Below are 54,685 nucleotides of genomic sequence, written 5' to 3'. Positions count from 1 at the left end.
CTTTGCCCGTTTACTCCAGCCATGGATCGCCCGGGCCAGCTCGCCTTTACCGGTACCGGACTCGCCGAGGATCAGGATGTTCGCATCGGTGCTGGCCACTTGGCGGGCGGTTTCCAGAACGACCTTCATCGCCGGGCTGTGGGAGTCGAGGCCGTCCTTGGGTTTGCGGATTTCCCCTTCCAGCGCTTCGAGCCTGGCGGACAATTGCCGCACTTCCAGCTGCTTGGCGGTGGCCAGGCGCAGCTGATCCGGGCTGCACGGCTTGACCAGATAATCGGCGGCCCCGGCTTGGATCGCATCGACGGCCGTGTCGACTGCCGAATGAGCGGTGACGATCACCACGCGCATCCACGGTGCCTGGATACGCATCTGGGCCAGGACATCCAGGCCGTTGTCCTCCCCCAGGCGCAGGTCGAGGAAGCACAGGTCGAAGACCTGGCGTTGCAGCAGTGCGTCGGCCTGGGCAGCGCTGTTGGCAGTAGCGACTGTATAGCCTTCATCTTCCAGACAGTAACGGAACGTACGCAGGATGGCGGACTCATCGTCTACCAGCAGAATGCGGCCTTGGTGCTCGGTGGCGGATTCCATCTTTCCTACGCTCCTTTCATGAATGTCTTGGTTAGTGTCAGAAAAATCGGGCAAGTTGCATGGTTAATTCTGATGGAATATTACCCATTGAAATCGACCCTGTGGGCCTCAGACTCCTAAAAGGTTGATTTGGGTCCGTTTTTTTCCCCAGCCGCAGCGATTGGCCGATTCGCTTCGCTCCATCCGACAGCTGTTTCTGACGGAACATTCGAAAAGAATCTAACGTCTCCTCCTCTCAGTCGTGCATTACGCACGACGTCCCACGGGCTCATCGTGCAGGATGCGCCCCCAGTGTTTTGACAACATATTGTAATTGCTTGATTTATAAGAATTTTTCTGTCGGAAAATTCTGGCACGCCGACTGCAATAACCTCTTCAAACGTGGCGTCAGCGCGCCTTAACCAGATCACTGCACCCCGGGTGGGGAGGAATTCCAGGATGAATCGTCAACGTGCCGCCCAGTTTCGGATCTCTTCCTTGCATATCCAGCAGGGCCTGTGGGCAGTGCTGGCGTTATTGGTGACGCTGATTGCCGGGCAGCAATGGCTGCTCTGGCAGGAGAGCCAGAAACCCGAAGCGCCGCAGGTTTCGGTTTATCGCGCCCCGCAGAGTCATTTCAGCGCTGTCAGCAGCGTCGCAGAAGCTTCCACCTCGATGCGCATGATGGACGTCGACCAGGCTCAGCCTGTAACCGACCTGCCTCGCCAGGAGCGTTGGGTGTTTTAACTCGATGGACCGGTCGTCCGTCGCACCGGAACCATCACCCGTCAGACCCTAACTAAGTAGAAAAGCGTAAGGAGAATCACCATGTTGAGTTGGGCAATTACCTTCCTGATCATTGCCATCATCGCTGCCGTACTGGGCTTCGGTGGTATCGCCGGCACCGCCACGGGCATCGCCAAGATTCTCTTTGTCGTGTTCCTGGTGATGTTCATCGCTTCCTTCTTCTTTGGCCGTCGCGGTCGAGGCTGACCATGAGCGTGTTCCTTAAAGGACTGGCCGCCGCCCTGTTACTGGGCGGCAGTGCCACGGCAATGGCTGCCAACGACGGGCAAATGCGAGTCAACCAGCTACTTGAGGCGGACCCGCAATACCGTGAAACCTGGCAGCAGGTCGTCAAGAAGGAAGAGCGTCTGCCGGAATGGGTGATGAATCTGTCAGGCGATTCCGAGCAGATGAATGCTGTCGAGGAAGATGGCGACAAATACCTGGTCGGTCCGTTGTGCGAAACCCAGGCAACCTGCCGCAGCAATCGCCTGATCGTTGCCTTCAGTTTCGACAAGGACGAGGCTTATGCGATGTGGGTGCAAGTCCCCGCCGGGTTGCCGGCCGACAAGTCACCGACCCGTCACGCCGACTACCGTTTCCTTGGCAAACCGGATGAAGGTATGCAGGAACTGTTAATGGAGCAGCTCAAGAAAGATCCGAACTGGTACTGAATTTGAAAACGGGAAAAGCGCCGTGCTTTTCTCTGCTGCACAGCCCGAGGAGGGCCGGTGCATGACCAGGGGGCTGGGACGTTCTGACCGATTCGGGTCGGAGTGACCTACGGGCACAAGGGGTGCCTGCGAAAGGGCCGGGTCAGGAAAAAAGCTGCGACGCAGGTTCGCAAAGTCCCTGTGACTTGGCGAACTTGCGAAGAGCTTGAGCCGAAAAGGCTTGAGCCAGAGCGGTCAGGCAATGGACGCCATCCACCACACTTCGCTGCGGCATATTGTCTCCTCTCATAGATTTCTTCCCTCGTGCCTTACCGTATATCGGAGAATGCACGCACGGATTTCGTCGCCGACGGCTTCGTAATGGGTCAATTTTACATCGGCCCGCAATTCAGGCAGGAAAAAGCCGCAGACGCCGAAACGGCCGCCTCAAGGCACTTATGCCTGCTGAAATGACGCATTCGAACCGGCCTTGACGCCGGTCTCGTTTGGAAATCTTCATGCCGATTCGGCATGGGGTAGGCGGTTACGGCATTAGACGGACCATCCCCGCATCGCAATAGTTGCGCCTTTTTTCGCCTGCCAGTAAGCCGATCGAGCGCTCGGGGTGACCTTATACGGGGGCAGCGGCACCCTCCTTTATCGTCTTGGCGATAACGGAGGGTGCCGCTGTCCGAGTCCAACTGAAGCAAGGGTAAAGATATGAAGAAGGCAAAGCTGAGCCTCGCCTGGCAGATCCTCATCGGTCTGGTTCTGGGGATTGCACTGGGCGCATTGCTCAATCATTTCAGCGCCGAGAAGGCCTGGTGGATCAGCAACGTGCTGCAACCGGCGGGCGATATCTTTATCCGTCTGATCAAGATGATCGTTATCCCGATCGTGATTTCTTCGCTGATCGTCGGGATTGCCGGGGTCGGTGATGCCAAGAAGCTCGGGCGCATCGGTATCAAGACCATCTTGTACTTCGAAATCGTCACCACCATCGCCATTGTCGTCGGCCTGCTGCTGGCCAACTTCTTCCAGCCTGGTGCGGGCATCGATATGAGCACGCTGGGTACCGTGGATATTTCCAAGTACCAGGCCACCGCCGCTGAAGTCCAGCATGAGCATGCGTTCGTCCAGACTATTCTCAACCTGATCCCTTCCAACATTTTCGCCGCACTGACCCGTGGCGAGATGCTGCCGATCATTTTCTTCTCCGTGTTGTTCGGCCTGGGCCTATCCAGCTTGCAAGCGGACCTGCGCGAGCCGTTGGTGAAAATGTTCCAGGGCGTGTCGGAAAGCATGTTCAAGGTCACGCACATGATCATGCAGTACGCGCCGATCGGTGTGTTTGCGCTGATCGCGGTGACGGTCGCCAACTTCGGCTTCGCCTCCCTGCTGCCCCTGGCGAAACTGGTGATCCTGGTTTACGTCGCCATCGCGTTCTTCGCCTTTGTGGTGCTGGGTCTGATTGCGCGGCTGTTCGGCTTCTCGGTGCTCAAGCTGATGCGCATCTTCAAGGATGAGCTGGTCCTGGCCTACTCCACCGCCAGCTCCGAAACCGTGCTGCCGCGGGTGATCGAGAAGATGGAAGCCTACGGCGCGCCGAAGGCCATCTGCAGCTTCGTGGTGCCGACCGGTTATTCGTTCAACCTCGACGGTTCGACCCTGTACCAGAGCATCGCGGCGATTTTCATCGCCCAGCTGTACGGCATCGACCTGTCCATCAGTCAGCAATTGCTGCTGGTCCTGACCCTGATGGTCACCTCCAAAGGCATCGCCGGCGTGCCGGGCGTGTCGTTCGTGGTGTTGCTGGCGACCTTGGGCAGCGTGGGCATTCCGCTGGAAGGCCTGGCGTTCATCGCTGGCGTCGACCGCGTCATGGACATGGCCCGTACCGCCCTGAACGTCATCGGCAACGCCCTGGCCGTTTTGGTCATCGCCCGTTGGGAAGGCATGTACGACGACGCCAAGGGCCAGCGCTACTGGAATTCCCTGCCCCACTGGCGCAGCAAAGAGCCGCTGCCGACGGGGGAAACTTCCAGCCGGTGAGGCAGGCTTGAAGCTGCTCCCCAGGTTTATTCGTAAAACGCAAAACCTGTGGCGAGGGAGCTTGCTCCCGCTTGACCGGGCTGGCGCTCCAGTGCGAAGCACTCATAAAAAAGGACTGCTGCGCAGCCCAGCGGGAGCAAGCTCCCTCGCACAATGATCCAGCAACCTCAAGTGAGCAGGGATCTTTCGATCCCATTGCGACCAAGACAAACCCCGGAGAAATCCGGGGTTTGTCGTTTCTGCCAGCCCCGCTATCATTCGCGGCATCTTCCGGGGGATTAGACCGATGCTCAATGGCCTGTGGCTTGGCTTCTTTATCGTGGCAGCCGTGTCGGCGCTGGTGCAGTGGCTGGTCGGCGGCAACGCCGGGATTTTCGCGGCCATGGTCGAGAGCATTTTCGCCATGGCCGAGCTGTCGGTGGAGGTCATGGTCCTGCTGTTCGGCACCTTGACCTTGTGGCTGGGCTTCCTGCGGATCGCCGAAAAAGCCGGCATCGTCGACTGGCTGGCGAAGGTCCTCGGGCCGTTGTTCCTGCGCTTGATGCCGGAAGTGCCCGCCGGTCACCCGGCCATCGGCCTGATTACCCTGAACTTTGCCGCCAACGGCCTGGGTCTGGACAACGCCGCCACCCCCATTGGCCTGAAGGCGATGCGCGCCCTGCAGGACCTCAACCCCAGCGCTACCATCGCCAGCAATGCGCAGATCCTATTCCTGGTGCTCAACGCCTCTTCGCTGACGCTGCTGCCGGTGACGATCTTCATGTATCGCGCCCAACAAGGCGCGCCGGATCCGACCCTGGTGTTCCTGCCGATTCTGATCGCCACCAGCGGCTCGACGCTGGTGGGGCTGCTGTCGGTGGCGTTCATGCAGCGTCTGCGCCTGTGGGACCCGGTGGTGCTGGCTTACCTGATTCCCGGTGCCCTGACGCTGGGCGGTTTCATGGCGCTGTTGGCGACGCTCTCGGCCACCGCGCTGGCGAGCTTGTCCTCGATCCTCGGCAACCTGACGCTGTTTGGCTTGATCATCGTCTTCCTGGTGATCGGCGCGCTGCGCAAGGTCAAGGTCTATGAAACGTTCATCGAAGGGGCCAAGGAAGGGTTCGACGTCGCCAAGAACCTGTTGCCCTACCTGGTGGCGATGCTGTGCGCGGTCGGTGTGCTGCGCGCTTCGGGGGCGCTGGATTTCGGCCTGGATGGCATACGACATCTGGTCCAGTGGGCCGGTTGGGACACGCGCTTCGTCGATGCTTTGCCCACGGCCATGGTCAAGCCGTTCTCCGGCAGCGCCGCCCGGGCGATGCTGATCGAAACCATGAAGACCTCCGGCGTGGACAGCTTTCCCGCGCTGATAGCCGCGACAATCCAGGGCAGTACCGAGACCACGTTCTATGTGCTGGCGGTGTATTTCGGCGCCGTGGGCATCCAGCGGGCACGGCATGCCGTGGGGTGTGCATTGCTGGCTGAGTTGGCCGGGGTCTTGTCGGCGATCGGGGTTTGCTACTGGTTCTTTGGCTGAGGCCAGCGACTCAGCCTGGCGACATTCATTGTGGCGAGGGAGCTTGCTCCCGCTGGGCTGCGCAGCGGCCCCTTTCCGGTGGGTGCTTCGCACCCCAGCGGGAGCAAGCTCCCTCGCCACAATGTTCAGCCACCTGCCGATCCAGTCACATTGAACCGCAACACCCCGATCATCTGCCCATTCTCCGTCAGCACCCGCACTTGCCATTTGCCGGTCGGGTCGTCCGGGAAGTTCTGCTTGTGGGTCCAGGCGCGATAGCCTTCCTTGCGCCCGCCATGGATGTCCAGGGCGATGCGGTCCACTTCTTTGCCATTGAACTGCCAGACGTGATAGATCCGCTCATCCAGGCCACGCGGGGCGTTGATGGCCGTATAGGCGTATAGCCCATTGCCGCGGATCTGTGCCGCGCTCACTTCCTTGAGGCTGTCGCCCGGGGTGCGGTCTTCGACCTGGGTGCTGATCGCCACTTCCGTCATCCACAAGGTCGCCGGTGGTACCCAGGAGCGCAGCACCCATCCGGCGGCGCCGATCCCCAGAGTGATGCACAGGATCGCCAGGGCGTTGCGCACCGTGCGGATCGGAAAGATCGACGCCAGGCTTGGAAACGACAGCAGCATGGCGGTCCCCAGGGCCAGCTTGAAGCTCTGGTCGGTGGTCAGGTGCACAATGACCGGCAACGCGGTCAGCAGCGCGGCGAACAGCGTCAGCGTGTGCAACGCCAGGAACGCCCAGCGCCGGGGTGCCAGCCACTTGTAATAAAGCGGGTCGGTAATCGAAATCAGCGCTGCCGCCCCGAGCAGGCCGGTGAAAATCAGCTGGCTGCTGTTCCAGGTGGTGGTAATGAAGAAAAACGGCAATACGAAAAACAGGCTTTCCTGGTGAATCATCTGCGTGGCGTAACGCAGCAGCGGCTGGGGAATTTCCCGTTTGAAGATGCGGGTGAACAGCCGGGTCATGCTGTTCTCTACCATCAGCCACAGCCAGCTCACCAGCATCAACACGGCGATCCAGGTCGCCAGGCCCTGTTGGCGGTCTACCAGCATGAAACTGCCGACCCCGGAGACGAAACCACCGAATGCAATGACGCCTGGGTAGCGCTTCATTAATTCAAGGATGCGCTGGATGAGATGGGTCAGGGTTTGCATTAGGCGGTTTCGCAGTAAGTCGTAGGAAATATCCCTGACAGGGTATCGTCAGCCACTCGATGTGACGAGCGGGTTTATCGCCATTGGCCCTCTGTGTACATATCCATTTCTGCGGTAACGGCCACTTAGGGTTCCGCCCTTACGGCGGGTCACTTTTGGAAGAGCGCCAAAAGTAACCAAAAGCGCCTCGCCCCACCACTAGGCACCTCGCCAAGGCTCGGTGTTCCCTCACTCCGGCATTGCTCCGTGGGCCCGCCGCGAAGGGCCCTCCATGGCCCAACGCGGCTATCCCGGCATCCATGCCGGGATGCCCACTGCGCAATGCCTGCGTTCGGCCCTTGTGGTTAATGGGGCGTTCAAGATCAAAAGCCAAAGCAAAGCAAAAGCGAGGCTGCCTAGCGGCCGGCCTGTTTCTTCCGGTTGTGCCTAAGTTTAAATGTGGGAGCGAGCCTGCTCGCGATAGCGGTCGGTCAGGCTCGGCGCCGAACCCGCCACACCACCAACCCCAACAGTAACAACCCAAGCAACCCACCCACGCCCCACACAATCTCATCGTCACTGAACAGCGGCTTCTCGATGCGCAGGTAGCCGGGGTCTTTGAGCAGTTCGCGCAGGGCCAGGTTGGCTTGTTCGAGGCTTACGGCCTGCAAGCGTACGGCGGGGTTGGCGAAGCGACCGTCTTCGTAGTCGCCCAGAGCGCTCCAGTAGTAGTCGGCCAGGGCGCTGTTGCCTTGGACCGCCCAGGTCTGGTGGGCGATGGCTGCGCGTTTGATGCGCATGAATGTGTCGGGGTCCAGGCCGTCCTTGAGCAGACTACCGCGCAGTGCTTCGAGGGCTTGCTCGGCTTCGGGCAGGTCTTCGCGGGCCAGGTCGGCGTTCAGGCTGAAGAAGCCGACGCCGCCGAACACTTCGCGCTCGGTCCACGGCCCGTACGACAGGCCGTGGGCCAGGCGCAGCTGGCGATAGAGCGCCCAGTCCAGGTAGTCCTTGAGCAGGTCGAAGGTTTCGTCGTGTTGTTCGTCCAGCACCGGTTCGGGAAACAGCCAGTGCAGCTTGGCATTGTTGCCGACCATGCCGCGGATCAGGTTGCGCTTGGTGACAGCGCTGTAGCGGATCTGCGCCAAGGGCTCATGGTTGCTCGGTTCGACCGGCTTGAGGCTGCCGAAGGTGCGTTCCAGGTAGGCGGGGAGCAAGCGGTCGAGGTCGCCGACGACGATCAGCGTCATGTTGTTGGGCGCGTACCAGGCCTTGCGGACCTGCTCGATCCGGGCGAGGGTCAAGGGCCCGACCTCGGCCCGTTCGGCGCAGCGCAGGCCCAGTTCGACCGCCAGTTGATTACTGGCCTTGTGGCTCAGGTCCTGGCGATCGAGCCAGCGCTGCAAATGGGTGTAGTGGCCGCCGTCCTCGCGTTCCACCACCCGTTTGGCGGCGTCCAAGGCTTTTTCGTCGATGCGGGTGCGTGTCAACAGGGCCAGCAGCAGGTCGAGGATTTTCCGTTGATTGCTCGCCGGTGCCTCGATGACGAAGGTGGTGTCGGCGTTGTTGGTGAAGGCGTTCCACTCGCCGCCCAGGGCCTGCATGCGTTCTTCGAGGCCGCCCTCGCCGGTTTCATCGACGCCACTGAACAGCAGATGTTCGAGCAGATGCGGCAGTTCCTTGTCTGCGCAGCTGAAGTCATCCAGGCCTACGCCCACCACCAGGCGGATCGCCACGTGCCCGCGGTCATTGCCGGGCTTGAGTAACAGTTGCATACCGTTGGGCAACGCATAGCCTTCGACCTGGAACCGATCCAGGGCCAGTGCAGGCAGCGAGCCGAGCAATAGAACGGTGAGCAACAGACAACGCATAAGGGCTTCCTGGCGGCTGACGAGTCCAATCTTACTGACTGGACAACGCGCCAGATGTTCAAGGCGAATGGGTGATGTCAGAAATTTCATCCACCGCCAGGGCGCCTGTCTCGGAGGTTTCCAGCACCACGTAGGCGCTACCGCAGAACAGCGAATTGAGGCGCCGCATGTCGGCGATCAGCTCCAGGTGCAGGGCGCTGGTCTCCAGGCTTTGCAGGACCTTGCGTTGCAGGCGGCTGACGTGGGCGTGGGCCATTCGCCGTTCCTGGGCGCGAAAGCGCCGTTTTTCACGCAGCAATTGACGGGCGCTTTCCCGGTCGGCACTGAGGAACACCGACATCCCCAGCCGCAGGTTGGCGATCAGCTGGCTGTGCAGCCCCGTCAACTCTTCCAGGCCGACGTCGGAAAACGAGCGGCGTTGCGCGGTTTTCTGCTGCTGGACCTTGCGCAGCATGCGTTCGATGAGGTCGCTGGACAGCTTCAGGTTGATCGCCAGCTCAATGATTTCCGCCCAACGGCGGCTGTCCTGCTCGCTGAGGTCCTCGCGGGGCATCTGGGCCAGGTACAACTTGATGGCGCTGCACAATGCCTCAACGTCATCGCCCATGCGCCGCACGTCCTGGGTGACTGCCGTCTGCTGGCCGCGCAGCACGTCGAGCATGGCTTGAAGCATGTTTTCGATCAAGTCGCCGATGCGCAGGGTTTCCCGGGCAGCGTTCGCCAACGCCAGGCTCGGGGTGGCGAGGGCCGTGGCGTCCAGGTGGCGGGGCTTGGCGGTGCCGTTGACCTCCGGACGCTCCGGCAGCAGCCAGGCACACAGCCGGGCCATCGGCGCGACACTGGGCAGCAGCACCAGGCAGCGCACGCTGTTGTAGAGCAAGTGGAAACCGATGACCGTTTCCTGGGGGCTGAAATCCAGGCTGTCCAGCCAGTTCACCAGCGGGTCGAGCACCGGGATGATGAGCAGCAGGCCGATCAGTTTGTACAGCAGGCTGCCCAGCGCCACCTGGCGCCCGGCGGCGTTCTGCATGCTGGTGCTGAGGAACGCCAGCACGCCGCTGCCGATGTTGGCGCCGATCACCAAGCCGATTGCCACCGGCAGGCTGATCACCGCCGCGCCGGCCAGGGTCGCGGTCAGCAGCACGGCGGCCAGGCTCGAATAGGAAATCATGGCGAACAGAGCGCCCACCAGGGCATCAAGCAGGATGTCGCCGGTCAGCGAGGCGAAGATCACTTTCACGCCTTGGGCATGGGTGATGGGCGTCGCGGCTTCGACGATCAGTTGCAGCGCCAGGATGATCAGGCCCAGGCCGATGGCGACCCGGCCCATTTGCCCGACCCGGGTCTGTTTGCGCGACAGGAAAAAAATCACCCCGAGGAAAATCAGCAATGGCGACAGCCAGGACAGGTCCAGGGTCAGCACCCGTGCCATCAGTGCCGTACCGACATCGGCCCCGAGCATGGTCGCCAGGGCCGGAGTCAGCGCCATCAGCCCCTGGCCGACGAACGAGGTAACGAGCATGGCTGTGGCGTTGCTGCTCTGGACCATGGCGGTGACCATGATCCCGGCGATAAACGCCAGCCAGCGCCGGGACATGTTCTGGCCGATGACATGGCGCAGGTTCGAGCCGTAGACCCGCAGGATGCCGGTACGCACGATATGCGTGCCCCAGATCAACAGGGCCACGGCGGAGAGCAGATTCAGCAGGGTCAGCATGAGTAGCCCCCTGTTAGCGTCCCAAAGGGACCAATTGACGATGCCACTTCGTTCTACTTGTACTTAAAGATTTAGTTGGCAAAAGGCCTGGCCGCCAGCATCGCACAGCTAAAGAACCGATTGAAACAAAACTGTCATAAAGCCCACCCCCAAATCCACCACAAAACCCTGTGGGAGCGAGCTTGCTCGCGATAGCGGTGCGTCAGTCACCGCTGTGTCAACTGTCAGACCGCTATCGCGAACAGGCTCGCTCCCACACGGGTTCAGCGGGCATGAAAAAAGGGGCTCCAAGAGCCCCTTCGTTCATTGCCCCGTAAGTTACTGACCGGGGACGTCCTTGCGCAGTTTCACTGGATCCTGCTGCTTGCGCTTGCGGGCAATCGTGGTGCGCATCTTGATGTTGATCGCTTCCACGGCCAGGGAGAACGCCATGGCGAAGTAGACATAGCCTTTTGGCACGTGCACATCGAACGATTCGGCGATCAGCACGGTGCCGACTACCAGCAGGAACGACAGCGCGAGCATTTTCAACGACGGGTGCTTGTCGATGAACTCGCTGATGGTGCCCGAGGCAAGCATCATCACCAGCACGGCGACGATGATGGCCGCGACCATGACCGGTACATGGGAAACCATGCCGACGGCGGTGATGACCGAGTCCAGGGAAAACACGATATCGATGATCGCGATCTGGATGATGGTGTAGAGGAAGTTGCCGCCCTTGCCCGAAGGTTCGTCGCTGCTCTCATCTTCGCCTTCCAGCGCGTGGTACATTTCCTGGGAGCTTTTCCACAGCAGGAACAGGCCACCGAAGAACAGGATCAGGTCACGCCCGGAGATGCCCTGGCCGAACACTTCGAACAGATCGGCGGTCAGGCGCATCACCCAGGTGATAGACAGCAGCAGCAGGATCCGGGTGATCATGGCCAGCGCCAGACCGAAGATCCGGGTACGTGCCTGCATGTGCTTGGGCATGCGGCTGACCAGGATCGAGATCATGATGATGTTGTCGATGCCCAGGACAATTTCCAGGGCTGTCAGGGTAAAGAAGGCAACCCAGATTTCCGGGTTGGTCAGCCATTCCATGTGAGTTCCTTTAGCGAGTGTTGGGCCACATCGCGCCTTCGGACAGTCGAGGGCGCGAGGCGACAGGCATTGCTTTTATAGAGTGCTGAACAGCGGAAAGGTCCCCATCAGCAAGGCGGCGACCATTATGCACAGGCAAACCAATACTGCCCACTTCAGGGTAAAGCGCTGGTGATCGCCGAATTCGATCCCGGCCAGGGCCACCAGCAGATAGGTGGACGGAACCAGCGGGCTCAGCAGGTGCACGGGTTGGCCGACAATCGAGGCACGGGCCATTTCGACGGCGGTGATGCCGTAATGGCTGGCCGCTTCGGCGAGAACCGGTAACACCCCGTAATAAAATGCATCGTTAGACATGAAGAAAGTGAACGGCATGCTCACCAGGGCAGTGATGACGGCCAGGTACGGCCCGAGGAAGTCCGGGATCACCGCCAGCAGGCTCTTGGACATGGCATCGACCATGCCGGTGCCGGACAGGATGCCGGTGAAGATACCTGCCGCGAAAATCAGGCTGACCACCGACAATACGCTGCCAGCGTGGGCCGCGACGCGATCCTTCTGCTGTTGCAGGCATGGATAGTTGACGATCATGGCGATGCTGAACGCCACCATGAACAGCACGGGCAGCGGCAGGAGACCGGCGATCAGGGTGCACATCAGCGCGAGGGTCAGCAGGCCGTTGAACCAGATCAGCTTCGGACGACGGGCATCCGGGAATTGCGAGACACTGATTTCGCTGTGATCGATCTCGTCGCCGATCAGGTGCAACTCACCCAGGCGCGCACGTTCACGTTTGCCGTAGAAGTAGGCAATGATCAGGATCGCCACCACACCGAAACCCATCGCCGGAATCATCGGTACGAAAATGTCCGACGGATCGACATGCAGCGCACTGGCCGCACGGGCGGTCGGGCCACCCCAAGGGGTCATGTTCATCACGCCACCGGCGAGGATGATCAGGCCCGCCATAATCCGTGGACTCATGCCGATCCGGCTGTACAGAGGCAGCATCGCGGCCACGCAGATCATGTAAGTGGTCGCGCCGTCACCATCGAGGGAAACGACGAGCGCCAGAACGGCGGTACCGACCGAAACTTTCAAGGGGTCGCCCTTGACCAGCTTGAGGATCTTGCGCACAGCCGGGTCGAACAGGCCGGAGTCGATCATCAAGGCAAAATAGAGAATGGCGAACATCAGCATCACCCCGGTCGGGGCGAGCTTGGTGATGCCTTCGAGCATCATGGGGCCGATCTTCGGCGCGAAGCCACCGAACAGGGCGAACAGGATCGGGATGATGATCAGGGCGATCAGCGCCGACAGGCGCTTGGTCATGATCAGGAACATGAACGTGATGACCATGGCGAAGCCAAGGAAAGTCAGCATAGGAGATACTCCAGGCGTGGCGTGGCGCGGCGGGCGAAGGCGAACCGGGCAGGTCAGCGCAAAACGAAAAACGCGGGGCGGACGAGTGGAGTGGGTGCGACGAGGTAGGTAACAGCGGACATCAGAATCACCATTGTTGTTGTTAAAAGGGCCAAACAGGATGTGGAAATCCGTTTCTGGCCACCGGTCTTGTGCCGGTAGTGAGGCGATCCTAATCGGGCAAGCTTTCAGCCAGCTTTCGCTGTCGCACCAGCGGTCAACCGGCAACGTCATGGTTGGAGGCGTGGTAAACCCGTGGCGAGGGAGCTTGCTCCCGCTGGGGCGCGAAGCGGCCCTTTGCTTTTTGGGGCTACTGCGTAGCGCCTCTTGCTTTTGGGACTACTGCGGGGGCTACTGCGTAGCCCAGCGGGAGCAAGCTCCCTCGCCACAGAAGCTCAGAACGCCGAAAGATCCAACGGTCGCATCGCGCCCATCCAGATCGCATGCTCGGTGTGGTCCAGCAAGTCATCGCCAGTGTTGGGGTGCAGAAAGATCACCAGCCCCTTGCGATTGAGCGCCAGCCACGGCAGGACCACGCCGATGTACTGCGGATCGAATGCCAGTTGGCAGCTCCAGTCCGGATGCGGGCCGACCGGGCGCTGGTGGACGCGGCCCATTTTCAGCGGGAACAGTTGCGCGGCCGCCTCGCATAGCGCCCGCGCCTGGTCGATGGTTTCGGCGTTGAAATACACGTGGGCGTGGTAACCCTTGATCCGCTGCATGTGTCGCTCCCGTAAAACAGGCCGAACCCTATCCGATTTCCGCGGGTCAGAGGGCTTATACGCGGGAAAAAGGAACAGTAGCCATGAAAAATGCCGAAACCCCGGTCATCAAAGTGGTGCTTTATGGTGCCATGAGCAGCCTCGGCAGTGCATTGATGGCGGAGATGCTGCGGCGCCAGCATGAAATCATTGCCATTCTTGACGACCTCACGGCCCTGGCTCCGCGTCCGGGCCTGCGGACCAAGACTGGCGATCTGTTCGATCCCGAGCGGGTCAAGCAAAGCGTGGCCGGTGCCAGCGCCGTGGTGTGCCTGCTGAACGCACCGGGCCTGCCGATGAGCAGCGAACAGGTGGAGCGTACGCTGATTCCCGGGCCCGTGGAGCAGGTATTGGCGGTGGATGCGTTGATCGCCGGGATGCAGGCGGTGAATGTATCGCGGTTATTCCTGATCGGGGATTTTGCCGTGCTCGACGAGGAGCAGGGCGACGATGATTTGCAGCGCCACGCCGCTGAAGAAGTGCTCGACGCGCTGAAGAACAGTTCCCTGCAATGGACCCTGATCAACGCCCCGTATGCCACGCCCGGCCTGGGCATCGAGCATTTCAGCCAGGTCAGCACCAGCCTGGAGTCCGGCATGGCCGAAGCCCTGGAACGGCTCAACCGGGTGGCGGTCGGCATCGCCGATGAGTTGCGCTTGAACCTGCACATAGGCCAGCACGTGAATTTCGTGCCAGCCACCTGACGGCTGCGTAAACCTTGTGGCGAGGGAGCTTGCTCCCGCTCGGTTGCGTAGCGACCGCAGAAAAGCGAGGGCCGCTACGCAGCCCAGCGGGAGCAAGCTCCCTCGCCACAGTCACACAGCAATGGACGGCAGCGGCAGTCCCGTAAGCGAATCGGCACTGTTGGCCTGTTCCTCCATCAACCAATCCACGAACTGCCGGATCAGCGCCCCGCGCCTCTTACGCTGGGGCAGGACCACGTAGTAGCCCAGCCGCGACAGCACGGTTTCGCTGATCGGCCGACACAACAGCCCTTGGGCCAACAAATTATCCACAAGGTGGCGCCAGCCAATGGCGACGCCCTGGCCGCCAATCGCCGCCTGGATCAGCAGCGTGTAATTGTCGAAGCGCAACTGCCCAGGGGCCGGGGGCGAGGTGATGCCCAGCTCGCGAAACACGCCGCTCCAATCGAACCAGCTGCTGCCATTCCCAGCCCGCAAATGCAGCAATGGAAACTCCGCCAGGGCCTGGGCGGGCAGGGGCGGCGGGCGCTCCTTGAGCAGCAGGGGACTACATACCGGAAACACTTCTTCGCTGAACAGCCAGCGACTTTCGCCTTGTTTGAAGCGACCATCGCCGAACAGCACGGCAACGTCGATATCGGTGCGCAGCATGTTGTGGCTGCGTTCACCCGTTACCAGACTAACGTCCACCTGCGGGTTGGCCGCGTGAAACCGGTGCAGTCGAGGCATCAGCCAATAAGCTGCAAAAGCGAAGTCCGTGGCCACTTGCAGCACTTCGTGTTGCTGCTGGGCGGTGATCGCGCTGAGCCCCACGTCGATGCATTGCAAACCGGCCTGCACCTGCTCGAACAGAATCGACCCGGCCTCGGTCAGCTCGATCCCTCGGTAGATACGATCGAACAGGCGGGTGCCCAGTTGTTCTTCCAGGCGCTTGATCTGCTGGCTGACGGCCGGCTGCGTGGTACCTAGCTCAATCGCCGCTGCCGTAAAGCTCTGCTGGCGGGCCGCCGATTCGAAGGCGCGCAGCAATTCGAGGGACAAGTCACCCAAGGCGTCATACATAAGCTGTGCTTATCCTAGTCATTATCCTACGTGGGCTTTACCCCAACACCTGGGGGCTACATGCTCGATCGCAGCAATCTCGCATAACTGCCTACTATGGAATGCCGCGATCACATGAAGCGCAAGAACATTCTTTTCATCATGGCCGATCAAATGGCCGCGCCAATGTTGCCGATCCACGGCCCTTCGCCGATCAAGCTGCCTAACCTGACGCGTCTGGCCGAGCAAGGCGTGGTGTTCGACTCTGCCTATTGCAACAGCCCGCTGTGCGCGCCGTCGCGCTTCACCCTGGTCAGCGGCCAGTTGCCCAGCAAGATCGGCGCCTACGACAACGCGGCGGATTTCCCGGCGGATGTGCCGACCTACGCCCACTACCTGCGCCGTCTCGGCTATCGCACGGCATTGTCCGGCAAGATGCACTTTTGCGGTCCGGACCAGTTGCACGGGTACGAGGAACGTCTCACCAGTGACATCTACCCGGCCGACTACGGCTGGGCGGTGAACTGGGACGAGCCGGATGTGCGGCCGAGTTGGTACCACAACATGTCTTCGGTGTTGCAAGCCGGGCCTTGCGTGCGCACCAACCAGCTGGATTTCGACGAAGAAGTGGTGTTCAAGGCCCAGCAATACCTGTTCGATCACATCCGCGAAGACGGCGACCAGCCGTTCTGCCTGACGGTGTCGATGACCCATCCCCACGATCCCTACACCATCCCCAAGGCCTTCTGGGACCTGTACGACGACAACGACATTCCTCTGCCGCACACCCCGGCGCAATTCGAACTCGATCCGCACTCCCAGCGCCTGTTGAAAGTCTACGATCTGTGGGACAAGCCGTTGCCTGTGGATAAGATCCGTGATGCACGCCGTGCCTATTTCGGCGCTTGCAGCTACATCGATAGCAACATCGGCAAGCTGCTGCAAACCCTGGAGGACACCGGGCTATTGGAAGATACGATCATCGTGTTCTCCGGCGATCATGGGGACATGCTCGGCGAAAAGGGCCTCTGGTACAAAATGCACTGGTTCGAGATGGCGGCACGCGTACCGCTGTTGATCAGCGCGCCGGGGCAGTTCGCCAGCGGCCGCGTGAGCGCCTCCGTATCCACCGCCGACCTGTTGCCAACCCTGGTCGAACTGGCCGGCGGCACACTGGAATCGGGTTTGCCGCTGGATGGTCGGTCCCTGGTGCCGCATCTGCAAGGGCAGGGCGGGCACGACGAAGTGTTTGGCGAATACATGGCCGAAGGCACCATCAGCCCGTTGATGATGATCCGTCGCGGACCTTGGAAATTCATCTACAGCGAGGACGATCCGTGTCTGTTGTTCGACGTACGTAACGATCCCAAGGAGCTGGAAGACCTCAGCCGGTCCGCCGATCATCAGCAACTGTTCAGTGATTTTCTCGCCGAAGCGCGGGCCAAATGGGACATCCCGACCATTCACCAACAGGTACTCGCCAGCCAGCGACGCCGTCGTTTCGTTGCCCAGGCGCTGACCCTGGGCAAACTCAAGAGCTGGGATCACCAGCCGCTGGTGGACGCCAGCCAGCAATACATGCGTAACCACATCGACCTCGACGATCTGGAACGCAAGGCCCGTTATCCACAACCCTGCCAACACCAATAACGTAAGGGGAAGCACATGCAAAAGTTATCCACAGTACTGGCCGCCGGGCTGCTGGCGTTGAGCAGTGCTTCGGCGTGGGCCGAGCAGAGCTGCGAAACGGTGAAGATGGCCGACCCGGGCTGGAGCGACATCGCGGCGACCAACGCCATCACCAGTTTCCTGCTGGAAGGAATGGGCTACAAGCCCAAGGTTGACACCCTGGCGGTGCCGATCACCTTCGGTGGCCTGAAGGACGGGCAGGTGGACGTGTTCCTGGGGAACTGGATGCCGGCGCAGCAGGGCTTCTATGACAAATTCGTCGCCAATGGCGACGTCACCCAACTGGCGAAGAACCTCGATGGCACCGAATTCACCCTGGCGGTTCCGGACTACGTCTGGGATGCGGGTGTGCATAACTTTGCCGACCTGAACAAATTCGCCGACAAGTTCGAGAAAAAGATCTACGGCATCGGCTCCGGTGCTCCGGCCAACCTGTCCTTGAAAGAGATCATCAAGGCCAACGATTTCGGCATGGGCGAGTGGAAACTGGTGGAATCCAGCGAGCAGGCGATGCTGGCAGAAGTCTCTCGGGCGGTGAAAAAGCAGAAATTCGTGACCTTCCTCGGTTGGACGCCGCACCCGATGAACGTGCAACTGAAAATGCATTACCTCAAAGGCGGCGAGAAATACTTTGGCGAAACCGGCAGCGTCTACACCCTGACCCGCAAGGGTTATGCACAGGCCTGCCCGAACGTTGGCAAGCTGCTGACTAACCTGAGCTTCACCCAGGAAATGGAAAACAGCATCATGGCCGAAGTCGTGAACAAGAAAGTCAGCAACGCCGACGCGGCCAAGGCCTGGATCAAGGCCAACCCGGCGGTGCTGGATAAATGGCTGGACGGTGTGAAGACGGTTGATGGCCAGGATGCGTTGGCGGCGGTGAAGGCGAAGCTCTGAAACTTCATATCCTGCCAGCGGCTTTGGTGGCGAGGGAGCTTGCTCCCGCTGGGCTGCGAAGCGGCCCCAAAAACCGGAGGGACCGGTTATGGGAGGGCTTCGCCCTCCAGCGGGAGCAAGCTCCCTAGTCACGGTAAGCCCTTGTCATGAGATCGCCTGTTACTCTTTCACCAAACCCCATCCTTGAGGCTCCATGGCAATCCCTTCGCGCCATTCGCTTTTTCCATTCCTGAGCTGGCTGCCCCGGCAGACCCGGGCCAGTGTCGGGCGAGATCTTATCGTCGGCCTGAGTGGCGCGATCCTGGCCCTGCCACAATCGATCGCCTACGCCCTGATCGCCGGGTTGCCTCCGGAGTACGGCTTGTACGCGGCGATTGTGCCGGTGCTGATCGCATGCCTGTGGGGTTCATCGTGGCACCTGATCTGTGGGCCGACGGCGGCGATCTCCATCGTCTTGTATGCCAGCGTCAGTCCACTGGCCGTACCGGCTACGCAGGATTACGTCACGCTGATCCTGTTGCTGACGGTGCTGGCGGGTATTTTCCAGTGGTTGCTGGGGCTGTTGCGGTTCGGGGCGCTGGTCAATTTCGTCTCGCACTCGGTGGTGCTGGGGTTCACCCTGGGGGCGGCGGTGGTCATTGCCTTGGGGCAACTGCCGAACCTGCTGGGCCTGGACCTGCCGAACGAGGCCACCGCACTGAAAGGCTTGCTGGCGTTGCTCAGTCATATCGGGGCTGTGGATAATCCGTCGCTGTTGCTGGGGGTGGGGACGCTGGTGCTGGGCATCGTGCTCAAGCGCTTGTTGCCGCGCTGGCCGAGTTTGTTGATAACTTTAGTCATCGGCAGTCTGGTGGTCTGGGCGTGGCCGGCCATGTTCGGGCATGTGGCGCTGGTCAGCGCCTTTGCCGGACGTTTGCCACCGTTCACGCCGCTGCCCTTGGATCTTGAGCTGATCCTGCGGCTGCTGCCAGGTGCCGTCGCGGTGGGCATGCTCGGGCTGGTGACCAGTCTGTCCATCGCCCGTTCACTGTCGGTGCGCTCCGGGCAGTTGCTCGATGCGAACCAGGAGGTGAGGGCGCAGGGACTTTCCAATCTTGTCGGCGGATTTTTCGCCGGGTCGTTGTCGGCCGGTTCCTTTACCCGTTCCGGTCTCAGCTATGAAGCGGGGGCGTGCTCGCCGTTGGCCGGGGTGTTCTCGGCGTTGTGGGTGGCGCTGTTTGCCGTGGCGGGGGCGCAACTGATCGCGCACATCCCGATTCCGGCCATGGCCGGCAGCATCCTGCTGATCGCCTGGGGCCTGGTGGATCATCGCGGCATCCGGGCGTTGTACCGGGTGAGCCGTTCAGAGTTCATGGTGATGAGCCTGACCTGTCTGGCGACCTTGCTGCTGGAGCTGCAAACCGCGATCTACGCGGGAGTGCTGGCGTCGTTGTTCTTCTACCTCAAGCGCACCTCGCAACCTCGGGTACAGCATTTGCGCGAAGGCGAGGCAGATATCCTGCGGGTCGGTGGCTCGATCTTCTTCGGCGCCAGCCATTACTTGCAAGTGCGCCTGCAACGGTTGCAGGGGCAACAGGTGGTGATCGATGCCCAGCAGATCAACTTCATCGATTACTCCGGGGTGGAAATGCTCCACCAGGAAGCCCGACGCCTGCGCAGCCAGGGCCGCAGCCTGACCCTGCGTCGGGCCAGGCCGCAGGTGGTGGAGGAGTTGAAGAAGCTGGAGGGCGCGGAGAAATGCCCGATTCTCTTTGAGGAATGAACATTCCCAGCGACTTGAGATATCCCCTGTGGCGAGGGAGCTTGCTCCCGCTGGAGGGCGAAGCCCTCCCCAATAAACGGTGTCCTCAGTTTCTTGGGGCCGCTGCGCAGCCCAGCGGGAGCAAGCTCCCTCGCCACGGTTTATAGCACTAGCTGTCTTCGAAGCTCAGCCAGCACCGGCGCCGTATCCGGACGCACCCCACGCCACAGGTAGAACGCTTCGCCCGCCTGCTCAGCCAGCATCCCCAAGCCATCCATCGCCACCGCGGCGTTTTGTTCGCTGGCCCAACGGCAGAACGACGTAGGCTCCTTGCCATACATCATGTCGTAGCAAAGCGTCTTGCCGGGCTCGATCAAACTTCCGGCAATCGGCGGTACATCCCCCGACAGGCTGGCCGACGTGGCGTTAATGATCAGGTCCACCGGCTCTTGCAGCCAGTCGAAACCACTGGCCGAGACCGGGCCCAGGTCGGCGAACAGTTCGGCCAACAATTCGGCTTTCTCCACCGTACGATTGGCAATGATCACCGAAGCCGGGCCCTCGGCCAGCAGCGGCTCCAGGGCACCACGCACCGCACCACCGGCACCCAGCAACAGAATGCGCTTGCCCTTGAGGCTGAAACCGGCGTTGACGGTCAGGTCGCGGACCAGCCCGGCGCCATCGGTGTTATCACCCAGCAGACGACCGTCAGTCAGTTTGCTCAAGGTGTTGACCGCCCCGGCCCGCTGCGCGCGCTCGGTCAGGCTGTCGGCCAAGCGGTAGGCGTCTTCCTTGAACGGCACGGTGACATTTGCCCCACGACCCTCGCGGAAAAACTCTCGCGCACAACCGGCAAAATCCTCCAGCGGCGCCAGCAGCGTGGTGTAGTCCAACGCTTGCCCAGTCTGTTCGGCAAACAGGCGATGAATCAGTGGCGACTTGCTGTGGCCGATCGGGTTACCCATGACAACGTAGCGATCCATGGACATCCCCTCAGGCCGTCGCCAGCCAATCGCGATCCTGCAGGAAATACTCGGTCAGGCGTGCTTCTTCGCTGCCCGGCTCGGCTTTCCAGTCGTAGCCCCAGCGCACTTGCGGCGGCAGCGACATCAGGATCGATTCGGTACGCCCGCCCGATTGCAGGCCGAACAGGGTGCCGCGGTCGTAGACCAGGTTGAATTCCACGTACCGTCCGCGGCGGTACTCCTGGAATTCCCGTTGTTTGGCGGTGAATGGGTCGTGCTTGCGGCGGCGCATGATCGGCAGGTAGGCATCGATGTAGGCGTCGCCAATGGCGCGCATAAAAGCGAAGCTGGTGTCGAAATCCCACTCGTTCAGATCGTCGAAGAACAGGCCGCCGATGCCCCGGGGCTCATTGCGATGCTTGAGGTGGAAATAGCTGTCGCACCAGGCCTTGTAGCGTGGGTACACCTCGGGGCCGAACGGGGCGCAGGCCTGTTCGGCGACTCGGTGCCAGTGCACGCAATCTTCCGCGACGCCGTAGTAAGGCGTCAGATCGAAGCCGCCGCCGAACCACCAGACCGGCTCCTCGTCTTCTTTTTCGGCGATGAAAAAGCGCACGTTGGCGTGGGACGTCGGCACATGGGGATTGTGCGGGTGGATCACCAGCGACACGCCCAGGGCCTCGAACCCGCGCCCGGCCAGTTCCGGCCGATGGGCACTGGCCGACGGTGGCAGGCCGCTGCCGAAGACGTGGGAAAAGTTCACACCGCCTTTTTCGATGACCGTGCCGTTTTCGATCACTCGCGTACGACCGCCACCGCCGGCAGGCCGTGTCCAGGCATCTTCGACGAAGCGCGTGCCGCCGTCCTCGGTTTCCAGGGCGGCGCAGATACGGTCTTGCAGGTCGAGCAGATAGGCTTTCACCGCCTCGGTGCGAGTGGACATGACATCACCTTGATCAGGGCTACGCTACGCGGCATACAAAGGGCCGGTGGCAAATGGGCGCACAGGATACCACCGCACCTGCCCACGCCACAGTTGACGTCGGTCAAGCTTAGGAGTCCGATAGCAGGCTTGGTAAAAAGTCCCGCGACAAGGAGAAAGTGAAGATGGCCAAACGTATCCAGTTCAGTTCCCACGGCGGCCCCGACGTACTCGAGTACGTGGACTACCAGCCCGCCGAGCCGGGCCCGCAACAAGTGCGCGTGAGCAATCGGGCGATCGGCCTGAATTTCATCGACACCTATTACCGCAGCGGTCTCTATCCGCCACCGGCGATGCCGTCGGGCCTGGGCGCGGAAGGCGCGGGCGTGGTCGAGGCGGTCGGCAGCGAGGTCAAGCGCTTCAAGGTCGGTGACCGGGTGGCGTATGGCAGCGGTCCGCTGGGGGCCTATAGCGATGTGCATGTGCTGCCTGAGGCCAATCTGGTGCACCTGCCGGAATCCATCAACTTCGAGCAAGCCGCCGGGGTGATGCTCAAGGGTTTGACCGTGCAGTACCTGTTGCGTCAGACCTATGAGCTCAAGGGGGGCGAAACCATTCTGTTCCACGCGGCGGCCGGTGGCGTGGGGTCGTTGGCCTGCCAGTGGGCCAAGGCCTTGGGCGTGAAGTTGATCGGCACCGTCAGCTCGCCGGAAAAAGCCGCCATCGCCAAGGCCCATGGCGCTTGGGAAACCATCGACTACAGCAAAGAAAACGTCGTACAGCGTGTGCTGGAATTGACCGACGGCAAGAAAGTCCCGGTGGTGTACGACGGCGTCGGCAAAGACACCTGGCTGACCTCCCTGGACTGCGTGGCCCCTCGTGGATTGCTGGTGAGCTTTGGCAATGCCTCGGGCGCGGTGGAGGGCGTGAACCTGGGCATCCTTTCGGCCAAGGGCTCGCTCTACGTCACCCGCCCGACCCTGGCGACCTACGCCAACAACGCCGAAAACCTGCAACGCATGGCCGATGAACTGTTCGCGATGATCAGCAGCGGCAAGCTCACGGTGGACATCAACCAGCGTTATCCACTGGCGGAAGCGGCCAAGGCCCAGGCTGAGTTGTCGGCACGACGTACGACTGGGTCGACCATCCTCTTGCCTTGAGTCAGGCGTCAAACCCTGTGCAGCTCACAACTATTGCGTGTGACACAAAACCACTGTGGGAGCGAGCTTGCTCGCGATAGCGGTGGATCAGCTTGCATCTGTGCTGAATGTGCCGGCGTCTTCGCGAGCAAGCCCGCTCCCACATAGGGCCCGGCGGGGATGTGTTTGGGCTCAGTCCGGGCGGACGACTTTACCGGTCGCCAGGTCGCGGATGACGCTGGGGTTCTTGCGTCCGCCCAGGTTGCCGCCAAGGACCAGGTCGAGCTGCCCGCGAAAGTATTGCTCGACGCGGATCCGCGTGCGTGCCGCCGGGCGGCCTTGGGGGTTGGCCGACGTGGAGACCAGCGGGCCGACCAGCGAGCACAAGTCGCGCACGGTCGGGTGGTCGCTGACCCGCAATGCGACGGTGTCGTGCACGCCGGTAATCCATTCGGGCAGCAGGTTCTGGTGCGGCACCAGCCAGGTATTGGGGCCCGGCCAGGTGCTGGCCATGCGGTCCATCCAGGTGTCGGGGAAATCTTCGAACAGGAAATCGAACTGATGGATGTTGTCCGCCACCAGGATCAGGCCTTTGTCCGGCCGCCGCGACTTGATCGCCAGCAGCCGGTCCACCGCCTCTTCGTTCCACGGATCGCAACCCAGACCCCAGACCGCTTCGGTTGGATAGGCAATCACCGCCCCGGCACGGACTTCTCGTGCGGCTTGTTGCACACGCCAACTGTTGACCATGAAAGATTCTCCGCAACGCAAATAAGGCTGTGCGCAGTTTACCGATCTTCCTCATAAAACCTAGCGTGCAAACCAGCGGCCGTTATCGCAGATGGCTCGTCCCTCCATCTCCAGTTCCGTCAGCGCCGCCAGCACCTTGGGCAGGCCCCAGCCGCTGGCGTCGGCCAACGCCTCGCTGCTCTGCGGCGCGGCGTGCAGCAGGCGCAACAGCGGATGGGTTGCCGGCTCCGGCGTGGAGGCTGGCGGCAACCGCTGCCAGCCGCGCAAGGCTTCAAGAATATGCTCGACGGTTTCCACCAGCGCCGCACCGTCGCGGATCAACTGATGGCAGCCCCGGGCGCCGGGATGATGAATCGAACCCGGTATGGCATACACCTCGCGGCCCTGTTCGGCGGCCAATCGCGCGGTAATCAGCGAGCCGCTGGCGATACTGGCCTCGATCACCAGCACCCCCAGGGACAAACCGCTGATTATTCGATTGCGCCGCGGAAAGTTGCTGGCATGGGGTGCTGCGTCCAACGCGAACTCCGACAGCACCGCGCTGCCCTGGTCGATCATCGCATCGGCCAGCCGACGATTGCGCTGTGGATAAAAGTTTTCCAGCCCGGTGCCGAGCACCCCGACGGTGCGCCCACCCACATCCAGTGCTGCCTGATGGGCCGCCGCATCAATCCCTAAGGCCAGGCCGCTGGTGATGACAAAACCGGCCCCGGCCAGGCTGCGGGAAAACGCCGCCGCCGTGTCCATGCCTGGACGCGACGCTCGGCGGCTGCCCACCATCGCCAGCTGCGGTTTCTCCAGAATCGTCGGGTCACCGGCGACGAACAACAGCGCTGGCGCGTCGCTGATTTCCCCCAGCAGCGCAGGGTAACCAGGCTGGTCCCACATCAGTAAATGCTGGCCCGGACGCTCTAGCCAGGCCAATGCATGGGCCGCGCCATCGCGTACATCCGGATCACGCCGCGCCTCGGCACAGGCCGCCGGCAACCCCAGCGCTCGCCAGGCACTGGCCGGCGCGCTGATGGCTTTCGAGGCCGAGCCGAAGGCCTCCATCAGGGTCATGAAACGTTTAGGCCCAAGTTGCGGCAACCGATGAAGGCGTAGCCGCGCCTCCAGTTCCGCCGGGGAAACCGGAGCAGATTCAGGTAATGACATGCGATCATCCTTGATCGTTATAGGTCCCGCAGAAACGGGAACAAGCTGTGGATAACTCTGTTGGTAAGTTGTGAGACCCGTTACGGATTACGCACCTTGTCGAGCACCGCCAACGAGCGCGAGGCATAGAGCACCAAGCCATAGCTGAGCTTGTCGTAGGTGCGGAACACCATCAGCAAACCGGCCCTTTCATCTGGGATCTTCACTGATTGGCCATTGATACGGTCGCGCACGGTTTCGCCGGTCTTCATCACCGCCAGCACGTTGCCTTCGACCAGGCCGTCGCGCCGGCCCTTGTTCACCGTCACCACGTCCAGCGCACCGATCTGGGTCACGCCGCGAGGCACGTCGAGAATCAGCCCGTTGACCTCGGTGTTCGGCGCGCTGGGCATGAAGGTCGAATTGATCGAGCGTTCCTCGCCGCTGAACAGCCTGTCGCCGAGGCGCACTTCCTGGGTGGTGCGTTGCAGCGCCAGTGTGGTGACATCGCCTTCGGTGGCGATCACCTCGCCGCCGCCGATGTCATCGGCGTTGATGCCCAAGAATTCCTTGGTTTCGGGATCGGTGTAGACCTTGCCCTGGCGGAAGATGCCGTAGGCCGACTGATTGTCATCGAATTTGCCGCGGGCGAAGATTCGGTCCCCGGTGCCGCTGAGCACCCGTTCGGCATCGCCGGCGACGATGTACGGCGCCTTGTCGAAGTCTTCGAGTCTGTCGACGATGCGGTTGCTCAGCAGGAAGCTGTTGATCGCTTGCAGCGGAATGCTCGGGATGGCATCGGCCACCGGTGAGCTGCGCACCCGTGGGGACAGTTTGATGGTGCCCCGCGAGGCGCCGCGATTGAGGGTCAGGCGCGGCTGGCCGTTGACGTAGACCAGGGTCAGGGTGTCGCCGGGGTAGATCAGGTTGGGGTTTTCGATTTGCGGGTTGGCCTGCCAGAGTTCCGGCCACTTCCAGGGCTCGCGCAGGTATTTGCCGGAAATGTCCCAAAGCGTGTCGCCCGTCACCACCGTGTATTGCTGGGGAAAACCTTCCCGAAGTTGCACTTGCCCATGTGCGATACCGGCCGAGGCCAGGAGCAGCAGGGCGAGTAGTGATTTCCTCATGCGGTGAATCCCTTTATTATGTGCGTTCGCGTAAAACGCCAGAGCCCCCGTGGCTCGCTCCGATTCGATCGCTGTGCTTCGAAGCTGTGTTTTACAACGGTAGCCTGCATCCCCAGACACGCCAGGCCAGCCACCCGACTTTACCTCACACGTGCATTTATCAAGCTTATGGCCATTTTGAACATTCTCGAATTTCCGGACCCGCGCCTGCGCACTATCGCCAAACCGGTGGCCGTAGTGGACGACGAAGTGCGTCAGCTGGTCGATGACATGTTTGAAACAATGTATGAGGCGCCGGGCATCGGCCTCGCCGCGACCCAGGTCAATGTGCACAAGCGTATTGTCGTCATGGACCTCTCCGAAGACCGCAGCGAGCCCCGGGTGTTCATCAACCCCGAGTTCGAAACCCTGACCGACGAGATGGACCAATACCAGGAAGGCTGCCTCTCGGTGCCGGGCTTCTACGAAAACGTCGACCGCCCGCAGAAGGTCAGGATCAAGGCCCTGGACCGCGACGGCCAGCCCTACGAGCTGATCGCCGAAGGCCTGCTGGCGGTGTGCATCCAGCACGAGTGTGACCACCTCAACGGCAAGTTGTTCGTCGATTACCTGTCGACCCTCAAGCGTGACCGGATCAAGAAAAAACTGGAAAAGATTCATCGCCAGAATGCTTGATGCCCCCCTTCAAAGGCTTGCCGCGGCAAGCCTTTTTCTTTTTGCGACTGCTTTGAACTGAGAGCCTTCCATGACTGAGCCACTGCGCATCGTCTTTGCCGGCACCCCCGAATTTGCCGCCGAACACCTCAAGGCCCTGCTGGCCAGCCCCCATGAGATCGTCGCGGTCTACACCCAGCCGGATCGCCCGGCCGGTCGCGGGCAAAAACTGATGCCCAGCCCGGTCAAACAGCTGGCTGTGGAAAATGGCATTCAGGTGTTGCAGCCGCCGACCCTGCGCGACCCGCAGGCCCAGGCCGAACTGGCCGCGCTGAAGCCGGACTTGATGGTGGTGGTCGCCTACGGCTTGATCCTGCCGCAAGTGGTGCTGGACATCCCGCGCCTGGGTTGCATCAACAGCCACGCCTCGCTGCTGCCGCGCTGGCGCGGTGCGGCGCCGATCCAGCGCGCCGTGGAAGCGGGCGATGCCGAAAGCGGCGTGACCGTGATGCGCATGGAAGCCGGCCTGGACACCGGGCCGATGCTGCTCAAGGTCAGCACGCCTGTCAGCGCCGAAGACACCGGCGGCAGCCTGCATGATCGTCTCGCGCTGATCGGCCCGCCAGCGGTGGTCCAGGCCATCGCCGGACTGGCCGCCGGCACCCTGCCGGGCGAAGTGCAGGATGACAGCCTCGCCACCTACGCTCACAAGTTGAACAAGGACGAGGCGCGCATCGCCTGGAGCCGCCCGGCCATCGAACTGGAACGCCTGGTGCGCGCCTTCAACCCGTGGCCGATCTGCCACAGCACCTTGAACGGCGAAGCCCTGAAAGTCCTGGCGGCCAGTCTGGCCGAAGGGCAGGGCGCACCGGGTGAAATCCTCGGCGCCAGCAAGGACGGCCTCGTCGTCGCTTGTGGCGAACAGGCGCTGTGCCTGACCCGCCTGCAATTGCCCGGCGGCAAGGCGCTGAACTTCAGCGATCTGTTCAACAGCCGCCGTGAGAAATTCGCCCTCGGCACCGTGCTCGGCCAAGCGGCGGACGCCTCATGAATCCACGTCTGGCCGCCGCCAAGGCCCTGGCCGCTGTCCTCAGCGGTAAAGCCTCTCTCAACAGTTCCCTGCCGACCCAATTGGAAAAGGTCGAGGACCGTGATCGCGGTTTCACCCAGGACCTGGCGTTCGGCACCGCCCGCTGGCAGCCGCGCTTGTCGGCGCTGGCGGCCAAGCTGCTGCAAAAGCCTTTCAAGGCTGCGGATGCCGACGTCGAAGCGCTGCTGCTGGTCGGGCTCTATCAATTGCTCTACAGCCGCGTCCCCGCCCACGCCGCCATCGGTGAAACCGTGGGCTGCGCCGACAAACTGAAAAAGCCCTGGGCCAAGGCCCTGCTCAATGCCGTGCTGCGCCGCGCCCAACGCGAAGGCGAAGCTCTGCTGGCCGAGCTGGAACACGACCCGGTGGTGCGCACCGCCCACCCACGCTGGTTGCAGAAATCCCTGAAAGCCTTCTGGCCCGAGCAGTGGGAAGCCATCTGCGCGGCCAACAACGCTCATCCGCCGATGATCCTGCGGATCAACCGTCGCCACCACAGCCGCGATGCCTACCTGGCCTTGCTGGGCGAGGCGGGCGTCCCGGCGATCCCCTGCCAGTACAGCCGCGACGGCATTGTCCTCGAAACTCCCGCTGACGTGCGCAGCCTGCCAGGGTTTGCCGAAGGCTGGATCAGCGTCCAGGACGAAGCCGCGCAGTTGGCCGCCGACCTGCTGGAACTGGCGCCGGGCCAGCGGGTGCTCGACGCTTGCTGCGCGCCGGGCGGTAAGACCTGCCACATCCTTGAAGTCGAGCCGAAGCTGGCCGGCGTGGTGGCCGTGGACCTGGAAGCCAAGCGTCTGGTGCGGGTCAAGGAAAACCTCGAACGCCTGGGCCTCGACGCCGAGCTGATCGCCGCTGACGGCCGCGACACCGGGAGCTGGTGGGACGGCAAGCCATTCCAGCGCATTCTGCTGGACGCGCCATGCTCGGCCACCGGGGTGATCCGCCGTCACCCGGACATCAAGCTCACCCGCCAGCCGGACGACATCGCCGCATTGGCGGTGTTGCAGAGCGAACTGCTCGATGCCCTGTGGCCGACCCTCGACGTGGGCGGCATGTTGCTCTACGCCACTTGCTCGACGCTGCCGACCGAGAACGCCGAAGTGATTCAAGCCTTCCTCGCTCGCACCCCCGGCGCCCGGGAGCTGGACATCGCCAGTCAGGCCGGTCTGAAGCAGCCCCACGGTCGCCAGTTGCTGGCCCAGGAAGGTGGCCACGACGGGTTCTACTACGCCAAGCTGATCAAGATCGCCGCCGCACGCGGTTAAGACCGATTCGAAAGGAGTGAGCGGATGAAAATCATCATCCTCGGCGCAGGGCAGGTCGGCGGATCGCTGGCGGAACACCTGGCCAGCGAGGCCAACGACATTACCGTGGTCGACACCAACGGCGAGCGCTTGCGCGACCTGGGTGATCGCCTCGACATCCGCACCGTGCAAGGGCGCGGTTCGTTGCCGACCGTGCTGCGTCAGGCCGGCGCCGACGATGCCGACATGCTGGTGGCCGTGACCAACAGCGACGAAACCAACATGGTCGCCTGTCAGGTGGCCCACACGCTGTTCCACACCCCGACCAAGATCGCTCGGGTCCGCGAGGCGGCCTACCTGACCCGCAATGACCTGTTCGACAACGAAGCGATCCCGGTGGACGTGCTGATCAGCCCCGAACAGGTGGTGACCAACTACATCAAGCGCCTGATCGAACACCCGGGTGCGTTGCAGGTGATCGACTTCGCCGAAGGCAAGGCGCAACTGGTGGCGGTCAAGGCGTACTACGGTGGGCCGTTGGTCGGCCAGCAACTGCGCCAGTTGCGCGAGCACATGCCGAATGTCGAGACCCGGGTCGCGGCGATCTTCCGCCGGGACCGGCCGATCCTGCCCCAGGGCGATACGCTGATCGAAGCCGACGACGAAGTCTTCTTCATCGCCGCCAAGGCGAATATTCGTGCAGTGATGAGCGAAATGCGCCGCCTCGACGAGAACTACAAACGCATCGTGATCGCCGGCGGCGGGCAGATCGGCGAACGCCTGGCCGAAGCCATCGAAAGCCGCTATCAGGTCAAGATCATCGAGATGAACCCGGCGCGCTGCCGTTACCTCTCCGACACCCTCGACAGCACCGTGGTCCTGCAAGGCAGCGCCTCGGATCGCGACCTGCTGCTGGAAGAAAACATCGCCGACGCCGATATCTTCCTGGCCCTGACCAACGACGACGAAGCCAACATCATGTCTTCGCTGCTGGCCAAGCGCCTCGGGGCGAAGAAGGTCATGACCATCATCAACAACCCGGCCTATGTCGACCTGATCCAGGGCGGCGACATCGACATCGCCATCAGCCCGCAACTGGCAACCATCGGCACCTTGCTCGCCCACGTACGGCGCGGCGACATCGTCAGCGTCCACTCCCTGCGCCGCGGCGCCGCCGAAGCCATCGAGGCGATCGCCCACGGCGACGCCAAATCCAGCAAAGTCATCGGCAAAGCCATCCGCGACCTCGGCCTACCGCCCGGCACCACCATCGGCGCGATCATCCGTGACGAAGAAGTGCTGATCGCCCATGACGACACCAGGATTCAGACGGGCGACCATGTGATCCTGTTTTTGGTGGACAAGAAGCACATTCGCGATGTCGAGAAGCTGTTTCATGTGGGGTTGAGCTTTTTCTGATCCAGAATATGGGGTGCTTGCTCGCGATAGCCATCTAACATTCAACAAATCAGTCACTGGAAACACCAGAAAAAGGACATGCCCCCCATGCTCGAATCCCTGGAAAAAATGCTAGCCAAGGGCATCGACAACCCCCTGCTACGCTTCGGCCTGGGCAAAGGCTACCTCGACCTCGGCGACTTCCCCCGCGCTGCCGAACACCTGCAACGCTGCATCGAACTCGACCCCAAATACTCCGCCGCCTGGAAACTCCTGGGCAAGGCCCACCAAGGCCAAGGCAACCTCCCCGCCGCCCGCCAAGCCTGGGAACAAGGCCTGCAAGCCGCCCAAGCCCATGGCGACAAACAAGCCGAAAAAGAAATGACCGTGTTCCTCAAAAAACTCGACCGCCACCCCTAAGCCCGCAGCGACTCGACCGCCCTGCCCAGTTCATTTCTCATACATCCTCCGGCTGGAAAACATCCCCGATCCCGCCGCTACCGCTGCGATTGCAAAAATCCCGACATCGATGCTGCCAATGAAGGGTGGCAAAACAAACAGCACAACAAAACCCAAGCAAACCAGGGTCAGGCCTAGTCGTAACCTGAGTACATAACGCCTCACACAAAGATGCAGCAGCACAATCCCCAGGCCGGCCAGCAGATATTGGGTTGTTACACTCATGGCCTATAGCTCCTCAGGACTGGATGATCATGGAAGACATCGAACGCTGTGGCCCGATACCGCCGCTGACCTGCGCATCCAGGCTGACAATGACGTCGCCGGCGTGATAGGTCGGCAAGATGCCCTTCGCCCACCTTCTGCCTATGTAGCCCGCCACCGGTGCGATAGCTAGACCCACTACCGGTACTTGACCAGTCACCCCTGTGAAGAATCCGGTGGTGATGTTGATGACGTCTGTGCGCTGATCGTTGAGCGTATCCCCCTGCTTACGTGTCAGCGGACGGGAGATTGCGACGCTCATTACGCAGGGCAGATCCCGGGCGAGCATCTTGTCATAGAGCTCCACCAGCAGCCGAGTGACATCGAAATGCGCCGCTTTGGCTTCCTGAAAATACAGCGTGCCGAGCCTGCCACGGTCACTTGGCATGACGGTGAAACGAGTGATGCAGAAGATAATGCCGTGATGGGCGGTGAGCTGGTGCCTAGTGAACTCCATGTACAGCGTCCTTAACGAATCCGTAAGGCCTGGAGTTTTCAACAGGAATGAAGACCTGCGTAGAAGCTAATTGCGGCTTTTTGTCACCTCAAGTTTCTATATGCGCCTTCGGTTCAAGCTTCCTACAGACGGCTCGCACTACCGTCAAAGAACACCCGTGGCGAGGGAGCTTGCTCCCGCTTGAGTGCGCAGCACTCACAAAAAACGCCCGGACCTTTGTGTGGCGAGGGGATTCATCCCCGCTGGGCTGCGAAGCGGCCCCAGAGCCCCAGCCAAGCGTCGTTCAAATCCGCGTATTGACATATCGAAAAATCTCGATATCCTCGCCACATGGACCTACTCGAAATCTTCAAAGCCCTCTCAAACCCGACACGACTCCAAATTCTGAAAGGTTTGAAGGATCCGGCAAAGAACTTCCCCCCGCAGGATGAGGGTGACGTTCATACGGTCGGCGTCTGCGTCAGCAGTATCCAGGAAGGGATCGGCCTGTCGCAGTCAACGGTGTCCGGTTATCTGGCGACGCTGCAACGGGTGGGCCTGGTGGAAGTCAGGCGTATCGGTCAGTGGACCTACTACAAGCGCAATGAAGCAACCATCAGTGCGCTCGCCGAGATCATCGGGAAAGATCTGTAGCATTTTTTTACCGCGATATATCGAGATATCTCGATATCCCTTTTTCTAGATACGAGGATTTACCATGAAAGCGATGATGCTTGAATCATTCGGCGGTCCTGAATCGTTCGAACTGCGCGAGGTGCCCAAGCCCGTGTCGCAAGCGGGCCAGGTCCTGGTCCGGGTATACGCCACTTCCATCAACCCGTTGGATTACCAGGTTCGACGCGGCGACTATGCTGATCTGGTGCCATTGCCGGCCATCACCGGCCACGATGTATCGGGTGTGGTCGAAGCCGTAGGGCCTGGCGTGACCACCTTCAAGCCAGGGGACGAAGTCTGGTACACGCCGCAAATATTTGACGGGCAAGGCAGTTATGCCGAGTACCACGTCGCGGCCGAAAGCATCGTCGGGAAGAAGCCGCCCGAGCTGAGCCATCTCGAGGCCGCGAGCCTGACCCTGGTGGGCGGGACGGTGTGGGAAGCCCTGGTGGTGCGTGCGGCGCTCAGGGTCGGGGAGAGTATTCTTGTCCACGGCGGCGCCGGAGGCGTCGGTCATGTCGCAATCCAAGTGGCAAAAGCCATGGGCGCCCGCGTGTTCACCACCGTGCGCGAAGCCAACGCGGAGTTCGCCCGCAACCTGGGTGCCGACGTGATCATCGACTACGAGAAGGAAGATTATGTCGACGCCGTGCTTCGGCAAACCGCTGGCCACGGCGTGGATGTCGTGTTCGACACCATCGGCGGCAACACACTCTCACGCAGTCCCGACGTGCTCGCCCAACTGGGCCGCGTCGTCTCGATCGTCGACATCGCCCAGCCACAAAACCTCGTCCAGGCCTGGGGCAAGAACGCGAGCTATCACTTCGTGTTCACCCGACAGAACCGCGGCAAGCTCGACGAATTGAGTGCATTGATAGCCCGCGGTCAGCTGCGCCCCCACGTCGGCGCCGTCTACTCGCTGGCCGACATTCCCCTGGCCCACGCTCGACTGGAAAGCCCCAACAATGGCCTGCAAGGCAAAATCGCGATTGCCGTCGAGCCATCGCTCATTCCGTAAGTGCGCAGTCTCAGACAGTTCAGAGGTACGCCATGATTTATGAAATCGCTGTGCTCCCCGTTCACAAAGAACGCATCGAAACGTTCCGAAGCGCATTTGCCGAAGTCGCCCCATTGCTCACCCGGGCCAAGGGCTACGGCGGCCACATGCTGGCGCAAGGGATCGAAACCCCCGAGCAGTTCAACCTGATCGTGCGATGGCAATCGCTGGAAGACCACACACCCGGCTTCGAAGCGAGCGAAGACCATCGCATGTTCATGCTGGGGTTGGAGGATTATTTTTCGGAGGAACCGAAGGTCTACCATGTTGAAGGGGACAGCTTTTAGGTCGGGCTAAAGTGATGATTCACTTTGAACAAGGGAAAGGGTTCGTTCTATGAAATGAACCCTTTCCCTTTTTCCTGCCCGATACATTCGATGGGACCACCGGTAGTTAGAACTTCAACTTGAAACTCACGGGACAATGATCCGAACCTTTCAGCGGGACGGGAAACTCCAATAACGACCCTGTCACATAGTGCTCTCTCAAATCGCTGCTCATCAGCGCATGGTCGATCAACCACTTCGACCCTCCGCCCCGACATTCAGATAGCGCCTTGAAGCCCTCACTTGGACGAAACAACTGGGCCGCTGACGGTTCGCCATCTGAAAGCTCGGCGAAGAGACTTACTTCAGGATCCGACTTGCGTTCGATGGGAGTATCGAATCGACGGTTGAAATCGCCGATGATCATGGAGGGAAAGCCAGACTTGATTGAACTATCGAGCCACGCTTCAAGCGCAGGCGCTTGCTTCTTAAGCACCTCGCAGGTGATGACGCCGCTGGCTTTGTCGCGCTGGGTCGCATACCCGCTATTCAACGCGTGATCAAAGCAACCGCTTTTGAGGTGCACGGATAGAAGCTTGATGGTTATGCCGTTGATGGTCACGGGTAACTCCGTTCCATGTCGAGCATGGTTTTCAAAGGCGTCGCCCAGCGACTCAATATCGCCCATCGTCCCGACTTCAAACCCGCTGGATCTGCGAACAACGAATCCGGTGCGCTGAATCCAGGGGCTGCGCATGTTCACGTAAAAATCGTATTCATCCTTCGGCCAGATTTGCTGAAGCGCTTGCGGACTCTCGACTTCCTGTACAGCGATCACGTCCGCATTCAGCTTTTTCGCCACTGCCTTCAAGTCCTCTATCTGCGCAGGGGATTTGCACTCCCAGCGGTAGGGGTGTGTTTCTTCAAGTTGCTCGCGCTTGGCCGGCTTGATTTTGATGCATTCATCGAACTGGCTCTGGCTCAGAGGCGCTGATCGCTGCCAAGCCAGGTTCCATGTTGCGAAGGTGAGGGTTTCAGCGAGAGCGGAATAGGGAAAACAGAAAAGCAGTAAGGCTAAATTCAATGTCTTCATGGGCTTTAGCTCTGAGCACCGCGTCAATATCAGTCATAGTGACGGCACTGCTCTAGCCGCTTTTTTTGAGATTAGCAGCGTATTGTGATGCTGCTGACAAAGCCTCAGTGACTCCAACCTGTGGCGAGGGGGCCTGCTCCCGCTTGGGTGCGAAGCTCCCACAAAAAGTCATACGGGCACCGGCTTGGCAAAATGTGGCGACTGCCCGAACGACTCGATCAACAGCTCGGTGAGTGCATGTATCTTGCGAGCCGGATGCAGCCCTGGTGGGCGCACGACATGGGCCCCTGCCGGAGGCGGCGGTCTGCCCACTCATGACCGAACCTCGATCAACAGTTGGGAAGACGTCGAGTTCAATCAGGCGGTCAAGGCCACTGGCCGGCGCAAACTCATCATGACCGCACTCTGGACTGAAGCGTGTCTGACCTTTCCGGTACTCGATGCCATACAGGAAGGTTATGAAGTCTACGTACCGGTCGATGCCGTCGGCGGCACATCCGTTGCCGCACACGAGGCCGCGTTACGCCGAATCGAGCAGGCGGGAGCCAAACTGATCAGCCGCGTGCAGATGTATTGCGAACTCCAGCGTGATTGGGCGCGGGAATCGACTGTTGCGGGATTCATGGGCGTATTTGAAAACGCTGATGGTTTCAATGCGGAAAAGGCTCCGTAAGTATCAATCAAGCGCTCTCTGACCGATGAGCTGAAAAGGGGTGAGACCTATATGCAGGCCTCACCTTTTCTACGCCAGCGAGAATCAGGGCCCGGAAACCGCTTTAAAACCCAGCAAGCAGATCGTTTTCCAGATGCCACTGGTTCCTTCGTTTTTGATCGGTAAGGGCGTTTTCGTGCGCCGCCTTACCTTATTATCATTGCTCAGCAAGACTTTGATCGCGCAATTCCCTGCGCAGTACGCTGATGGTTTGTTCGATGGATGGGCCTTGTACGTCCGGCGGATCAGGACGCTCGCAAAACTCCCGCCATACAAACAGGGTCAGCTCCGCACCGTCCGTTTTAAGCACGGTATCATCGAGCGAGCCAAAAGCCTGGAGCGACCTGTACCTGTCGTCTTGCCAGAACAGAGTCTCGATCCAAGGGTAAATCGGGATGAAGTGGAAATGGATGGAATATCCCGCATCATGACCAAAACGGCTGATGTACAAGCGTTGTGGATGCAGGTGCGTTTCGATGGCCAGCTGGATTCTTGCCTGGAGCGCCCCTAACTCTACCAGCGCTTGCGCCGGAAGCGCGGCCAACGAGTTTGTCATTTCCTTTGCGCTGAGCATCAGATAGCCAGGCAACGCACTGTCCATACGGTGGTTCACAACCCAGTGCGTTGACTCATAAATGATGAAGCGAGGCGGTATGTCCATATGACGGCCTTGAAGAGTTATCAAAGCAGGGTATCACTCGTAGCTGCGCATTCACCAAGCCGCAGGTACGGAGCGATACAATCGCCGCTGTTTTGACAGGGCTCTGGCTTTATATCGAGCTGGCCACATCGATCCACGCAGCCCAGCCAAACGGCAACAGGGCATCGCACATTGCGCAACGGTTGCGCGTATTTCGGAGAGCAGGGCATGGAACATGTCGATCACGTATTGATCGTGGATGATGATCGCGAGATCAGGGAGCTGGTCGGCAACTACCTGAAGAAGAATGGTCTGCGCACCACCGTGGTCGCCGATGGTCGCCAGATGCGGGCCTTTCTCGAAACCAACCAGGTGGATCTGATCGTCCTCGACATCATGCTGCCGGGGGATGATGGGTTGCTGCTGTGCCGCGAACTGCGCGTCGGAAAGCACAAGGCGACTCCGGTGCTGATGCTGACCGCTCGCACCGACGAGACCGATCGCATCATTGGCCTGGAAATGGGCGCTGACGACTACCTGGCCAAACCTTTCGCCGCCCGGGAGCTGCTCGCGCGTATCAACGCCGTGCTGCGGCGTACCCGCATGCTGCCACCCAATTTCGTCGTCAGCGAAAGCGGTCGCCTGCTCAAGTTCGGCCGCTGGCGCCTGGACACCACCGCCCGCCATTTGCTCGATGAGGACGATACGCTCGTCTCACTGAGCGGCGCCGAGTATAGGTTGCTGCGGGTATTTCTCGATCATCCTCAGCGGGTGCTGAGTCGCGACCAGCTGCTCAATCTGACCCAGGGCCGTGACGCGGATATCTTCGACCGTTCCATTGACCTGCTGGTCAGTCGCGTGCGGCAGCGCTTGCTGGATGACGCCCGCGAACCGCTCTACTTGAAGACCGTGCGCAATGAAGGCTACGTCTTTACCTTTGCGGTCGAAATGCTCGAGGAGCAGGCATGAAACTCGCGTTGCAATGGCCCCGCACGCTGGCGTCGCGGCTATGGCTGGTGTTCCTGGTCGGTCTGATACTCGCCCAGTCCCTGACATTTGCCGCCCAGTATTACGAACGCTACCAAAGCACCAAGACGGCGATGTTGGGCAACTTCGAGCATGACACGGCGACCTCCATCGCCATCCTCGATCGTCTGCCTGCCGACGAGCGCCCGGCGTGGACCAAGCGTCTGCAGCGGCGCAACTATGACTACCTGCTGCGCGAACACGACCCCGGCATCGCACTGGCGTCGGACGATCTCGCGGCGACGGCTGCGCAATCGCTTCAAGTCGCGCTGGGTCGCAACTATGCCCTGACCTTCGTCCAGATCCCCGGTCCGCAGCAGCATTTCCAGGCCCAGGTGCGGCTGGCTGACGGCAGTCCGGTCACCATCGACGTGCGCCCCTCGGTCAGGCCCTTGTCGCCCTGGTTGCCCTTTGTCCTGTTGGGTCAACTGGTGTTGCTGATCGGCTGCACCTGGCTGGCCGTGCGGATCGCGATACGCCCACTCAGTCGCCTGGCCGAGGCGGTCGAGAACCTTGACCCGAACGCACACCCCGTACAGCTGGATGAAAGCGGCCCTCGGGAAGTGGCGTACGCCGCCCGGGCCTTCAACAGCATGCAGGCGCGTATCGCCGCATACCTGAAAGAGCGCATGCAACTGCTGGCGGCCATTTCCCACGACTTGCAGACGCCCATCACGCGCATGAAGCTGCGCGCCGAATTCATGGACGACTCGGTAGAGAAAGACAAACTGGGCAACGACCTGAACGAAATCGAGCACCTGGTGCGCGAAGGTGTTGCCTATGCTCGCAGTGTCCATGGGGCGACCGAGGCCAGTTGCCGCATCGGGCTGGATTCCTTTCTCGACAGCCTGGTCTGCGACTATCAAGACACCGGTCGGGAGGTCAGCCTGCGCGGCACGAACGGCGCGGTCATCGAGACACGCCCTCATGCCCTGCGCCGGATCCTGGTGAATCTGGTGGATAACGCGCTGAAGTACGCCGGCACCGCCGAGGTGGAAATCGGTGGCGACGCGAGCACGGGCGTTTCGATCAGTGTGCTCGACCGAGGCCCGGGCATTCCCGAAGAGGTCCTGGCCGAGGTGGTCAAGCCGTTCTATCGGGTGGAAAGCTCACGCAACCGCAGTACCGGCGGCGCCGGCCTGGGGCTGGCCATCGCCCAGCAATTGGCTGTCGCGATTGGTGGGGCGCTGAGCCTGCGCAACCGCGACGGCGGCGGTCTCTGCGTAACCCTCGATTTCGGCCCCAATCGATAGGCATTGCGGGCTGCACGTCAAGTGCAGCCCGTACCGGCCGGCGCCCATAGCGGCGGTTTGTAAGCCATTGTATCCAGCGTATTCACAGACTCAAAAGAACGTATAAGCGCCGGTCGTCGAACATAGCCGGTATACATACCCCTGCAAGAATTCTCCCCATCGACTCGCCATCGGATCCCCGAATAGCGAGACCTGACTACAGGAGTTCTTGCCATGAATACATCAACCTTCCGTCCCCAGGGCTGGCAACTGTTCGGCCTGGTCGCAGCCTTGGTGGTGGCGATGAGTGTCACGGCAGTCGCTGCGCAACCTGACCTGGTCGAGGGATTGCGCAGCGCCATTCGCGCCACCGCCCGTTCCTCCTTCGCACTGTTTCTGATCGCATTCACCGCCTCGGCCTTTGCCGTACCGGTGCCGTCGGCGCTCTCCAAGGCACTGGTTCGTGAAAGGCGCTTCATCGGCCTCGCCTTTGCCTTCTCGCACCTGGTGCATGCCGTGTTGATCTACGCCTACGGGCAGCTCAATACCGAGTTCTGGCCGGCCCGCACCGTGGCGAACAACATCCCTGGCGGAACCGCTTACGCCTTCATCCTGCTGATGGCACTGACCTCATTCAAGGGACCCGCCCGGCTGCTGGGCCCCAAGGCGTGGAAGACGTTGCACGTCACTGGCATGTGGGTCATCTCCGCCGTATTTGCTTTCTCCAACTTCAAACGTATCCCCATGAGCGACTGGTACGTACTGCCTTTCGGCCTCATCTGCGCCGCGGTGGCGATTCGACTGGTCGGCAAGCTGGCCATGGCCAACAAACGCAGCCAAGCCAGGCAGGCGTCGATACGCCGGGCAGCAGTGGCCTCCTGATCCGCAACAAGCGAAGTGGCCTTCTCAGGCACGACATATTTCTCCAATACAGTTCTCAGAAGCAGTCATCCCGACTGCCTAAAACAAGGAAGCAAAAGAATGAGCACCAGCATCCCTACCCAAACCGGCAGCTATATCACCACCCAGGATGGCGTACAGCTCTACTACAAGGATTGGGGCCCGAAGGATGGACAAGTCGTCACCTTCAGCCACGGCTGGCCGCTGAATTCCGATAGCTGGGAGTCGCAGATGCTGTTCCTGGCGGACAAGGGCTATCGCGTCATCGCCCACGACCGCCGCGGCCATGGCCGCTCCAGCCAACCGTGGGAAGGCAACGACATGGATCACTACGCCGATGACCTGGCTGCGGTGATCAACACCCTGGATCTCAAAGACATCACCCTGGTGGGTTTCTCCACCGGTGGTGGCGAAATCACCCGCTACATCGGTCGCCACGGCACCGATCGGGTGAAGAAGGCCGCGCTGATCAGCGCCGTGCCGCCGATGATGCTCAAGACCGAAGACTACCCAGGCGGCCTGCCGATCGAAGTCTTCGATGGCCTGCGTCAGGCCTCGCTGGACAACCGTTCGCAACTGTATCGCGACATCGCCTCTGGCCCGTTCTTCGGCTTCAACCGCGACGGGGCGAAAGTCTCCCAAGGGCTGATCGATTCGTTCTGGGTACAGGGCATGCAAGCCGGCCACAAAAACACCTATGACTGCATCGCGGCGTTCTCGGCGACGGACTTCCGCGCCGACCTGGCCAAGTTCGACGTACCCACTCTGATCGTGCACGGTGACGATGACCAGATCGTCCCGATTGACGCCTCCGCACATGCCGCTGCCGAGCTGGTGCAGAACGCTGAATTGAAGGTTTATCCGGGTGCGCCTCACGGCCTGACCGACACCCATAAGGACCGTCTGAACCAGGATCTGTTGGACTTCCTGGGCCAGTAAGCCCATCGCACCTGCCCGTGTGCCGCCCAGCGCGGCACGATCACGGCTCATACCAATAATGAAAACGGAATCATCATGCTCAATATCAAATCGCTCCTGGCCGCCACCATTACCGCTGCGTTGGCGCTGACCTCTCTCCACAGCACCGCCGCTGCGCAACCCGACGCCGCCAAGCCCACCGTCGTGCTGGTGCATGGCGCCTTCGCCGAATCGTCCAGCTGGAACGGCGTCGCCGCCCGGCTGCTGAACCAGGGCTATCCCGTGGTGGCCGCAGCCAACCCGCTGCGCGGCGTGAAGCAGGATGCCGACTACGTCGCCGACATCGTCGAGCACACCGCCGGCCCGGTGATCCTCGTGGGCCACTCCTACGGCGGCGCCGTGATCACCAACGCCGTGCACGACAACCCTCGGGTCAAGGCACTGGTCTACGTCGCGGCCTTCGCACCGGACAAAGGCGAAACCGCCATCGAACTGTCCGGCCGCTACCCTGGCGGCACCCTCGGACCGACCTTGGCCGCTCCGGTACCGCTGGACGACGGCAATAAAGACCTCTACATCCAGCAGGACAAATTCGGCCAACAGTTCGCCGCCGACGTCCCAGCCGCCGAGTCCGCACTGATGGCTGCCACCCAACGCCCCATCAGCGAGGCGGCCTTGAAGGAAGCGTCTGGCGACCCGGCCTGGAAAAAACTGCCGTCCTGGTTCATCTACGGCTCGGCGGACAAAAACATCCCCGAAGCCGCCCTGAAATTCATGGCCGACCGCGCCGGCTCTAAAAAGACTGTCACCGTCCCAGGCGCCTCCCATGTGGTGATGACGTCCAACCCGGACAAAGTTGCAGAGCTGATCGTTGAAGCGGCGCAGGCCAGTGCCAAGTAATGATCGCGTGCTAACCAAAACCCGGCGCAAGACGCCGGGTTTTTTATGCGAAGCACCCCAAAAAGCGCCGCTCGGTTAATGACCAGACCACAATCCCCCTGTGGGAGCGAGCCTGCTCGCGATAGCGGTCTGTCAGTTATCAGCGACGTTGACTGGCACGGCCTCATCGTCGAGCAAGGCCGTTCAACGGTACGCCGCGCCGACCGCCACGCTCAACGGTGTCGATGAACTGCGGATGATCTCCGCCAATGAACTGGGCAACCGCGCCGCCCAACATCGCGCCGTGATCGATGCCATTAAGGCTGCGGCTGTCACATTCCTGGCCTACACCAGCGTCCTGCACGCAGACACCTCTACCTTGGGCTTGGCCGCTGAACATCGCGATACCGAAGCCGCCTCGAAAGCCTCGGGCGCGCCCCACGTATGGCTGCGCAACGGCTGGTACAGCAAAAACTACCTGGCGAACGTACCGAGCGCCGTGGAACACGGCGTCCTGCTCGGCAGCGCCGGCGAGGGCCGCATCAGCTCCGCGCCCTGTGCCGACTACGCCCAATCCGCCGCGGTGGTGCTGACCACTGCAGGCGGGCAAGGTTATGAACTGGCGGGGGATAGCAGCGACACCTTGACCGAACTGGCCGCGTTGATCAGCAAGAAAACGGGTAAGCCGGTGGTTTATAAGAACCTGCCGCAGGCTGAGTTTGAAGCGGTGTTGATCAGTGTCGGGCTGCCGGCGGGGTTGGCGGCGTTGCTGGCGGATTCTGATGCGGCGGCGGCGAAAGGGGCGTTGTTTGATGAGAGTGGGGTGTTGGGGCGGTTGATTGGGCGGGGGACTGCGTCGGTTGCGGAGTCTTTGAGTTAAGTAGCCGAACTAAGGCCGGGACGATGGACTCGCGTGCCGGTCGAAATAAACCGGCACGCAGCGGGTGATGAGACCCACGGACACAAACGGCCCGAGCCCCCGATAGCAGCTGGAACTCCCGTGGCGAGGGAGCTTGCTCCCGCTTGAGTGCGAAGCACTCATAAAAGGCCCACAGCTCCAAATGCTACGCAGCCAACACACAAAACTCTGTGGCGAGGGGATTTATCCCCGCTGGGGTGCGGAGCAGACCCAAAACAGTCGATCCGTTCGTATCCACAGCGCCTTCTAGGCTATTGCTCCAGAGCTAAAGGTCTCGGTATTCGGCCAATAGCAGACGCCCGTAAAAACTGCATCTACGTTTGCTCCTACCTATTAAATCCTCGCATTGCTGGCTTTCTACTATGATGTCAGGATGCTACCTTGAAAATTGAGAACAGCACTGAGGGAGACGTAATGATCAAGGGACAGTCGATTAGGGGTATCGCGCGCCTAATAGCTGAGGCGAAAGGTGCAAATCATGTGATGTTCGTAGCTCAGTTAACTGCAATACCTGTTGCTCGACAAAAGGAAATTGGTATTAATTTTCTTAAGAATGATGGTGACTCAATTCTCGCTTCAGCTATCGGAAAAGTATCAAGCTTTAATGTCAGCGGGAAAGAAATCAAGAGAAAAGATCTTCCATTAATAAAAAAATTGATACCTCAGTATCGCACATGGAAAGACTGGCATGGGAAAGAACATGATGGAATCCAACATCGTACTATGGATGTCTACCCCATAGAGTTTATTTCTCCACCTTCCGAAAAGCTATCGCTTAAAAATATTGATGGAATGATATATGTCGCATCGCGCCAGATGGATCTATTAAGTAATCCAGAACCAATTGCTCATCTGGCTAATTTGTTCTTGGAGTATTTCGGCGAATTTGAAGTGTTCGACATATCTAAACATAAGATCTCAGGCGTATCAACGCGTCAGCTCCAATGGGAAGTACTACCCAAAGGTAAATACCCCTGGAGTAAGGCCTCTAGCATTGTGACTCCATTCTTAACAAAGCTCAGCCAATCTGAAAAAGGCGTCATTGAGCATAGAATGCGAGAGATATCCAAATATGAGCCAGATTTCCTAGCAACTGGGCGCGGTGGTTACTCCGGTTATTTTGTCTATGGCTTCACTTCCAGAAATCTGTATTTTTTAGAGAGTATACATCTAAATAATGCTACATACGTATTTGGCAGCGACTGGGAGAAGCTTTCATCGCTTTCAAAAGAAGAAATCATAAATGGCGAGTACGAACACTCAAGAGTGATTCATGATAAAAAATGGGTGGCAAAAATTCGTCAGCTATTACGTGCTTAATCGAGATTGAGTCTGGCTGGTTCTTACATTAAGGGATGCTGTATGAAGGCTTTCTGCGTTTTTAATAATAAAGGCGGAGTAGGGAAAACGACTCTTCTTTGTAATCTAGCTGCACATTACGCTTTAAGAGGCGGCAAAAAAGTTCTCGTGGTGGATGCCGACCCGCAATGCAATGCTACCGCTTATATGTTTAAAGAGAAAATACTTGATGATTTATATTCCTCATCTAAGGATGGGGAAACAATAAATCAATTGGTAACTTCTTTGAAAAAATCAAAAGGTTATTCCGAGATACCAATTAAGAGAAGTGAATCATTTGGCGTCGATGTTGTACCCGGCGACCCTAGATTCTCTCTGGCGGAAGATTTTTTGGCGAAAGACTGGGTAGATGCGACTAGTGGGCAGGAGCGCGGCCTAAAGACTACATTTCTTTTTAGGGCGCTTCTCGAGTGGGCTTCAAATAAAAAATATGATTATGTGTTTTTTGATATAGGGCCCTCTCTCGGCGCGATAAATCGTACCGTTCTTTTATCTTGCGACTACTTTATTCTTCCCATGTCATCCGACATCTTCAGTCTGCGCGGCCTACAGAATATCGAAGTTGCGATCACCAGCTGGACCAAAGGCTTAGAGCGTGGTCTTACGAGTTATAAGGAGGATAATAATGAAGATTTTCTCTTTGATGGTCTGCATCGAAGGAATCCTCAAGGAATTAAATTCCTCGGGTATGTCACTCAACAATACACCGCCAAAACTGTCGCGGGAAAAAAACAACCCGTCGATGCCTATGAGAAAATAATTAAACGTATCGGCCCTGCAATTAGGAAAAGTCTAATAGAGAAAATAAATCAAGGCCAAAGCTTAGAGTATAAACTCGGTGAAATCCCATACTTTAGCAGCTTGGTTCCCATGGCTCAAACATCAACCAAGCCAATATTTATGCTAAAGTCCGCGGATGGAGTCGTGGGCGCGCACTTTGACAAGGTCAAGCAATTTGAAAAAGTTATATCCGACATTGCTGCTAGTCTAAGCTTAAATATGGACGAGATTATTTAAAATGTCTATTTGGCCTAAGGAGCTGGTTCATTCTATTGCTTGCAGACGCTGCGTGCTCTTTTTTGGTGCGGGAGTGTCTATGAACTCTTCGGGGAATGATGGTGTCAGGCCTCCCAGTTGGGCAAGTTTTTTAGTTGAAGCTGCGGGGCAAATAGGTGCTCCTAGTAAGAAGATTGTAAAGGAAATAAATGCGCTCATCAAAGCTGGGGACTATTTGACTGCCGCCGAGGTAATACGAAACGAAATCAAACAAGAGAAGTTTACTAACTTAGTAAAGTCTCGATTTCATACTCCGGACTTCAAGGCGGCTCCAATACATAAGACGCTATTCAACTTGGATTTGCGTATTGCGATAACTCCGAATTTTGATAGCATTTACGAAACCGCAGCGGGGGAGCGTGGAGCTGGCGCTTTAACTACAAAAATATATCATGACGATGATATTGCAGATTGTTTGCGTAGGCACGAACGAGTTCTGATAAAAAGTCACGGGACGATTTCCTCACCAAATAAACTGATTTTTACGAGAACCGATTATGCTAAAGCACGCAATTTACACAGTCAGTTCTATGAGCTTCTAGATGCACTTCTTCGAACCCACACGTTCATTTTTGTTGGTTGTGGTGTTAGCGACCCAGATATTAGATCGTTATTAGAAAATTATCGATATAGACATCCTTATGGGCAGAGTCATTATTTTGTTACGGCTTCAAAAAATTTCTGTTCGGAAGTTAAGTCTGTATTGAGTGATTCACTAAAGATAAACTTTATAGAATATGCAGCCACTAAAGATCATGCAAATTTGTCAAAAGAACTGGACTCGTTAAAGGAGTTGGTCGAGCTTGAAAGAATTGAGTTGAGTAAAAATCAAGCATGGTAATACGGCGAAATTTTTTCTACTTATGCAATTGGCCGAAAGCAGGCAATCGTGCAACACAGCTTTCGGCCAGAAGTGATCTATCGAAGATAGTCTACCAAAAAGGGGACTAATTTAGGTTCCTAGTGATAACTTTGGATAAGTATCAATGAGAACAACTAAGCATTTTGATTATATCGTTAATCGGATAGCATCAGCTAAAATAAATGCGGATAGCTTAGCGTCCGGAATAGGACATCATGGTATTGAAGGGGAAATACGCGAGATAGCAGCGAAGGAATGCATCGAACCGTTTCTTACGCAAAGTTACCAGTGTGGAACAGGAAAAGTCATTGACTCATTTCAAGGGCTAAGCGATCAACTTGACTTGATTATTTACCATAGAAAGGTGGCCCCTCCTATTCTAGTAGGCAGGGACCTTGGTTTGTATCCCGTCGAATGTGTCCGTTATGTATTCGAGGTGAAGTCGACTCTTAGCTCTCGCGAAATAAGAGATGCAAATAAGAAATTCAGGTCCGTAAGCAATCTATTGTCATTTCCTAGAAGGGAAATCGATGGGTCTGTGAAAGGTGGTGCCTTGCCTGCTACTGTTCTTCTTGCATTCAATAGCGATATAACTAGTTCTGAAATAGATCGCTATAAAAGACACACTCAAGATGAGTGCCCACCTTGTACGGTCCTATGCGTTTTAGGTAAAGGTTACTGGTATTATGACTTCGCGTCTAGAGACTGGTATGGCCTTGAGGCTAATAGTGATTTTCCTCCTTTTTTTGAGTTCGGTATGTTTATTACTGGTTTAATGAATACACTATCAAGTGAGGAGACTGCAATCAGGCCGTTTAATCCTGGAATATATATTAATGTTGATGATGTCATACGTTCTGCACTGAAAAAGTCTGGTCAGTAATACAGATATGTTGCATGCTCCACTGAAAAATAATAGAGCCAATCGAAAGAGAGTGACGTACCGTAAAGCGGTACATAGTCTGAAGGGAAAACAAACAGGAAAGGATGGGGTATGAAATGACTGCGTTCCCAAGAAACTTCGGTCAGGATTTCGATTCGTTGATGGAATTGATGGTCCTTGTCATAAATTCGCGGCTAAATATGTCGGTCGAACCGGAGATGGTTTTTTTGAACGACATTCAGACACTCTCTATAAAGCTCTTTAGGCAGCTGTGTTCAACCAAGGTCATCTCGACGGGTTGTTTGTTTCAAAGCAATAACGGGTCGGCTTATGAATTTATTTGACCAAGGGTCAGTTTCAATTCTTGCACGAGCATCTATCGAAACATTCCTCACGCTACATTGGTTATTTGGTGGGGATCTGGAACTGTCAAGATTCCGGCATCGCATATGACAATACGCGGGTCTACATGACAGGGTGCAGCACACCGCATCGACTGCCGAGGGTCGTGCGAAGCAGGCTTCTGCACGTGAACAAAAAGCGGAACTGTTACCACTTATACAGTCATCCGAGCATTTCACAAAGTATTCGCTCAAGGAGCAAGCTCAGCTTCTGAAAGGTAAATGGCGCGTAAGCTGGTCTTGGGGTGAAGAGGCTGTGCGAGCAGGCTTTCACCGAAGGTATTTTGATAATGTATATGGATATCTTTGTGGCTATTCGCATAGTAATTACATTAGCGCAATGAAATTGGCCAAGCTCAAGAACTTTCTATACAGGCACAATGAGCGAAGCGGGGCTACAGATCAGCGTTCATATAATGGCGCATTTCATCCATCTATACGCTGCTACCTTTTCCCACGCTGCGAGTATTGTTGATCAATCTGAAGCAAGGTCTATCGTCAATATTTGGCATTTCAAGGCAGATGATATGGATCATATTTTTGGTGAGCAATCATAGGTATATCCAAGCAATAAAGCTAACAGAATTAATAGTTGAAATTGAAGGTGTGACAATTTCACTTGTTGCGTTATTAAGGGGTATTTGTTTCCTGAGTTGACACTCTTTTATTTAATGCGGCTTCCATGATTAGGGCTTTTGTCGAGACGGCCCAAAATGCAAGGCTTGCGATTAAGAAGTCAGTGCGGACTTCGGACCCATATCTGATTTTTATATCTGGATTCACTGAATGAATGGTGATGTATCTTTTTTCCACTGGATGAAACTCAGGTTCGATAGCTGACATGGAATTTACGAGTCTCGATAGCTGCTGAGCGTCACCCTGATCAATTGTGCTCCTCCTCCCATGAGCTAATTTGTTGCGCATGCCGTTAACATGATGAATTACGGCAGCGATCTGTAGCGGTAAACCGAATGCAGCAGCTAATCCTAATTTATGTCCAAAATCTCTTGGCAGTTTTGCGTAGACGGCGATTTCGCCTTTACATTTTTCTTTCAAATAGAACGTGAGCAATCGTTCTAGCATAAGGTGAAAGCGTAGCACGCATCCCATTTCGTCTTCTGTTTCAGCAGCAGCAATCAAAATTTCGGTGTCGGCTAATTCTTCTACATTTAGATCGACTTCAAATGTTGTTTCAAATTTCATATCTTCACCTAATTCTAACTCTGTGGAGTCGCTTCTTTGAGATTGGCAAGCCAAGCGCTCCATGGAGATTATCGTTTGAAAGTAGAGCTGTCGAGCTGCCATTGCTGACGGTTTAGGCCTGTACCTACACAAAGGGGATGGGGAAATTTACCGGTCAAGACGCTTTGAGATATTAAGATGTTATATCCGTTTAAAGATGACAGACTCTGGAACCGCGTTGGTTTCATCGCGAGCAGGCTCGCATTGGCCTCAAGGAGTATGGCTTTATGGAAGTTCGCAGAACGGGTGAGTTCGAAAACAGTATAAAAAACTGACAGTTCTTACAGTGGTCAGATAGGGCCGAGTCCGGCACTTTTTGGATTCATTCACTGCATCGGAGTGCAAAGTCATGAGCTCAAAAGACAAGAAGGTTGATGTGGGTTTTAAAGGCGCGGCGAAGGCTACGCTCAAGCCGGAGGCGGTAACTCCGGATTTCAAGGGCGCAGCGCAGACCACCCTCAAGCCGGAGGCGGTAGCTCCGGATTTCAAAGGTGCGGCGCAGACTACGCTCAAACCCGAGACGACACCCGAAGATCAGACCAAGTCTTAGTCGTTATACCGGGCAAGGCTTAAGAAACTGAGGATATTTAGAGCCTACCCGTCCGCTTCTAGGGATAAAAACAAGAAACCCGACGCAAGACGTCGGGTTTTTTGTGGGGAAATAAATACTATTGTCGCGGATCTACGTTATCCAACACCTGATTCGCCAACAACGAACTCAGCTCAATCAATTGCTGAATCCCCATCGCCAAATGGCGCCGCGAGCCTTTCAGGTCGAACGCCAGATCCGCAACCATGGCATCGGCTGAAGCCAGTGTTTCAGTGAGGTTGGCGAGCAGGCATTCGTTGTCGAGACCCTTCACAACGGTGAAGATCTGCCCCGGTTTCGGTTCGTCTTTGGATTGATCCGGCTTCGGTAGCAGGTAGTGATCGAGCACGCGTTTGGTGGTTTCGTCTTGCTGCTTGGCTTTGGATTTTGCAGATTGTGCGGTGGAGTCTACTTCTGGGGGATTCGGAGTAGCTTTGAACATTGGTGTGATCCTCGTAAGGAGCCGCTCCATCTCGCTACTAAACGGAAGGGTGGCAGCTGTGCGCAAGTTAGTAGACCGGCGAATCACACCAAAACCGGCGCGCCCGAAGGCGCCATGCGCACAGCCACCATCAACAACAGGCAAATGCCTGACTGATGAGACTTGTACAACCGAGGTGTGAACCGGGCTACTAAACCCGACCACTGATGGGCAGTGGCAAGGAAACGATAGAACCCAGGAACAAGGCGCACAAGCGGGCGGATTCTGGCGTAGTTGTAGGCAAAGGCGCAAGGATTTGTGGGGCGTTGGAGGGGTGTAGGTGGGGGCTGTAGGAGAAGGGATTTTTGTTGGTGTGGGTGGGGTGTTTGGCGTTGGAATCGTGTTGTTTTCATCGCGAGCAGGCTCGCTCCCACAGGGGGGCGGGGGTGTTGCGGATAGTGGGTTTTATCGCCAGCCGCTGTGGCTCGGGGGCTCGCTTCTGCTGGTCTGTGTAGCTGGCTTCTGTGTTTCTTCAGGTAAACCGCGTTGTCTGGGTTTGCGGCTGCTGTGCAGCCGAGCGGGAGCAAGCTCCCTCGCCACGGGGGTTGTGTTGATTTCATCGCGAGCAAGCTCGCTCCCACAGGGGATGGTGGTGGGAGTGGGCTTGATGGATGGGGTTATTTGCGTTTGAGCATTTCCGGCAGCTGGGCGACCAGTTTCTGGTTGTTCAGCGGGGCGCGGATGAAGCCGCGTTGGGTGCCGTCGGGGCCGATGACGACGAGGTTGCCGCTGTGGTCGACGGTGTAGTTGGGTTTGCTGGTGTCGGCCGGGATGAAGGGGATGCTGACGGCGTTGGCCAGTTTTTGCAGGTCTTCGATGGAGCTCGGGGTCAGGCCTTTGAATTGAGGGTCGAAGTAGCCTAGGTATTGCTTGAGTTGTTTGGGCGTGTCGCGGTTCGGGTCGACGCTGACCAGGACGATTTGCAGTTTAACCACGGCCTCGGGCGGCAGTTCGCTTTTGATCTGGCGCAGTTGGGCGAGGGTGGTGGGGCAGATGTCCGGGCAGAAGGTGTAGCCGAAGAACAGCAGGCTCCATTTGTCTTTCAGCTCGTTCATGGTCACCGGTTGCCCGTCCTGATCGGTCATTTTCACGTCCGGCAGGTGACGGCTTTGCGGCAGCAGGATGATGCCGGCGTCGATCAGGGCCGTCGGGTCGCCCTGGCCTTTGCCCGACAGCACCTTGTTGATGGTAAGGCCGAGGATCAGCGCGATCACGGCCACGAGGATGAAGACGGTTTTCTGGGTTCGGGTCATAGGCTCAACAGTAGGTAGTGATCGACAAGCAGGGCGATGAACAGCAGGAACAAGTAGTAGATAGAGTACTTGAAGGTGTTGATCGCGGCATGCGGCCGACTGCCACGGTACAACACCACGGCCCATTGCAGGAACCGGGCGCCGAGGACCAGGGCGCAAATCAGGTAGAGCATGCCGCTCATCTGGATCACGAAGGGCATCAGGCTTACCGCCAGCAGCACCAGGGTGTACAACAGGATATGCACCTTGGTGTAGTGCTCGCCGTGGGTCACCGGCAGCATCGGTATGTCGGCCTTCGCATACTCTTCTTTGCGGTGGATCGCCAACGCCCAGAAGTGCGGCGGGGTCCAGGCGAAGATGATCAGCACCAGCAACAATGGTTCGGCGCTGACGTGGCCGGTGGCTGCGACCCAACCCAGCAGCGGCGGGGCGGCGCCGGCGAGGCCGCCGATGACGATGTTCTGCGGCGTGGCCCGTTTGAGGAAACCGGTGTAGACCACCGCGTAACCGAGCAGGGAAGCCAGGGTCAGCCAGGCGGTCAGCGGGTTGGTGAAGGCCAGCAGCAGCGCTTGCCCGGCCACGGCCAACGCCAGGGCGAAGGTCAGGGCGGCGGCGGGGGAGGCGCGGCCTTCGGCCAGCGGGCGTTTGTGGGTGCGGGCCATGACGGCGTCGATGCGCCGGTCCACCACATGGTTGACCGCCGCCGCGCCGCCGGCGCACAGGGCGATGCCCAGGTTGCCGAACACCAGCACCGTCCATGGCACGCCGGCGCGGGTGGCGAGGAACATGCCCACCAGCGAGGTAATGAGCATCAGCACCACGACCTTGGGTTTGGTCAGTTCCAGGTAATCGCGCCAGATCGCCCGGCTGTGGCGTTCACCGGTCAGGGTTGCCATGGCATCTCTCCTTTTATTGTGATGGGGCTGATGCTGTGTTTATGCGGATTGAAGCGCCAGCGCAGCGGGACCTGATGCCTGACCCGGACCAGGCTTGTACGGGCGTGATAATTGACCAACACCAGGGTCAGCAGCAGCGCGGCGCCCCCGGCGTTGTGAGCGACGGCCACCGGCAACGGCAGGTGGAACAGCACGTTGCTGATGCCCAGGGTGATCTGCGCGGCCAGGGCGGCCAGCACCAAGCCGGCGAGCCGGGTCATGCCCACGGTTTTCAATTGCCAGGCCAGGCCGAGCAGTACCAGCGTCACCAATAAAGCGCCGATGCGATGGGTCAGGTGGATGGCCGTGCGGGCATCGCTGTCGAGCTGGCCGCCCAGATAGTTCGGGCCGATGTGTTGGGTCAGGTGGAAGCCGTTGGCGAAATCCGCGGGCGGCAGCCATTGGCCGTGGCAGGTGGGGAAGTCGATGCAGGCCACGGCGGCGTAATTGGAACTGACCCAACCGCCCAGGGCGATCTGGCCGATCACCAACAACAGCCCGGCAGTGGCCCAGTGTTGCAGGCGCTTGGGTACGGTCAGTGCCGGCAGTACGCCGGACAATCTCAGAGTCAGCAGAAACAACAGGCTCAAGGTCGCGAAGCCGCCCAGCAAGTGCCCGGTGACCACCTGCGGCCAGAGCTTGAGCGTCACCGTCCACATGCCGAACGCGGCTTGGGCGAACACCACCGCCAACAGGAACAGCGGCAACTTCAATGGTTGGCCCGGGCGGTGCCGGTTCATCCAGGAGCGTGCTGCCAACGCGACGATCATCAAGGCCAGGGTCCCGGCGAAGTAACGATGGACCATCTCGTTCCAGCCTTTATGAGCTTCCACCGGGGCGTCGGGAAAATGCAGCTCGGCATGGGCCAGTTGGGCTTCGCTCTTGGGCACGCTGATGAAACCGTAGCAGCCGGGCCAGTCCGGGCAACCGAGGCCGGCGTGGGTGAGCCGGGTGTAGGCGCCCAGCAATACGACGATCAGTGCCAGCAGCGTGGCGAACAGCGCGAGGCGAAATCCAGGTTTGGCCATGTCGATGCCCTCATCCGATGTTCGACAGTTTCAGCAAGTGGCGCAGGTCGTTGAGCAGGTCCTTGCCTTTGACGCGGGCGTCGTAGCGCAGCACCAGGTTGCTGTGGGGGTCGATGATCCACAGCTGCGCGCCACCGGAGCCCTGGGCGCCTTTTTCATAGGCGGGCAGGTCCAGCGGGTAGCGTTGCAGTTGCGGGTATTCGCGTTGCAACTGGGCGTCGTACTCGGCATCCAGCGGCTGGGCGATGGCCAGGGCGTGACTGGCGCGGGCGGCGTCGCGGCCTAGGCCGATCTGCACTTGGCGGGCCAGGTAGACCAGTTGCCGGCAGTCCACCGCGCATTCCTTCGGCGCGGTGACGAGGATCTGCCAGCGCTGTTCATCGGCCTGCACGCCGATCTCGGCGCGGGTCTGGCCGGTGCCGATCAGTTCGCCGTGGTAGCTGCGGCTGTCGGGCACCCAGAACTGGAATTTGTACATGCCGGTGGCGAGGATCATCGGGCCGACGACCCCGAACACGATCAGCAGCAATTGCAGGCGTCCCTTGCGGCGGCTGTGGGCCGAGGGTGCCTCAGACGTGTTGGTTGGATTCATGGCGCTTCCCATGGTGTCTCCCTGCGTTATGCCATCCGAGATAAAGAAAAAGGCCGAACAGCGCCGCCGCCATGGCGAACCACTGCACGGCATAACCGAGGTGTTTTTCCGGGCCCATGCTCACCACCGGCCAATCGGTGCGGTAGGCGCCGGGGCCGCTTTGCTGGCGCAGTTCATAGGCGAAACCGCTGCGGCCCAGTTCGGCCCAGAGCTTGTCCGGCTCGATGGCCGTGACCAGGCGCGGCCACGGCGCGTTGGCCGGGTCGGCGTGCAGTTGGAAGGTGGCGCCCGGCGCGATGTAGACCCAGGCCTGCAGGCTCACGGGGCGTTCGGGAGTGTCGAAGACCGGCGCGGTGCGGCGGTCGGGCCACGGCAGCCAGCCGCGATTGACCAGCAGCCACAGGCCACTGGCGTGGTCGAGGAATGGCTGGAGCAATTCGACGCCGACCTTACCGTCGTGCTGGCGGTTGTCCAACAGGATGCTGTGCTCGGCGTCGAACTGACCGTTGAGCTGCACGGGGCGAAACGCCGGATCGGCCGTGTGTTGCAGCTCGGTGCTGTCCAACGCCGGCGCGACGCGGCGCTCGGCGTAGGTCTGCATGAGCACGCGTTTCTGTTCGCCCCGGCCCAGTTGCCAGAACCCCAGGCACACCATCACCGGCACCAGCACGGCCACCACCAGTGACGGCACGAGGCCTGGCCGGAAGCCGTTCATGGCGCCGTCCGAAAACCGTTGAGCGAGCTAGCTATACTCAGGTGCATTGCGTCCCCCCGGAGTGTTCCTGATGCTAAAAGCAGCCATCGTCCTGATGCTGATTGCGACCGTCGTGAGCCTGTTCAGCGGCCTGTTTTTTCTGGTCAAGGACGGTAGCGAGTCCAATCGGCTGGTCATCGCACTGGCGGTGCGCGTCAGTCTGGCCGCTGTCACCGTCGGCTTGATCGCCTGGGGTTTCTTCAGCGGCCAGTTGGTATCGCATGCGCCCTGGTAGCGGTTGCCTCAGAGCACGTAGACGAAGATGAACAAGCCGATCCACACCACATCGACGAAGTGCCAGTACCAGCTCGCGGCCTCGAAGCCGAACTGATGCTCGTTGTCGAAGTGCCCGCGCTGGATGCGCATCAGCATCACGAACAGGATGATCGTGCCGATGGTGACGTGGGCGCCGTGAAAACCGGTGAGCATGAAGAACGTCGCGCCGTAGATCCCCGAACCCAAGGTCAGGCCCAGCTCTTTATAGGCGTGGATGTATTCCTCGGCCTGGAACGCCAGGAACGCGCAACCCAGCAGCACGGTGATCGCCAGCCAGAGTTTCAACGCGCCACGATGGCCCTTTTTCAAGGCGTGGTGGGCGATGGTCACGGTGACGCTGGAGCTCACCAGCAGCACGGTGTTGAGCAACGGCAGGCCCCACGGGCTGATGACGTCCTTGGGCGGCGGGAACAGCTTCGAGTCTGGGTTGTTGAGCAGCGGCCAGGTGAACTGGAAGTTCGGCCAGAGCATGTGGGCCAGGCCCTTGGTGCCTTCACCGCCCAGGGCCGGACCGGAGACGTGGCGCACATAAAACAGCGCGCCGAAGAAGGCAATGAAGAACATCACTTCGGAAAAGATGAACCAGCTCATGCCCCAGCGGAACGAGCGGTCGAGCTGCGGGCTGTAGAGCCCGGCGCGGCTTTCCTTGATTACCGCGCCGAACCAGCCGAACAGCATGTAGGCCAGCAACAGGCCACCGACGAAAAAGACCAGCGGGCCGTGGGATTCCGGGCGGGCGGCTTTCAGGTCGTTGAACCAAGTCGCCAGCCCATACACCGTGACGAACATCCCGACCGTGGCGATGATCGGCCATTTGCTCTGGGCCGGAACGTAATAGTGCTCATGAGTTGCCATTTATTGTTCTCCTTATCGGGCACGCTATCGTTCAGTGTTTAAAGCCACCGGTGGATGACGAGCGGTGATATCGAACAGCGTGTAGGACAGCGTCAGGTGCTTCACTTCCTTGGGCATGTCCCGGTCGACGATGAAGCGCATGGGCATTTCGATGCGTTCGCCGGGTTGCAGCACTTGCTGGGTAAAACAAAAGCATTCGGTCTTGTGGAAATAGGCTGCCGCAGTGCTGGGCGAGATACTCGGAACCGCCTGGGCGCTCATCGGTCGGTCGGTGGGGTTGTGGGCGACGAACACCATTTCATTCACTGCCCCCGGCTGGACCACCAATTGGTCACCCTTGGGGAAAAAGTCCCAGGGCATGTCCACCGCATTGGTCGACAGAAACTGCACGCGCACCTGGCGTGATGCATCGACAGTCTGCTCGCCCTCGTACTGCCCGGCGGTCTTGCCATTGATGCCGAACGCCTTGCACATCACGTCGTAGATCGGCACCAGGGCAAAGCCGAAGACAAACATCGCCACCACCACGATCAGCAGGCGGGTGACGAGTTTCTTCAGCGAAATCGAATCAGCCATGGCATCGGCTCCTT

Annotated in this window: 56 protein-coding genes and 2 pseudogenes (1 of these 58 cut by a window edge); 31 read left to right on the top strand and 27 right to left on the bottom strand. The window is 59.2% G+C overall.

Features of this window, described 5'->3' with window-relative positions; all coding sequences use genetic code 11:
- Positions 1-588, bottom strand: partial view of a sigma-54-dependent response regulator transcription factor AlgB gene (gene algB / locus ACLEJQ_RS10105; RefSeq protein WP_245145367.1) — the 5' portion only. Its footprint begins 759 nt before the window's first position; the window shows 588 of its 1,347 coding nt (coding positions 1-588); it begins with the start codon at positions 586-588; the stop codon falls past the left edge of the window.
- A 438-nt stretch (positions 589-1,026) separates the two neighbouring features.
- On the opposite strand from algB, the gene ACLEJQ_RS10100 reads away from it, so the two are divergent.
- The 5 genes from ACLEJQ_RS10100 (at position 1,027) to ACLEJQ_RS10080 (ending at position 5,574) form a co-directional block, all read left to right on the top strand.
- A complete protein-coding gene (locus ACLEJQ_RS10100) occupies positions 1,027-1,314 on the top strand; it encodes a hypothetical protein (protein ID WP_440794525.1) in 288 nt (95 codons plus the stop codon).
- An 81-nt stretch (positions 1,315-1,395) separates the two neighbouring features.
- Complete coding sequence (locus ACLEJQ_RS10095; protein ID WP_003177151.1) at positions 1,396-1,560, top strand: DUF1328 domain-containing protein; 165 nt, start codon at positions 1,396-1,398, stop codon at positions 1,558-1,560.
- Between the two features lie 2 nt (positions 1,561-1,562).
- Entirely contained in the window at positions 1,563-2,027 is a 465-nt protein-coding gene (locus ACLEJQ_RS10090) for an inhibitor of vertebrate lysozyme family protein (protein WP_440794523.1), read from the top strand.
- A 699-nt stretch (positions 2,028-2,726) separates the two neighbouring features.
- Positions 2,727-4,058: a glutamate/aspartate:proton symporter GltP gene (gene gltP, locus ACLEJQ_RS10085; protein WP_440794521.1), complete on the top strand. Its 1,332-nt coding sequence runs from the start codon at positions 2,727-2,729 to the stop codon at positions 4,056-4,058.
- Between the two features lie 286 nt (positions 4,059-4,344).
- A complete protein-coding gene (locus tag ACLEJQ_RS10080) occupies positions 4,345-5,574 on the top strand; it encodes a nucleoside recognition domain-containing protein (RefSeq protein ID WP_440794519.1) in 1,230 nt (409 codons plus the stop codon).
- 125 nt (positions 5,575-5,699) lie between these two features.
- Here ACLEJQ_RS10080 and ACLEJQ_RS10075 read toward each other — a convergent pair whose 3' ends face one another.
- The 6 genes from ACLEJQ_RS10075 to ACLEJQ_RS10050 form a co-directional block, all read right to left on the bottom strand.
- Positions 5,700-6,719, bottom strand: coding sequence for a DUF5924 family protein (locus ACLEJQ_RS10075; RefSeq protein WP_440794517.1), 1,020 nt, complete (start codon positions 6,717-6,719; stop codon positions 5,700-5,702).
- Between the two features lie 470 nt (positions 6,720-7,189).
- Positions 7,190-8,566 (bottom strand): M16 family metallopeptidase, encoded by a 1,377-nt coding sequence (locus ACLEJQ_RS10070; RefSeq protein ID WP_440794515.1) that lies wholly within the window; start codon positions 8,564-8,566, stop codon positions 7,190-7,192.
- Between the two features lie 58 nt (positions 8,567-8,624).
- Positions 8,625-10,283 carry a Na/Pi cotransporter family protein gene (locus ACLEJQ_RS10065; RefSeq protein ID WP_440794513.1) on the bottom strand — a complete coding sequence of 553 codons (1,659 nt, stop codon included), beginning with the start codon at positions 10,281-10,283 and terminating at the stop codon, positions 8,625-8,627.
- A gap of 318 nt (positions 10,284-10,601) precedes the next feature.
- Positions 10,602-11,369, bottom strand: coding sequence for a TerC family protein (locus tag ACLEJQ_RS10060; RefSeq protein ID WP_440794511.1), 768 nt, complete (start codon positions 11,367-11,369; stop codon positions 10,602-10,604).
- 75 nt (positions 11,370-11,444) lie between these two features.
- Positions 11,445-12,752 (bottom strand): CitMHS family transporter, encoded by a 1,308-nt coding sequence (locus ACLEJQ_RS10055; protein ID WP_440794508.1) that lies wholly within the window; start codon positions 12,750-12,752, stop codon positions 11,445-11,447.
- Between the two features lie 434 nt (positions 12,753-13,186).
- Positions 13,187-13,513 (bottom strand): DOPA 4,5-dioxygenase family protein, encoded by a 327-nt coding sequence (locus ACLEJQ_RS10050; RefSeq protein WP_440794506.1) that lies wholly within the window; start codon positions 13,511-13,513, stop codon positions 13,187-13,189.
- 83 nt (positions 13,514-13,596) lie between these two features.
- Between ACLEJQ_RS10050 and ACLEJQ_RS10045 the strand changes: the two genes are divergently transcribed.
- Positions 13,597-14,256, top strand: coding sequence for an NAD(P)-dependent oxidoreductase (locus ACLEJQ_RS10045; protein ID WP_440794504.1), 660 nt, complete (start codon positions 13,597-13,599; stop codon positions 14,254-14,256).
- Positions 14,257-14,367: 111 nt separating this feature from the next.
- On the opposite strand, the gene ACLEJQ_RS10040 is transcribed toward ACLEJQ_RS10045, so the two are convergent.
- The gene (locus ACLEJQ_RS10040; RefSeq protein WP_440794502.1) at positions 14,368-15,318 is read right to left on the bottom strand and encodes a choline sulfate utilization transcriptional regulator; all 951 of its coding nucleotides are present in this window, start codon (positions 15,316-15,318) and stop codon (positions 14,368-14,370) included.
- A 114-nt stretch (positions 15,319-15,432) separates the two neighbouring features.
- On the opposite strand from ACLEJQ_RS10040, the gene betC reads away from it, so the two are divergent.
- The 3 genes from betC (at position 15,433) to ACLEJQ_RS10025 (ending at position 19,645) form a co-directional block, all read left to right on the top strand.
- Positions 15,433-16,947 (top strand): choline-sulfatase, encoded by a 1,515-nt coding sequence (gene betC, locus ACLEJQ_RS10035; protein WP_440794500.1) that lies wholly within the window; start codon positions 15,433-15,435, stop codon positions 16,945-16,947.
- Positions 16,948-16,962: 15 nt separating this feature from the next.
- Complete coding sequence (choX, locus tag ACLEJQ_RS10030) at positions 16,963-17,883, top strand: choline ABC transporter substrate-binding protein (RefSeq protein WP_440794498.1); 921 nt, start codon at positions 16,963-16,965, stop codon at positions 17,881-17,883.
- A 193-nt stretch (positions 17,884-18,076) separates the two neighbouring features.
- Complete coding sequence (locus tag ACLEJQ_RS10025; RefSeq protein WP_440794496.1) at positions 18,077-19,645, top strand: SulP family inorganic anion transporter; 1,569 nt, start codon at positions 18,077-18,079, stop codon at positions 19,643-19,645.
- A gap of 140 nt (positions 19,646-19,785) precedes the next feature.
- Here the strand turns inward: ACLEJQ_RS10025 and aroE are convergent, their stop codons facing one another.
- Together aroE and hemF are read right to left on the bottom strand one after the other, a co-directional pair.
- The gene (gene aroE / locus ACLEJQ_RS10020) at positions 19,786-20,607 is read right to left on the bottom strand and encodes a shikimate dehydrogenase (protein ID WP_440794494.1); all 822 of its coding nucleotides are present in this window, start codon (positions 20,605-20,607) and stop codon (positions 19,786-19,788) included.
- Between the two features lie 10 nt (positions 20,608-20,617).
- Complete coding sequence (gene hemF / locus ACLEJQ_RS10015) at positions 20,618-21,532, bottom strand: oxygen-dependent coproporphyrinogen oxidase (RefSeq protein ID WP_440794492.1); 915 nt, start codon at positions 21,530-21,532, stop codon at positions 20,618-20,620.
- 164 nt (positions 21,533-21,696) lie between these two features.
- Between hemF and ACLEJQ_RS10010 the strand changes: the two genes are divergently transcribed.
- Positions 21,697-22,674 (top strand): NADPH:quinone reductase, encoded by a 978-nt coding sequence (locus ACLEJQ_RS10010; RefSeq protein ID WP_440794490.1) that lies wholly within the window; start codon positions 21,697-21,699, stop codon positions 22,672-22,674.
- Positions 22,675-22,845: 171 nt separating this feature from the next.
- On the opposite strand, the gene ACLEJQ_RS10005 is transcribed toward ACLEJQ_RS10010, so the two are convergent.
- The 3 genes from ACLEJQ_RS10005 to ACLEJQ_RS09995 all read right to left on the bottom strand — a co-directional run bounded on the left by ACLEJQ_RS10005 (position 22,846) and on the right by ACLEJQ_RS09995 (position 25,664).
- The gene (locus tag ACLEJQ_RS10005; RefSeq protein WP_440794488.1) at positions 22,846-23,403 is read right to left on the bottom strand and encodes an L-threonylcarbamoyladenylate synthase; all 558 of its coding nucleotides are present in this window, start codon (positions 23,401-23,403) and stop codon (positions 22,846-22,848) included.
- Between the two features lie 60 nt (positions 23,404-23,463).
- The gene (dprA, locus tag ACLEJQ_RS10000) at positions 23,464-24,558 is read right to left on the bottom strand and encodes a DNA-processing protein DprA (protein WP_440794486.1); all 1,095 of its coding nucleotides are present in this window, start codon (positions 24,556-24,558) and stop codon (positions 23,464-23,466) included.
- 80 nt (positions 24,559-24,638) lie between these two features.
- A complete protein-coding gene (locus tag ACLEJQ_RS09995; RefSeq protein ID WP_440794484.1) occupies positions 24,639-25,664 on the bottom strand; it encodes a LysM peptidoglycan-binding domain-containing protein in 1,026 nt (341 codons plus the stop codon).
- 168 nt (positions 25,665-25,832) lie between these two features.
- Between ACLEJQ_RS09995 and def the strand changes: the two genes are divergently transcribed.
- From def to ACLEJQ_RS09970, 5 genes are all read left to right on the top strand, one after another.
- Positions 25,833-26,339, top strand: a complete 507-nt coding sequence (def, locus tag ACLEJQ_RS09990; RefSeq protein ID WP_047704002.1) for a peptide deformylase — start codon at positions 25,833-25,835, stop codon at positions 26,337-26,339.
- Positions 26,340-26,409: 70 nt separating this feature from the next.
- Positions 26,410-27,369: a methionyl-tRNA formyltransferase gene (fmt, locus tag ACLEJQ_RS09985; protein ID WP_440794481.1), complete on the top strand. Its 960-nt coding sequence runs from the start codon at positions 26,410-26,412 to the stop codon at positions 27,367-27,369.
- Positions 27,366-28,676 (top strand): 16S rRNA (cytosine(967)-C(5))-methyltransferase RsmB, encoded by a 1,311-nt coding sequence (gene rsmB, locus ACLEJQ_RS09980; RefSeq protein ID WP_440794479.1) that lies wholly within the window; start codon positions 27,366-27,368, stop codon positions 28,674-28,676. The genes fmt and rsmB overlap by 4 nt, the downstream gene beginning before the upstream one ends.
- 24 nt (positions 28,677-28,700) lie before the next feature.
- A complete protein-coding gene (trkA, locus tag ACLEJQ_RS09975; RefSeq protein WP_440794477.1) occupies positions 28,701-30,074 on the top strand; it encodes a Trk system potassium transporter TrkA in 1,374 nt (457 codons plus the stop codon).
- 87 nt (positions 30,075-30,161) lie between these two features.
- Positions 30,162-30,473: a tetratricopeptide repeat protein gene (locus ACLEJQ_RS09970; protein ID WP_440794475.1), complete on the top strand. Its 312-nt coding sequence runs from the start codon at positions 30,162-30,164 to the stop codon at positions 30,471-30,473.
- Between the two features lie 30 nt (positions 30,474-30,503).
- Here ACLEJQ_RS09970 and ACLEJQ_RS09965 read toward each other — a convergent pair whose 3' ends face one another.
- A complete protein-coding gene (locus ACLEJQ_RS09965) occupies positions 30,504-30,737 on the bottom strand; it encodes a hypothetical protein (protein ID WP_440794474.1) in 234 nt (77 codons plus the stop codon).
- A gap of 13 nt (positions 30,738-30,750) precedes the next feature.
- The gene (locus ACLEJQ_RS09960) at positions 30,751-31,233 is read right to left on the bottom strand and encodes a hypothetical protein (RefSeq protein WP_440794472.1); all 483 of its coding nucleotides are present in this window, start codon (positions 31,231-31,233) and stop codon (positions 30,751-30,753) included.
- A 330-nt stretch (positions 31,234-31,563) separates the two neighbouring features.
- Here ACLEJQ_RS09960 and ACLEJQ_RS09955 point away from each other — a divergent pair, with 330 nt between their 5' ends.
- The 3 genes from ACLEJQ_RS09955 (at position 31,564) to ACLEJQ_RS09945 (ending at position 33,231) form a co-directional block, all read left to right on the top strand.
- Positions 31,564-31,866 carry an ArsR/SmtB family transcription factor gene (locus ACLEJQ_RS09955; RefSeq protein WP_003177098.1) on the top strand — a complete coding sequence of 101 codons (303 nt, stop codon included), beginning with the start codon at positions 31,564-31,566 and terminating at the stop codon, positions 31,864-31,866.
- A gap of 64 nt (positions 31,867-31,930) precedes the next feature.
- Positions 31,931-32,905: a zinc-dependent alcohol dehydrogenase family protein gene (locus tag ACLEJQ_RS09950; RefSeq protein WP_440794470.1), complete on the top strand. Its 975-nt coding sequence runs from the start codon at positions 31,931-31,933 to the stop codon at positions 32,903-32,905.
- Positions 32,906-32,937: 32 nt separating this feature from the next.
- Complete coding sequence (locus ACLEJQ_RS09945; RefSeq protein ID WP_440794468.1) at positions 32,938-33,231, top strand: antibiotic biosynthesis monooxygenase family protein; 294 nt, start codon at positions 32,938-32,940, stop codon at positions 33,229-33,231.
- 106 nt (positions 33,232-33,337) lie between these two features.
- Here the strand turns inward: ACLEJQ_RS09945 and ACLEJQ_RS09940 are convergent, their stop codons facing one another.
- Both ACLEJQ_RS09940 and ACLEJQ_RS09935 read right to left on the bottom strand, forming a co-directional pair.
- The gene (locus tag ACLEJQ_RS09940; RefSeq protein ID WP_440794467.1) at positions 33,338-34,303 is read right to left on the bottom strand and encodes an endonuclease/exonuclease/phosphatase family protein; all 966 of its coding nucleotides are present in this window, start codon (positions 34,301-34,303) and stop codon (positions 33,338-33,340) included.
- Between the two features lie 168 nt (positions 34,304-34,471).
- Positions 34,472-34,606: pseudogene (locus ACLEJQ_RS09935) on the bottom strand (LysR family transcriptional regulator); the annotation flags it as partial.
- On the opposite strand from ACLEJQ_RS09935, the pseudogene ACLEJQ_RS09930 reads away from it, so the two are divergent.
- Positions 34,602-34,976: pseudogene (locus ACLEJQ_RS09930) on the top strand (isochorismatase family protein); the annotation flags it as partial. The pseudogenes ACLEJQ_RS09935 and ACLEJQ_RS09930 sit on opposite strands and share 5 nt — an antisense overlap.
- A 196-nt stretch (positions 34,977-35,172) precedes the next feature.
- Here the strand turns inward: ACLEJQ_RS09930 and ACLEJQ_RS09925 are convergent.
- Positions 35,173-35,676, bottom strand: coding sequence for an HIT family protein (locus ACLEJQ_RS09925; protein WP_440794465.1), 504 nt, complete (start codon positions 35,674-35,676; stop codon positions 35,173-35,175).
- A 207-nt stretch (positions 35,677-35,883) separates the two neighbouring features.
- Here ACLEJQ_RS09925 and ACLEJQ_RS09920 point away from each other — a divergent pair, with 207 nt between their 5' ends.
- From ACLEJQ_RS09920 to ACLEJQ_RS09875, 10 genes are all read left to right on the top strand, one after another.
- Entirely contained in the window at positions 35,884-36,624 is a 741-nt protein-coding gene (locus ACLEJQ_RS09920; protein WP_440794463.1) for a response regulator, read from the top strand.
- Positions 36,621-37,934 carry an ATP-binding protein gene (locus ACLEJQ_RS09915; protein ID WP_440794461.1) on the top strand — a complete coding sequence of 438 codons (1,314 nt, stop codon included), beginning with the start codon at positions 36,621-36,623 and terminating at the stop codon, positions 37,932-37,934. The genes ACLEJQ_RS09920 and ACLEJQ_RS09915 overlap by 4 nt, the downstream gene beginning before the upstream one ends.
- A 213-nt stretch (positions 37,935-38,147) precedes the next feature.
- Positions 38,148-38,795: a ferric reductase-like transmembrane domain-containing protein gene (locus tag ACLEJQ_RS09910; protein WP_440794458.1), complete on the top strand. Its 648-nt coding sequence runs from the start codon at positions 38,148-38,150 to the stop codon at positions 38,793-38,795.
- 99 nt (positions 38,796-38,894) lie between these two features.
- Positions 38,895-39,752 carry an alpha/beta fold hydrolase gene (locus ACLEJQ_RS09905; RefSeq protein WP_440794457.1) on the top strand — a complete coding sequence of 286 codons (858 nt, stop codon included), beginning with the start codon at positions 38,895-38,897 and terminating at the stop codon, positions 39,750-39,752.
- Between the two features lie 75 nt (positions 39,753-39,827).
- The gene (locus tag ACLEJQ_RS09900) at positions 39,828-40,631 is read left to right on the top strand and encodes an alpha/beta fold hydrolase (RefSeq protein WP_440794455.1); all 804 of its coding nucleotides are present in this window, start codon (positions 39,828-39,830) and stop codon (positions 40,629-40,631) included.
- A 148-nt stretch (positions 40,632-40,779) separates the two neighbouring features.
- The gene (locus ACLEJQ_RS09895; RefSeq protein WP_440794453.1) at positions 40,780-41,490 is read left to right on the top strand and encodes a KR domain-containing protein; all 711 of its coding nucleotides are present in this window, start codon (positions 40,780-40,782) and stop codon (positions 41,488-41,490) included.
- A gap of 420 nt (positions 41,491-41,910) precedes the next feature.
- Complete coding sequence (locus tag ACLEJQ_RS09890) at positions 41,911-42,849, top strand: hypothetical protein (RefSeq protein ID WP_440794452.1); 939 nt, start codon at positions 41,911-41,913, stop codon at positions 42,847-42,849.
- A 42-nt stretch (positions 42,850-42,891) separates the two neighbouring features.
- A complete protein-coding gene (locus ACLEJQ_RS09885; protein ID WP_440794450.1) occupies positions 42,892-43,905 on the top strand; it encodes a ParA family protein in 1,014 nt (337 codons plus the stop codon).
- Between the two features lies 1 nt (position 43,906).
- Positions 43,907-44,785: an SIR2 family protein gene (locus ACLEJQ_RS09880; protein ID WP_440794448.1), complete on the top strand. Its 879-nt coding sequence runs from the start codon at positions 43,907-43,909 to the stop codon at positions 44,783-44,785.
- Between the two features lie 145 nt (positions 44,786-44,930).
- Positions 44,931-45,689 carry a DUF6602 domain-containing protein gene (locus tag ACLEJQ_RS09875; protein WP_440794446.1) on the top strand — a complete coding sequence of 253 codons (759 nt, stop codon included), beginning with the start codon at positions 44,931-44,933 and terminating at the stop codon, positions 45,687-45,689.
- Between the two features lie 1,031 nt (positions 45,690-46,720).
- Here the strand turns inward: ACLEJQ_RS09875 and ACLEJQ_RS09870 are convergent.
- On the bottom strand, positions 46,721-47,356 hold the full coding sequence (locus ACLEJQ_RS09870) for a hypothetical protein (RefSeq protein ID WP_440794444.1): 636 nt from the start codon (positions 47,354-47,356) through the stop codon (positions 46,721-46,723).
- A 325-nt stretch (positions 47,357-47,681) separates the two neighbouring features.
- Here ACLEJQ_RS09870 and ACLEJQ_RS09865 point away from each other — a divergent pair, with 325 nt between their 5' ends.
- Complete coding sequence (locus ACLEJQ_RS09865) at positions 47,682-47,882, top strand: hypothetical protein (RefSeq protein ID WP_440794442.1); 201 nt, start codon at positions 47,682-47,684, stop codon at positions 47,880-47,882.
- Positions 47,883-48,000: 118 nt separating this feature from the next.
- Here ACLEJQ_RS09865 and ACLEJQ_RS09860 read toward each other — a convergent pair whose 3' ends face one another.
- The 6 genes from ACLEJQ_RS09860 to ACLEJQ_RS09835 all read right to left on the bottom strand — a co-directional run bounded on the left by ACLEJQ_RS09860 (position 48,001) and on the right by ACLEJQ_RS09835 (position 52,925).
- Positions 48,001-48,363: a DUF6124 family protein gene (locus ACLEJQ_RS09860; protein ID WP_440794440.1), complete on the bottom strand. Its 363-nt coding sequence runs from the start codon at positions 48,361-48,363 to the stop codon at positions 48,001-48,003.
- Between the two features lie 656 nt (positions 48,364-49,019).
- Complete coding sequence (locus tag ACLEJQ_RS09855) at positions 49,020-49,655, bottom strand: SCO family protein (protein ID WP_440794438.1); 636 nt, start codon at positions 49,653-49,655, stop codon at positions 49,020-49,022.
- Complete coding sequence (cyoE, locus tag ACLEJQ_RS09850; protein ID WP_440794436.1) at positions 49,652-50,551, bottom strand: heme o synthase; 900 nt, start codon at positions 50,549-50,551, stop codon at positions 49,652-49,654. Before cyoE ends, ACLEJQ_RS09855 begins: the two co-directional genes overlap by 4 nt.
- Positions 50,539-51,618 carry a COX15/CtaA family protein gene (locus ACLEJQ_RS09845; protein WP_440794434.1) on the bottom strand — a complete coding sequence of 360 codons (1,080 nt, stop codon included), beginning with the start codon at positions 51,616-51,618 and terminating at the stop codon, positions 50,539-50,541. The genes cyoE and ACLEJQ_RS09845 overlap by 13 nt, the downstream gene beginning before the upstream one ends.
- 10 nt (positions 51,619-51,628) lie before the next feature.
- Complete coding sequence (locus tag ACLEJQ_RS09840; RefSeq protein WP_440794433.1) at positions 51,629-52,222, bottom strand: hypothetical protein; 594 nt, start codon at positions 52,220-52,222, stop codon at positions 51,629-51,631.
- Complete coding sequence (locus ACLEJQ_RS09835; RefSeq protein ID WP_440794431.1) at positions 52,188-52,925, bottom strand: SURF1 family protein; 738 nt, start codon at positions 52,923-52,925, stop codon at positions 52,188-52,190. The genes ACLEJQ_RS09840 and ACLEJQ_RS09835 overlap by 35 nt, the downstream gene beginning before the upstream one ends.
- Positions 52,926-52,995: 70 nt before the next feature.
- Here ACLEJQ_RS09835 and ACLEJQ_RS09830 point away from each other — a divergent pair, with 70 nt between their 5' ends.
- Positions 52,996-53,199: a twin transmembrane helix small protein gene (locus ACLEJQ_RS09830; protein ID WP_440794429.1), complete on the top strand. Its 204-nt coding sequence runs from the start codon at positions 52,996-52,998 to the stop codon at positions 53,197-53,199.
- Between the two features lie 8 nt (positions 53,200-53,207).
- On the opposite strand, the gene ACLEJQ_RS09825 is transcribed toward ACLEJQ_RS09830, so the two are convergent.
- Both ACLEJQ_RS09825 and ACLEJQ_RS09820 read right to left on the bottom strand, forming a co-directional pair.
- A complete protein-coding gene (locus tag ACLEJQ_RS09825) occupies positions 53,208-54,095 on the bottom strand; it encodes a cytochrome c oxidase subunit 3 (protein ID WP_440794427.1) in 888 nt (295 codons plus the stop codon).
- Between the two features lie 24 nt (positions 54,096-54,119).
- Entirely contained in the window at positions 54,120-54,671 is a 552-nt protein-coding gene (locus tag ACLEJQ_RS09820; protein ID WP_440794425.1) for a cytochrome c oxidase assembly protein, read from the bottom strand.
- Between the last annotated feature and the right edge of the window lie 14 nt (positions 54,672-54,685).

It is taken from the genome of Pseudomonas sp. SMV71, from assembly GCF_052042015.1.
Lineage (GTDB): Bacteria > Pseudomonadota > Gammaproteobacteria > Pseudomonadales > Pseudomonadaceae > Aquipseudomonas.
The sequence above is the reverse complement of the archived record's forward strand: the minus strand, read 5'-3'. Positions and strand labels throughout refer to the sequence as shown.

Excerpts from the sequence above, each read along its gene's own strand:
- ACLEJQ_RS10100 (WP_440794525.1), top strand. The coding sequence starts at position 1,027 with ATGAATCGTCAACGTGCCGCCCAGTTTCGGATCTCTTCCTTGCATATC.
- ACLEJQ_RS10095 (WP_003177151.1), top strand. The coding sequence starts at position 1,396 with ATGTTGAGTTGGGCAATTACCTTCCTGATCATTGCCATCATCGCTGCC.
- ACLEJQ_RS10090 (WP_440794523.1), top strand. The coding sequence starts at position 1,563 with ATGAGCGTGTTCCTTAAAGGACTGGCCGCCGCCCTGTTACTGGGCGGC.
- gltP (WP_440794521.1), top strand. The coding sequence starts at position 2,727 with ATGAAGAAGGCAAAGCTGAGCCTCGCCTGGCAGATCCTCATCGGTCTG.
- ACLEJQ_RS10080 (WP_440794519.1), top strand. The coding sequence starts at position 4,345 with ATGCTCAATGGCCTGTGGCTTGGCTTCTTTATCGTGGCAGCCGTGTCG.
- ACLEJQ_RS10075 (WP_440794517.1), bottom strand. The coding sequence starts at position 6,719 with ATGCAAACCCTGACCCATCTCATCCAGCGCATCCTTGAATTAATGAAG.
- ACLEJQ_RS10070 (WP_440794515.1), bottom strand. The coding sequence starts at position 8,566 with ATGCGTTGTCTGTTGCTCACCGTTCTATTGCTCGGCTCGCTGCCTGCA.
- ACLEJQ_RS10065 (WP_440794513.1), bottom strand. The coding sequence starts at position 10,283 with ATGCTGACCCTGCTGAATCTGCTCTCCGCCGTGGCCCTGTTGATCTGG.
- ACLEJQ_RS10060 (WP_440794511.1), bottom strand. The coding sequence starts at position 11,369 with ATGGAATGGCTGACCAACCCGGAAATCTGGGTTGCCTTCTTTACCCTG.
- ACLEJQ_RS10055 (WP_440794508.1), bottom strand. The coding sequence starts at position 12,752 with ATGCTGACTTTCCTTGGCTTCGCCATGGTCATCACGTTCATGTTCCTG.
- ACLEJQ_RS10050 (WP_440794506.1), bottom strand. The coding sequence starts at position 13,513 with ATGCAGCGGATCAAGGGTTACCACGCCCACGTGTATTTCAACGCCGAA.
- ACLEJQ_RS10045 (WP_440794504.1), top strand. The coding sequence starts at position 13,597 with ATGAAAAATGCCGAAACCCCGGTCATCAAAGTGGTGCTTTATGGTGCC.
- ACLEJQ_RS10040 (WP_440794502.1), bottom strand. The coding sequence starts at position 15,318 with ATGTATGACGCCTTGGGTGACTTGTCCCTCGAATTGCTGCGCGCCTTC.
- betC (WP_440794500.1), top strand. The coding sequence starts at position 15,433 with ATGAAGCGCAAGAACATTCTTTTCATCATGGCCGATCAAATGGCCGCG.
- choX (WP_440794498.1), top strand. The coding sequence starts at position 16,963 with ATGCAAAAGTTATCCACAGTACTGGCCGCCGGGCTGCTGGCGTTGAGC.
- ACLEJQ_RS10025 (WP_440794496.1), top strand. The coding sequence starts at position 18,077 with ATGGCAATCCCTTCGCGCCATTCGCTTTTTCCATTCCTGAGCTGGCTG.
- aroE (WP_440794494.1), bottom strand. The coding sequence starts at position 20,607 with ATGGATCGCTACGTTGTCATGGGTAACCCGATCGGCCACAGCAAGTCG.
- hemF (WP_440794492.1), bottom strand. The coding sequence starts at position 21,532 with ATGTCCACTCGCACCGAGGCGGTGAAAGCCTATCTGCTCGACCTGCAA.
- ACLEJQ_RS10010 (WP_440794490.1), top strand. The coding sequence starts at position 21,697 with ATGGCCAAACGTATCCAGTTCAGTTCCCACGGCGGCCCCGACGTACTC.
- ACLEJQ_RS10005 (WP_440794488.1), bottom strand. The coding sequence starts at position 23,403 with ATGGTCAACAGTTGGCGTGTGCAACAAGCCGCACGAGAAGTCCGTGCC.
- dprA (WP_440794486.1), bottom strand. The coding sequence starts at position 24,558 with ATGTCATTACCTGAATCTGCTCCGGTTTCCCCGGCGGAACTGGAGGCG.
- ACLEJQ_RS09995 (WP_440794484.1), bottom strand. The coding sequence starts at position 25,664 with ATGAGGAAATCACTACTCGCCCTGCTGCTCCTGGCCTCGGCCGGTATC.
- def (WP_047704002.1), top strand. The coding sequence starts at position 25,833 with ATGGCCATTTTGAACATTCTCGAATTTCCGGACCCGCGCCTGCGCACT.
- fmt (WP_440794481.1), top strand. The coding sequence starts at position 26,410 with ATGACTGAGCCACTGCGCATCGTCTTTGCCGGCACCCCCGAATTTGCC.
- rsmB (WP_440794479.1), top strand. The coding sequence starts at position 27,366 with ATGAATCCACGTCTGGCCGCCGCCAAGGCCCTGGCCGCTGTCCTCAGC.
- trkA (WP_440794477.1), top strand. The coding sequence starts at position 28,701 with ATGAAAATCATCATCCTCGGCGCAGGGCAGGTCGGCGGATCGCTGGCG.
- ACLEJQ_RS09970 (WP_440794475.1), top strand. The coding sequence starts at position 30,162 with ATGCTCGAATCCCTGGAAAAAATGCTAGCCAAGGGCATCGACAACCCC.
- ACLEJQ_RS09965 (WP_440794474.1), bottom strand. The coding sequence starts at position 30,737 with ATGAGTGTAACAACCCAATATCTGCTGGCCGGCCTGGGGATTGTGCTG.
- ACLEJQ_RS09960 (WP_440794472.1), bottom strand. The coding sequence starts at position 31,233 with ATGGAGTTCACTAGGCACCAGCTCACCGCCCATCACGGCATTATCTTC.
- ACLEJQ_RS09955 (WP_003177098.1), top strand. The coding sequence starts at position 31,564 with ATGGACCTACTCGAAATCTTCAAAGCCCTCTCAAACCCGACACGACTC.
- ACLEJQ_RS09950 (WP_440794470.1), top strand. The coding sequence starts at position 31,931 with ATGAAAGCGATGATGCTTGAATCATTCGGCGGTCCTGAATCGTTCGAA.
- ACLEJQ_RS09945 (WP_440794468.1), top strand. The coding sequence starts at position 32,938 with ATGATTTATGAAATCGCTGTGCTCCCCGTTCACAAAGAACGCATCGAA.
- ACLEJQ_RS09940 (WP_440794467.1), bottom strand. The coding sequence starts at position 34,303 with ATGAAGACATTGAATTTAGCCTTACTGCTTTTCTGTTTTCCCTATTCC.
- ACLEJQ_RS09925 (WP_440794465.1), bottom strand. The coding sequence starts at position 35,676 with ATGGACATACCGCCTCGCTTCATCATTTATGAGTCAACGCACTGGGTT.
- ACLEJQ_RS09920 (WP_440794463.1), top strand. The coding sequence starts at position 35,884 with ATGGAACATGTCGATCACGTATTGATCGTGGATGATGATCGCGAGATC.
- ACLEJQ_RS09915 (WP_440794461.1), top strand. The coding sequence starts at position 36,621 with ATGAAACTCGCGTTGCAATGGCCCCGCACGCTGGCGTCGCGGCTATGG.
- ACLEJQ_RS09910 (WP_440794458.1), top strand. The coding sequence starts at position 38,148 with ATGAATACATCAACCTTCCGTCCCCAGGGCTGGCAACTGTTCGGCCTG.
- ACLEJQ_RS09905 (WP_440794457.1), top strand. The coding sequence starts at position 38,895 with ATGAGCACCAGCATCCCTACCCAAACCGGCAGCTATATCACCACCCAG.
- ACLEJQ_RS09900 (WP_440794455.1), top strand. The coding sequence starts at position 39,828 with ATGCTCAATATCAAATCGCTCCTGGCCGCCACCATTACCGCTGCGTTG.
- ACLEJQ_RS09885 (WP_440794450.1), top strand. The coding sequence starts at position 42,892 with ATGAAGGCTTTCTGCGTTTTTAATAATAAAGGCGGAGTAGGGAAAACG.
- ACLEJQ_RS09880 (WP_440794448.1), top strand. The coding sequence starts at position 43,907 with ATGTCTATTTGGCCTAAGGAGCTGGTTCATTCTATTGCTTGCAGACGC.
- ACLEJQ_RS09875 (WP_440794446.1), top strand. The coding sequence starts at position 44,931 with ATGAGAACAACTAAGCATTTTGATTATATCGTTAATCGGATAGCATCA.
- ACLEJQ_RS09870 (WP_440794444.1), bottom strand. The coding sequence starts at position 47,356 with ATGGAGCGCTTGGCTTGCCAATCTCAAAGAAGCGACTCCACAGAGTTA.
- ACLEJQ_RS09865 (WP_440794442.1), top strand. The coding sequence starts at position 47,682 with ATGAGCTCAAAAGACAAGAAGGTTGATGTGGGTTTTAAAGGCGCGGCG.
- ACLEJQ_RS09860 (WP_440794440.1), bottom strand. The coding sequence starts at position 48,363 with ATGTTCAAAGCTACTCCGAATCCCCCAGAAGTAGACTCCACCGCACAA.
- ACLEJQ_RS09855 (WP_440794438.1), bottom strand. The coding sequence starts at position 49,655 with ATGACCCGAACCCAGAAAACCGTCTTCATCCTCGTGGCCGTGATCGCG.
- cyoE (WP_440794436.1), bottom strand. The coding sequence starts at position 50,551 with ATGGCAACCCTGACCGGTGAACGCCACAGCCGGGCGATCTGGCGCGAT.
- ACLEJQ_RS09845 (WP_440794434.1), bottom strand. The coding sequence starts at position 51,618 with ATGGCCAAACCTGGATTTCGCCTCGCGCTGTTCGCCACGCTGCTGGCA.
- ACLEJQ_RS09840 (WP_440794433.1), bottom strand. The coding sequence starts at position 52,222 with ATGGGAAGCGCCATGAATCCAACCAACACGTCTGAGGCACCCTCGGCC.
- ACLEJQ_RS09835 (WP_440794431.1), bottom strand. The coding sequence starts at position 52,925 with ATGAACGGCTTCCGGCCAGGCCTCGTGCCGTCACTGGTGGTGGCCGTG.
- ACLEJQ_RS09830 (WP_440794429.1), top strand. The coding sequence starts at position 52,996 with ATGCTAAAAGCAGCCATCGTCCTGATGCTGATTGCGACCGTCGTGAGC.
- ACLEJQ_RS09825 (WP_440794427.1), bottom strand. The coding sequence starts at position 54,095 with ATGGCAACTCATGAGCACTATTACGTTCCGGCCCAGAGCAAATGGCCG.
- ACLEJQ_RS09820 (WP_440794425.1), bottom strand. The coding sequence starts at position 54,671 with ATGGCTGATTCGATTTCGCTGAAGAAACTCGTCACCCGCCTGCTGATC.